Annotated in this window: 47 protein-coding genes (2 of these 47 cut by a window edge); 19 read left to right on the plus strand and 28 right to left on the minus strand. The window is 68.2% G+C overall.

Annotated features, from left to right (window positions below):
* Together ftsE and DAT35_RS38970 are read right to left on the minus strand one after the other, a co-directional pair.
* Nucleotides 1–334 carry the 5' portion of a cell division ATP-binding protein FtsE gene (gene ftsE, locus DAT35_RS38965; protein ID WP_108074465.1) on the minus strand. Its footprint begins 362 nt before the window's first position, so only the first 334 of its 696 coding nucleotides appear in the window; its start codon is at nt 332–334; its stop codon lies beyond the left edge, outside the window.
* Nucleotides 335–395: 61 nt separating this feature from the next.
* Nucleotides 396–953, minus strand: coding sequence for a hypothetical protein (locus tag DAT35_RS38970; RefSeq protein ID WP_108074348.1), 558 nt, complete (start codon nt 951–953; stop codon nt 396–398).
* A gap of 224 nt (nt 954–1,177) precedes the next feature.
* Between DAT35_RS38970 and carF the strand changes: the two genes are divergently transcribed.
* The 4 genes from carF to DAT35_RS38990 all read left to right on the plus strand — a co-directional run bounded on the left by carF (nt 1,178) and on the right by DAT35_RS38990 (nt 7,236).
* Nucleotides 1,178–2,038 carry a plasmanylethanolamine desaturase gene (gene carF / locus DAT35_RS38975; RefSeq protein WP_369946309.1) on the plus strand — a complete coding sequence of 287 codons (861 nt, stop codon included), beginning with the start codon at nt 1,178–1,180 and terminating at the stop codon, nt 2,036–2,038.
* 107 nt (nt 2,039–2,145) lie between these two features.
* Nucleotides 2,146–3,171 (plus strand): LacI family DNA-binding transcriptional regulator, encoded by a 1,026-nt coding sequence (locus DAT35_RS38980; protein WP_108074349.1) that lies wholly within the window; start codon nt 2,146–2,148, stop codon nt 3,169–3,171.
* A gap of 501 nt (nt 3,172–3,672) precedes the next feature.
* Nucleotides 3,673–5,955 (plus strand): di-heme oxidoredictase family protein, encoded by a 2,283-nt coding sequence (locus DAT35_RS38985; RefSeq protein ID WP_108074350.1) that lies wholly within the window; start codon nt 3,673–3,675, stop codon nt 5,953–5,955.
* 138 nt (nt 5,956–6,093) lie between these two features.
* Complete coding sequence (locus tag DAT35_RS38990) at nt 6,094–7,236, plus strand: family 16 glycosylhydrolase (protein WP_233261978.1); 1,143 nt, start codon at nt 6,094–6,096, stop codon at nt 7,234–7,236.
* Nucleotides 7,237–7,287: 51 nt separating this feature from the next.
* Here DAT35_RS38990 and murI read toward each other — a convergent pair whose 3' ends face one another.
* Nucleotides 7,288–8,106, minus strand: a complete 819-nt coding sequence (murI, locus tag DAT35_RS38995) for a glutamate racemase (RefSeq protein WP_108074352.1) — start codon at nt 8,104–8,106, stop codon at nt 7,288–7,290.
* Nucleotides 8,107–8,216: 110 nt separating this feature from the next.
* Complete coding sequence (locus tag DAT35_RS39000; RefSeq protein ID WP_108074353.1) at nt 8,217–9,263, minus strand: hypothetical protein; 1,047 nt, start codon at nt 9,261–9,263, stop codon at nt 8,217–8,219.
* A 180-nt stretch (nt 9,264–9,443) separates the two neighbouring features.
* Here DAT35_RS39000 and DAT35_RS39005 point away from each other — a divergent pair, with 180 nt between their 5' ends.
* The 10 genes from DAT35_RS39005 to DAT35_RS39050 all read left to right on the plus strand — a co-directional run bounded on the left by DAT35_RS39005 (nt 9,444) and on the right by DAT35_RS39050 (nt 18,834).
* Nucleotides 9,444–10,151: a MotA/TolQ/ExbB proton channel family protein gene (locus DAT35_RS39005; protein WP_108074467.1), complete on the plus strand. Its 708-nt coding sequence runs from the start codon at nt 9,444–9,446 to the stop codon at nt 10,149–10,151.
* A gap of 12 nt (nt 10,152–10,163) precedes the next feature.
* Complete coding sequence (gene tolR / locus DAT35_RS39010) at nt 10,164–10,619, plus strand: protein TolR (RefSeq protein WP_108074354.1); 456 nt, start codon at nt 10,164–10,166, stop codon at nt 10,617–10,619.
* A gap of 3 nt (nt 10,620–10,622) precedes the next feature.
* Nucleotides 10,623–11,402, plus strand: a complete 780-nt coding sequence (locus DAT35_RS39015; RefSeq protein ID WP_108074355.1) for an energy transducer TonB — start codon at nt 10,623–10,625, stop codon at nt 11,400–11,402.
* On the plus strand, nt 11,399–12,679 hold the full coding sequence (locus DAT35_RS39020) for a PD40 domain-containing protein (protein WP_108074356.1): 1,281 nt from the start codon (nt 11,399–11,401) through the stop codon (nt 12,677–12,679). The genes DAT35_RS39015 and DAT35_RS39020 overlap by 4 nt, the downstream gene beginning before the upstream one ends.
* A 51-nt stretch (nt 12,680–12,730) precedes the next feature.
* Nucleotides 12,731–13,915: an aminotransferase class V-fold PLP-dependent enzyme gene (locus DAT35_RS39025; protein ID WP_108074357.1), complete on the plus strand. Its 1,185-nt coding sequence runs from the start codon at nt 12,731–12,733 to the stop codon at nt 13,913–13,915.
* 14 nt (nt 13,916–13,929) lie between these two features.
* Entirely contained in the window at nt 13,930–14,859 is a 930-nt protein-coding gene (locus DAT35_RS39030; protein ID WP_108074358.1) for a Ppx/GppA phosphatase family protein, read from the plus strand.
* The gene (locus DAT35_RS39035) at nt 14,856–16,115 is read left to right on the plus strand and encodes an MFS transporter (RefSeq protein WP_108074359.1); all 1,260 of its coding nucleotides are present in this window, start codon (nt 14,856–14,858) and stop codon (nt 16,113–16,115) included. The genes DAT35_RS39030 and DAT35_RS39035 overlap by 4 nt, the downstream gene beginning before the upstream one ends.
* A gap of 145 nt (nt 16,116–16,260) precedes the next feature.
* Nucleotides 16,261–16,560 (plus strand): hypothetical protein, encoded by a 300-nt coding sequence (locus DAT35_RS39040; RefSeq protein ID WP_108074360.1) that lies wholly within the window; start codon nt 16,261–16,263, stop codon nt 16,558–16,560.
* A gap of 42 nt (nt 16,561–16,602) precedes the next feature.
* On the plus strand, nt 16,603–17,673 hold the full coding sequence (locus DAT35_RS39045; protein WP_108074361.1) for an NADH:flavin oxidoreductase/NADH oxidase: 1,071 nt from the start codon (nt 16,603–16,605) through the stop codon (nt 17,671–17,673).
* A 48-nt stretch (nt 17,674–17,721) separates the two neighbouring features.
* Nucleotides 17,722–18,834, plus strand: coding sequence for a kelch repeat-containing protein (locus tag DAT35_RS39050; protein ID WP_108074468.1), 1,113 nt, complete (start codon nt 17,722–17,724; stop codon nt 18,832–18,834).
* Nucleotides 18,835–18,863: 29 nt separating this feature from the next.
* On the opposite strand, the gene DAT35_RS39055 is transcribed toward DAT35_RS39050, so the two are convergent.
* Nucleotides 18,864–19,646: an arylamine N-acetyltransferase gene (locus tag DAT35_RS39055; RefSeq protein ID WP_108074362.1), complete on the minus strand. Its 783-nt coding sequence runs from the start codon at nt 19,644–19,646 to the stop codon at nt 18,864–18,866.
* A gap of 69 nt (nt 19,647–19,715) precedes the next feature.
* Here DAT35_RS39055 and DAT35_RS39060 point away from each other — a divergent pair, with 69 nt between their 5' ends.
* Nucleotides 19,716–20,288 (plus strand): hypothetical protein, encoded by a 573-nt coding sequence (locus DAT35_RS39060; RefSeq protein WP_108074363.1) that lies wholly within the window; start codon nt 19,716–19,718, stop codon nt 20,286–20,288.
* A gap of 47 nt (nt 20,289–20,335) precedes the next feature.
* Here the strand turns inward: DAT35_RS39060 and DAT35_RS39065 are convergent, their stop codons facing one another.
* The 19 genes from DAT35_RS39065 to DAT35_RS39155 all read right to left on the minus strand — a co-directional run bounded on the left by DAT35_RS39065 (nt 20,336) and on the right by DAT35_RS39155 (nt 48,861).
* Nucleotides 20,336–22,594: a hypothetical protein gene (locus DAT35_RS39065; RefSeq protein WP_108074364.1), complete on the minus strand. Its 2,259-nt coding sequence runs from the start codon at nt 22,592–22,594 to the stop codon at nt 20,336–20,338.
* Nucleotides 22,595–22,630: 36 nt separating this feature from the next.
* A complete protein-coding gene (locus tag DAT35_RS39070) occupies nt 22,631–23,968 on the minus strand; it encodes a lysophospholipid acyltransferase family protein (RefSeq protein ID WP_108074365.1) in 1,338 nt (445 codons plus the stop codon).
* 77 nt (nt 23,969–24,045) lie between these two features.
* Nucleotides 24,046–27,135 (minus strand): outer membrane protein assembly factor, encoded by a 3,090-nt coding sequence (locus DAT35_RS39075; RefSeq protein WP_233261979.1) that lies wholly within the window; start codon nt 27,133–27,135, stop codon nt 24,046–24,048.
* A gap of 35 nt (nt 27,136–27,170) precedes the next feature.
* Nucleotides 27,171–31,103 (minus strand): translocation/assembly module TamB domain-containing protein, encoded by a 3,933-nt coding sequence (locus DAT35_RS39080; RefSeq protein ID WP_108074366.1) that lies wholly within the window; start codon nt 31,101–31,103, stop codon nt 27,171–27,173.
* A 5-nt stretch (nt 31,104–31,108) separates the two neighbouring features.
* Entirely contained in the window at nt 31,109–32,047 is a 939-nt protein-coding gene (locus DAT35_RS39085; RefSeq protein ID WP_108074367.1) for an ExeA family protein, read from the minus strand.
* Nucleotides 32,048–32,071: 24 nt separating this feature from the next.
* Nucleotides 32,072–35,308 carry a tetratricopeptide repeat protein gene (locus DAT35_RS39090; RefSeq protein WP_108074368.1) on the minus strand — a complete coding sequence of 1,079 codons (3,237 nt, stop codon included), beginning with the start codon at nt 35,306–35,308 and terminating at the stop codon, nt 32,072–32,074.
* A gap of 176 nt (nt 35,309–35,484) precedes the next feature.
* Entirely contained in the window at nt 35,485–36,870 is a 1,386-nt protein-coding gene (gene accC, locus DAT35_RS39095) for an acetyl-CoA carboxylase biotin carboxylase subunit (RefSeq protein WP_108074369.1), read from the minus strand.
* A 40-nt stretch (nt 36,871–36,910) separates the two neighbouring features.
* Nucleotides 36,911–37,510, minus strand: a complete 600-nt coding sequence (accB, locus tag DAT35_RS39100) for an acetyl-CoA carboxylase biotin carboxyl carrier protein (protein ID WP_108074370.1) — start codon at nt 37,508–37,510, stop codon at nt 36,911–36,913.
* Between the two features lie 32 nt (nt 37,511–37,542).
* Nucleotides 37,543–38,121: an elongation factor P gene (gene efp, locus DAT35_RS39105; protein ID WP_108074371.1), complete on the minus strand. Its 579-nt coding sequence runs from the start codon at nt 38,119–38,121 to the stop codon at nt 37,543–37,545.
* Between the two features lie 105 nt (nt 38,122–38,226).
* Nucleotides 38,227–38,589: a hypothetical protein gene (locus tag DAT35_RS39110; protein WP_108074372.1), complete on the minus strand. Its 363-nt coding sequence runs from the start codon at nt 38,587–38,589 to the stop codon at nt 38,227–38,229.
* Between the two features lie 34 nt (nt 38,590–38,623).
* On the minus strand, nt 38,624–39,286 hold the full coding sequence (locus tag DAT35_RS39115; RefSeq protein WP_146210078.1) for a hypothetical protein: 663 nt from the start codon (nt 39,284–39,286) through the stop codon (nt 38,624–38,626).
* A 36-nt stretch (nt 39,287–39,322) separates the two neighbouring features.
* The gene (gene pilQ, locus DAT35_RS39120) at nt 39,323–42,070 is read right to left on the minus strand and encodes a type IV pilus secretin PilQ (RefSeq protein WP_108074374.1); all 2,748 of its coding nucleotides are present in this window, start codon (nt 42,068–42,070) and stop codon (nt 39,323–39,325) included.
* Between the two features lie 67 nt (nt 42,071–42,137).
* Nucleotides 42,138–42,704 carry a pilus assembly protein PilP gene (locus DAT35_RS39125; protein ID WP_108074375.1) on the minus strand — a complete coding sequence of 189 codons (567 nt, stop codon included), beginning with the start codon at nt 42,702–42,704 and terminating at the stop codon, nt 42,138–42,140.
* 50 nt (nt 42,705–42,754) lie between these two features.
* Nucleotides 42,755–43,351: a type 4a pilus biogenesis protein PilO gene (locus DAT35_RS39130; protein WP_108074376.1), complete on the minus strand. Its 597-nt coding sequence runs from the start codon at nt 43,349–43,351 to the stop codon at nt 42,755–42,757.
* A gap of 14 nt (nt 43,352–43,365) precedes the next feature.
* Nucleotides 43,366–44,043: a PilN domain-containing protein gene (locus tag DAT35_RS39135; RefSeq protein WP_108074377.1), complete on the minus strand. Its 678-nt coding sequence runs from the start codon at nt 44,041–44,043 to the stop codon at nt 43,366–43,368.
* A 32-nt stretch (nt 44,044–44,075) separates the two neighbouring features.
* Nucleotides 44,076–45,158, minus strand: a complete 1,083-nt coding sequence (pilM, locus tag DAT35_RS39140) for a type IV pilus assembly protein PilM (RefSeq protein ID WP_108074378.1) — start codon at nt 45,156–45,158, stop codon at nt 44,076–44,078.
* A 216-nt stretch (nt 45,159–45,374) separates the two neighbouring features.
* Nucleotides 45,375–46,790, minus strand: a complete 1,416-nt coding sequence (locus tag DAT35_RS39145) for a sigma-54 dependent transcriptional regulator (RefSeq protein WP_108074379.1) — start codon at nt 46,788–46,790, stop codon at nt 45,375–45,377.
* A gap of 51 nt (nt 46,791–46,841) precedes the next feature.
* Nucleotides 46,842–47,921: a sensor histidine kinase gene (locus DAT35_RS39150; RefSeq protein WP_108074380.1), complete on the minus strand. Its 1,080-nt coding sequence runs from the start codon at nt 47,919–47,921 to the stop codon at nt 46,842–46,844.
* A 16-nt stretch (nt 47,922–47,937) separates the two neighbouring features.
* Nucleotides 47,938–48,861: an A24 family peptidase gene (locus DAT35_RS39155; RefSeq protein ID WP_233261991.1), complete on the minus strand. Its 924-nt coding sequence runs from the start codon at nt 48,859–48,861 to the stop codon at nt 47,938–47,940.
* 288 nt (nt 48,862–49,149) lie between these two features.
* On the opposite strand from DAT35_RS39155, the gene DAT35_RS39160 reads away from it, so the two are divergent.
* From DAT35_RS39160 to DAT35_RS39175, 4 genes are all read left to right on the plus strand, one after another.
* Entirely contained in the window at nt 49,150–49,794 is a 645-nt protein-coding gene (locus tag DAT35_RS39160) for a prepilin-type N-terminal cleavage/methylation domain-containing protein (RefSeq protein WP_108074382.1), read from the plus strand.
* 221 nt (nt 49,795–50,015) lie between these two features.
* Nucleotides 50,016–50,801, plus strand: a complete 786-nt coding sequence (locus tag DAT35_RS39165) for a hypothetical protein (RefSeq protein WP_233261980.1) — start codon at nt 50,016–50,018, stop codon at nt 50,799–50,801.
* Nucleotides 50,802–50,806: 5 nt separating this feature from the next.
* Nucleotides 50,807–51,769, plus strand: coding sequence for an ABC transporter ATP-binding protein (locus DAT35_RS39170; protein WP_108074384.1), 963 nt, complete (start codon nt 50,807–50,809; stop codon nt 51,767–51,769).
* The gene (locus DAT35_RS39175) at nt 51,769–52,536 is read left to right on the plus strand and encodes an ABC transporter permease (protein ID WP_108074385.1); all 768 of its coding nucleotides are present in this window, start codon (nt 51,769–51,771) and stop codon (nt 52,534–52,536) included. The genes DAT35_RS39170 and DAT35_RS39175 overlap by 1 nt, the downstream gene beginning before the upstream one ends.
* Nucleotides 52,537–52,561: 25 nt before the next feature.
* Here the strand turns inward: DAT35_RS39175 and DAT35_RS39180 are convergent, their stop codons facing one another.
* The 4 genes in view from DAT35_RS39180 to DAT35_RS39195 are tightly spaced (at most 51 nt apart) and all read right to left on the minus strand, a layout consistent with a single transcriptional unit that may run on beyond the window.
* A complete protein-coding gene (locus DAT35_RS39180) occupies nt 52,562–53,950 on the minus strand; it encodes a sigma-54 dependent transcriptional regulator (protein WP_255415244.1) in 1,389 nt (462 codons plus the stop codon).
* A gap of 21 nt (nt 53,951–53,971) precedes the next feature.
* Nucleotides 53,972–55,573 carry a nitrogen regulation protein NR(II) gene (locus DAT35_RS39185; RefSeq protein WP_233261981.1) on the minus strand — a complete coding sequence of 534 codons (1,602 nt, stop codon included), beginning with the start codon at nt 55,571–55,573 and terminating at the stop codon, nt 53,972–53,974.
* A gap of 13 nt (nt 55,574–55,586) precedes the next feature.
* A complete protein-coding gene (locus DAT35_RS39190; protein WP_108074387.1) occupies nt 55,587–56,843 on the minus strand; it encodes a type II secretion system F family protein in 1,257 nt (418 codons plus the stop codon).
* A gap of 51 nt (nt 56,844–56,894) precedes the next feature.
* On the minus strand, nt 56,895–57,671 hold the 3' portion of the coding sequence (locus DAT35_RS39195) for a type IV pilus twitching motility protein PilT (protein WP_108074388.1). Its footprint extends 336 nt past the window's final position; only the last 777 of its 1,113 coding nucleotides appear in the window; its start codon lies beyond the right edge, outside the window; it ends in the stop codon at nt 56,895–56,897.

A 57,671-nucleotide genomic window follows, 5' to 3' on the forward strand; every position in this document is an offset into this window, starting at 1 on the left:
CGCGGGGCACGCCGAGCACGTCCAGGGCGAAGGCCACGTTCTCCTCCACCGTGCGGTGCGGCAGCAGCTTGAAGTCCTGGAACACCACCCCGATGTTGCGCCGCAGGTAGGGCACGGCCGATTCGCGGATGCGCGCGATGTTGCGCCCGCCCACGAGCACCTGCCCCTTGGTGGCCTTCTCCCCGCAGAAGATGAGCTTCATGAGCGTCGTCTTCCCCGCGCCCGAGGGCCCGGTGAGGAAGACGAACTCGCCCTTCTCCACGTGGAGGTTGATGTCCGAGAGGACGGGCGGATCTCCCGGATACGCCATGTAGACGTGGAACATCTGGATCATCGGCGCGGCGATCATCGCCTCCGAATGCACGGAGGGCAAACGCACGGCCACCGAGGACCGGCTACTGGTTGTCCTCGCCCGCCAAGTAGCTGAGGATGACCTCGTCCAGGCTCTTCTCGGAGATGAGGTCCTCGCCGAAGAGCGTCTCCACACCCACCTCGTTGATCTTCGGCGCCACCTGCAGGGCGCGAGCGGCGGCGATCTCCGGGGGAACGAAGGTGGCCGATGGCGCGGCGGGCTGCGGGGCCCGGGTGGCCTGCTGCGCCTGGCCCGGCTGCATCCGCGCGTGGGCGGCGTCCTCGGCCGAGCCCAGCTGACCGGGCTGGTAGTGACGCACTCCCGTCTCGTACCCGTCGTACACGCCGTTGATGAGGTTGCGCAGCATCTCCTTGTGCTGCTCCTCCATCAACTCGCGCACGACCTCGGCGAGGTTCTCCGCGTTGAGGATGTCGGCGTACGACGTCTTCTTCGACGCGAGGATGTTCCCCCCCACGAACAGGTGGGTGATGATGTGGGGATTGTTGACGCCCGAGTCCTCGGTCTGGACGTGGTAGACCTTCCCCTTGTACTTGATGTTGTGGTTGAAGCCGGTGACGGCTTTTTCGAAGGTTTTCGCCATGCCCGAGGCTGCGGAACGTACCAGCGGGGCATGGGGGTGACAAGGAACGCGTCGGCCCGGCCTGGTTGAATGCCTGCTGGCTTCCCGGCTGGAAGGCCGGGCACCTGCACCGTTCACCGGGCACCTGCACCGTTCATCGGATGCCTTCGTTCAAAATCCCACTGCGAGTAGACTGCGCCCGCCACCGGGGGGAAGGCGACCGCCGGAGCCATCACGGAACGGACATGACGATGAAGAACGAGCTCAAGAATCAGCTGCGCCAGCAGGACGCCTCGGCGTTGGCCCAGGGCTACTCGCCCGCCATCCGCGTCATGGAGATCGCCAGCATCGTCACCTTCGTGGGCCTCGAGTCGGCCCTCGTCTGGCGGCTGTGGGGCAACCCCCATACGGGCCCCTGGTTGCTGCTCAGCGCCCTGCTGCTGGGCTACCTGGCGGCCGACTTCGTCTCCGGCTTCGTCCACTGGATGGGCGACACCTGGGGCTCCACCGACATGCCGGTGCTCGGCAAGGCCTTCATCCGGCCCTTCCGCGAGCACCACGTGGATGAGAAGGCCATCACCCGCCACGACTTCGTGGAGACCAACGGCAACAACTGCCTCGTCTCCATCCCCGTGGCCATCCTCGCGGTGGTGCTCCCCCACGCAAGCCCGGGCCAGGTGTTCCTCTCCGCCTTCCTCGGGGCGATGATCTTCTGGGTGATGGCGACCAACCAGTTCCACAAGTGGTCGCACATGGACGAGCCCCCCGCGCTCATCGGCTTCCTGCAGCGCGTGCACCTCATCCTGCCGCCAGCCCACCACCGCATCCATCACACGGCGCCCTACAACAAGTACTACTGCATCACCGTGGGCTGGATGAACAAGCCGCTGATGATGATCGGCTTCTTCCCCACGATGGAGCGCCTCATCACCTGGGCGACCGGCGCCATTCCCCGCAAGGACGACATCGGCACCGAGGCCGCGCTGGAGCTCTTCGCGGCCACCTCCACCGCCGAGCCTCCCGTGGTCCAGGCCGCCAAGGAGCTGCTCGAGGTCACCGCCCCCTCCGAGGACACCAAGCCCGCGTCCCCGGTGCGTCCGTCCTGACGCGCGAACGAGCATTTCCGGGCGTGGCGTGGAGACCTGGGTGTACGCTCCAGGCGAGCCTGCTTTGACAGCGCTATCAAACTGTCGATATGTTATGGGATCCTCCTATGGATGGTCGTGGTCCCAACGCAGTGACGCTGGAGGAAGTCGCTCGCCGTGCCGGAGTTTCGCCGAGTACGGTGTCGCGCATCCTCAACGGCACCGCGCGTGTGAGAGAGAGCAAGCGTCAGGCAGTGGAGCAGGCCATTGCCGACCTTGATTACCGTCCCAATGTGATGGCCCAGGGCCTGGCCCGCGGCAGCTCGATGTCGGTGGGCGTGATCACCCAGGACATCGCCAGCCCCTTCTACAATGAGTCCCTCAAGGGCATTGAGGACAGCCTGGCCGGCGCTGGCTCCGGCTACGCGCCCTTGTTCGTGAGTGGCCACTGGAAGAAGGAGAAAGAGGCGGAGTGCCTGTCCTTGCTGGCGGCGCGCCGCGTGGACGGGTTGGTCGTGCTGACGGGCGTGGTCGACGACGCCACGCTGCTGGATCACGCGACTCGAATGCCGCTCGTCATCACCGGCCGCAACCTGCAAGGGCCCAATGTCGTCAGCATCCATGCCGACAACGAGCAGGCCGGCTTCGATGCCACCCAGCACCTGATCGAACTGGGTCACACCCGCATCGCCCATATTTCCGGGCCGGAGGGCAACCTGGATGCACAGGCACGGCTGGCCGGCTACCGCCGGGCGCTGAAGGAAGCCAATCTGCCGGTGGAGGAGCGGCTGATCGCCACCGGCGACTTCCATGAAACCGGAGGCCTGCTGGCGGTGAACCAGCTGCTGGAGACCCGCCTCAACTTCACCGCGCTGTTCGTCGCCAATGATCAGATGGCCTACGGCGCCCGCCTCGTGCTGTACCGCAAAGGCATTCGCGTACCCGAGGACGTGTCGATCATCGGCTTCGACGATCTACCGGCCTCGCTCTACTCCACGCCGCCCCTCACCACCGTACGCCAGCCGGCGTACGATCTCGGGAAGATGGCCGGCGATGCGATCCTGCGGCTGATCCACGGCCAGAAGGTCTCGATTCCCACCATCCCGTTGCAGGTGATCGTGCGCGAATCGACCATGCGGCGGCGCGGCACGTAAGGCGCGTCTCACGTCGAGGCCCTCCCGGGTGTGCGCGTCTGCGCCACGCGAGGAGGGCCTCGCCGCGTCCAGGTCCAAGGGAACGGAGGGTCTGTCCGGCCAAGGGGCGCTGCCCGCTCGGCCCATTCCTGCCTTCATGACGCAAGCGCTGTCATGGATTGGAGCCATTTGACGCAAGGTGCCATGAATTCAGGCCAGTGAGCGGGGCCAGGTCGCAGGGCAAGAGAAGCAAACGCTACCAGCCGCTCGAGCCAGTTTGACGCACAGCACCATGAACACGGGCCGTGCGCCTCTGGTTCAAATGTCTTGTTTGCGATTGAAGCGGAATTCGTGCTCACAAATCGTGAATGCGCTTTCACCAAATCCTTTACTCCTAGGAAAAGTGGATTTACGGTGGGTCCGTGAAAGCGTCGAACGGCCAGGAATCGCCGAGGCGCTCTCTTGACGCAGTGCGAAACGCTTCCACTGCCAGCCGTCATCAACAGATCAGGAACACCAACCATGTCGACTTCGAAATCGTGGAGTGGAGAACGAGAGTGGCTGGCGGGAAGGAGGGCGTGGATCGCGAGCGCCGTGGGATTGCTGCTCGCCACGAGTCTGGCCTGCGGGCCGGGCACGGACGTCAGCCATGAGGATGTGCTGGAGAGCACGGCACAGCCGGCCACCGCGGTCGTGCCGCTCTTCGACAGCAGTACGTCGCTCGAGCCCGCGCTCGTGGTGGACACGCCCACGGCCCTCATCACCCGGCTGGCGGATCGGGCGCGCGATCGTCACGCGCGTGAATCCCAGTTTCAGAGCTACGAGCACTACCTGCCGCTGTATTTCGAGAACCGCACGATCTCCATCGAGGTGCTCGACCGTGTCGCCAAGGGAGGCAGTGACATCACGGTCAACATCACCTCGCTGTGGCCGCTGGATACGCCGGACTTTCGCGCGTTCTACCTGGGCCAGGGCGTGCTCACGAACTACTACTTCAACGTCGACATGACGCAGGTGGACTCGCTCCACTACACGGCCACGATCAACTACAACCAGAAGGCCAACCGGCCGCTGCAGGTCGGCGATCGGATGGAGATCGAGATCAGCCAGTTCCTGCAGCCCACGGTGTCGGGCCGCGCCAACTACTATGGGACGGCGTTCCTCTACGTCGTCGGCCAGGGAGGCATGGTTCCGTGGGAAGGCATTGGCGCCAACCTGGACTCGTCCCCGCTGGCGCAGACGGCCTGGCTGGGGGGCCGCACAACGCTCAGCTACAGCTACTCCAACGAGCCGCAGCACCTGTTCAAGCAGATGGCGACGAACCTGGCGCCGGTGAACGCGCAGCCGTTCGTCGAGGGCCGGCGGTTGCACCACACCGACTTCGGAGACGGCTCGCACTCAGAGGTCGGCAACCCGGTGTTCACGTCGCAGCAGAACAAGCTCGGGCCCCGGTTCGCGGCGCGCAGCTGCGTCGGCTGCCACACCAACAACGGCCGCGCGCTGCCGCCGGGCGCGTCCACGGCCGCGGTCAACGTGCAGTTCTTCGCCAACAACGCGGCCTGGGCCGATCTCCACTACAGCATCAACGGCGGTGGGCAGCAGAGCTTCCGGATGGCGCACGACGCCTCCAACAACAACACGTACACCGTGAGGGACATCCCGGGTGGCGCGACCGTGCAGTACCACTTCACGATCGCCAACGCCTCGGGTGGAGCGGTGGACACGGCCGCGGCGCAGTTCACGGTGAGCGGCGGCGGCTCGGGTGGCACCAGCAGCTACGGCTACTCCGTCCTCTCGCCGCCCCTGAGCTACGTCATCAAGGTCGGCCAGGTGAGCGGCACCACGGTGACTGACCATCCGCTGCTGGGAGCCGCGCTGCAATCGCAGAGCACCAGCGGCAGCCCCGAGGGCAACGTGAGCATCTCGAGCTGGACGACGACGAGCGGCACGTTCGGCGATGGGACGGCGTACGAGCTGCGGCGTCCGAACTACACCTTCACGGGGACCGTTCCTGCGAACTACTCGGCCCGCCTCACGCCGCCCCTGGTGGGCATGGGGCTGCTCGAGGCGATCCCGGAGAGCTCCGTGGCCAGCCTGGAGGATCCCAACGACAGCAATGGCGACGGCATCTCCGGGCGCATGCAGGTCGTGACCGATCCTCAGACGGGCCAGCAGCGCCTGGGGCGCTTTGGTTGGAAGGCCGGCAAGGCGCGCCTGAGCCAGCAGATCGCGATCGCGCTCAACCAGGACATGGGCGTCACCACATCCATCTACCCGACGCCGGATTGCGGCTCGTCACAGACCTGCTCCGCGGCGGGCACCGAGCTGAGCGATGCGGAGCTGGACAAGCTGGTGCGCTACGTCTCCCTGCTCGCGGTTCCGGCACGCCGAAACCTCGGCGACGCGCAGGCGCAGCAGGGCGAGAGCTTGTTCACCAGCCTCGGCTGCGCCAAATGCCACGCGCCGACGCTGACGACCAGCGCGTATCACCCCAAGGCCGAGCTGCGTAGCCAGACGATCCGCCCGTACACGGACCTGCTGCTGCACGACATGGGCACGGGGCTGGCGGACAACCTCCCCGAGGCTGGCGCTTCGGGAGCGGAGTGGCGCACCCCGCCGCTGTGGGGCATCGGCCTGACGGCCAGTGTCAGCGGCGGCGAGGCCTACCTGCATGACGGCCGCGCGCGCAGCCTGACCGAGGCCATCTTGTGGCACGGCGGCGAGGCCAACACCTCCAAGGAGAGCTTCCGCACCCAGTCCAGCGCCAACCGGGCGGCGCTGCTCAAGTTCCTGCAGTCACTCTGAGCCTTCGTCTTCACCCCTTCATCTCGAGCAGTGCGTCGAATCATCCCGGACGGAAACCAGAAGCCCGCAGCACATGAGGAGAGCACGATGCGTGGAAGTCAGTCAGTCGGAGTGAGAGGAGCGCTCGCGGCGCAGTGTATGGTGGTAGCGCTCGCGCTGCTGTTCACGATGGACGCCAGGGCAGCGACGTCGGGCTACACGATCACGTCGGCCTCCAGCATCCGGTTCTACGTGAATGACGCGCCCTGGGCCGACCTGCACTACCAGATCAACGGTGGAACGCAGCTCAACTACCGGATGGCGGTCAGCGGCACCAACAACACGTACGACGTGACGGGAGTGCCGAGCGGCGCGACGGTTCGCTATTTCTTCACGATCGGCAACTCCTCCGGCGGCGCCACGGACACGGCGTGGGCGCAGTTCACCATGACCGGGAGCGGGGGCGGAGGAGGGACTGGCACCTGGGCGGTGGTGTGGGAAGACACCTTCAGTGGCACCGGCCAGCCCAATGCCGCCAACTGGAACTACCACGTGGGCAACGGCTTCAATCAGGGGAGCTTCGTCGGCTGGGGCAATGGGGAGTGGGAGTGGTACCGGCCCGAGAACGCCTACCAGCAGAACGGCAACCTCGTCATCCGCGCGGATTACACGACGTCGCCCCTGGTCGTGGGCGGCCGCAACTGGTACCAGCGCTCCGCGCGCATCACGACGAAGGGCAAGAAGTCGTGGACGTTCGGACGCATCGAGGCCCGGATCGCGATGCCCAACGCCATCGGCACCTGGCCCGCGTTCTGGATGATGGGCACCGCGTGCGATGACGGCTACACCAGCAACTACGCCGCGCCGCAGTCCTATTACGACGTGATGGCGACCAACTGGTCCAGCTGCGGCGAGATCGACATCATGGAGCACAAGAACAGCGACACCAACACGTACCAGAACCTGTTCTGGGACTCTCGGACCGGTCTCTTCCCGTGGGGGGACGGTCTGAACAACCAGCAGCCCAGCAACATCTACGTGGGGAACGTCACCCAGTTCCACCTGTACACGATTGAGTGGGAGCCGACCCAGATCCGCTGGTACGTCGACCGTGACACGAACCCCTCGCCGGTCCACACGGTGGACATCACGGCCGCCAACAAGGAGGAGTTCCAGAAGCCGTTCTACGTCATCCTGAACCTGGCCCTGAGCGGCCAGTTCACCGGGAATGCCCAGCCCAACCAGGCCGACTTCCCGCTGTACATGTACGTCGACTACGTGAGGGTGTGGCAGAAGCAGTAGCAGGGAGCACCAGGGGGCTGGGCATCGAAAAGCCTCGCCCCCCCGCCACGCTCAGAAGGACAGGTCCACCTGCTCCGCGGAGTGGATGGGGCGCCCGAGGAACCGCGCCCCCACCTCCACGAAGCGCTCCGGCACGTCCGTCACGAAGTACTGGTGTGTGGGCTCTCCGCCCGCGTGCGCCAGCAGCCCCTGCTCCTCCAGCAGCGCCGCCACCACCTCGGCGGTGGCCTCGGCCGAGTCCACCAGCTCCACCTGTGGCCCTACGGCCTCGGCGATGACGTCCTTGAGCAGCGGGTAGTGGGTGCAGCCCAGCACCAGCGTGTCCACCCCGCTCCGGGCGAAGTCCGCCAGGTAGTCGCGCGCCACCAGCCGGGGCACGTCTCCCGCCAGCCACCCCTCCTCCGCCAGCGGAACGAAGAGCGGACAGGCCCTCGCCTTCACCTTCACGCCGTCAGCTCCGGCCGCCGCCTCCAGCTCGCGCTGGTAGGCCCCCGAGCGGATGGTGCCCGGCGTCCCGATGACCCCCACGCCGCCGCCCCGCGTCCGCCGCAGGGCCGCCCGCGCTCCCGGGGCGATCACCCCCACCACCGGCACCGGCAGCGCCGCCGACAGCGCCGGCAGCGCCACCGAGGAGGCCGTGTTGCACGCCACCACCAGCAGCTTGATGCCGCGCTCCAACAGGAAACCCGCGTTCTTCAGCGAGTAGCGCGTCACCACCTCGCCGGACTTGGTGCCGTAGGGCACTCGCGCGGTGTCACCCAGGTAGACGGTGCTCTCGTGCGGGAGGTGGGACATCAGCGCCTTGAGGACCGTGAGCCCTCCGACGCCTGAATCAAAAACCCCAATGGGACTGTGGCTGCCTTGCCGCATACCCGGGGCTCCTATCACGTTTGATGCCAACCCCATGCGCCCGCCCGCAAAGCAAGGAGGGCCGAGGCTTGTGCCCCGGCCCTCCAGACAGCAGGCAGGCGAGCTGCCGACTAGTACGGGGTGAGGGTGATGGTGGTGGCGGTGTCCGACTTGTTCTTCTGCTCGAAGGCCCTCACCGTCATGAGGGTCGGGGCGTCCTCGTTGGTGTAGGCGACGGTCGAGCCCCTCATGCCGCGGATGTACACCTGGTAGCTGCCCGGCTTGAGGAACTGGTAGAGGATGGGAGCGCCCGTGCAGGGCTGCGGGTCACCGGAATCGCCGTAGACGAGCTTGCCGCTGCTGTCACGCAGGTTGATGGTCATCCCCGTGAGACCCGCCTCGGAGCAGCTGCGCAGCTGATAACCATCCCACAGCTCCCAGCGCAGCGAGATGCCACCCACCTCGTAGAACGCGAACGACGCGGAGATGGGGTTGCCCGAGATCGTGGTGAAGGTGCCCTTGCTGTTGTAGAGCGGCATCCCGTCCCGGCCCGCCCGATCCCGGCCATAGGCGACGAGCTCGATGGTGTGGTTGCCCGGGCTCAGGTAGGGCGACGGCACTCCACTGCTGCCCATGCCCTCCGCGCAATTCAGGTCGACCCAGGCACCCCCGTCGATGCTGGCCTTGATCGAGGTCACGTTGGCCTGCGAGCAGGACGGGTTGGAGCTGGAGGTGTTGGGCGGGAAGTACCAGGAGACATACGCGTAGGACTGGCCGTTGGGCGTGAGGTCGATGTTCACCCGCACGTTCCCGTTCACCGTGAACCTGTCACTGCCCATGAAGAGCAGCTCGTTGCTGTAGCCGTAGGCCTTGATGGTGAAGTTGTAGGTACCGGGCGCGAAGTCGTGCAGGACGATGCCGTCCACTCCCGCGGTGTTACAGGCGTAGACGCCGCCGTTGTACAGGGTCTCTCCGGGGATGGAGATCTGGATGTTCTTCACGTTCGGCTCGTCCGCGCACCGGCCGTTGGGCGCGAACGTCCACAGGAACGTCACGTCACCCGGCTGGGCGGGGGGAGGCGTGTTGCAGCAGGGACCATCATCACCGTGGTCGACGATGATGCAGCCCGTGCTGAGGGAGGCGAGACAGAGGAATGCGGCGAGCAATCTGGCGTTCATGGGGCGTCCTCGATTGTGGCCCATCGGGGAAAGGGAGCGGGCATCCGGCCCTACACACAACCCCTCGGACGCCCGCTCCGGGAATTTATTCAATGTCCGGGATCAGCAGCCAGCCGACCCCCCCACCCCCCAGGTTTGTTTGACCACCCTCTACCCAGGTGCTACGGCCAGACCCCCATGTTGATGCCCCGATTTCCCCTGGCGCTCGGCGCCATGAACTACCTGCAGATCCTCCGTGACGCCTCCTTCCTGGAGCTGGGCGTCCTGGGCCTGCTCATGGTCGTTTCGGTGGCGTCCTGGGCGCTCATCGTCCTCAAGCACACCCAGCTGTCCCGCGCCCGGACGCAGTCCCTGGCCTTCCTCGACTCCTTCTGGAAGGCGTCCCGGCTGGAGACCATCTACCAGGATGCCCAGAAGCTGGAGGCCTCGCCGCTGTCCAAGGTGTTCTCCGCCGGCTACGAGGAGCTCTCCAAGCTGGCCCAGACCAAGGAGGGCTCGGAGGGCGCCATGAGCGAGCGGCTCGGCGGCATCGAGAACGTGGAGCGGGCGCTCAACCGGGCCTCCACGGCCCAGCTCATGGACCTGGAGTCGCGGGTGAGCTTCCTGGGCACCGTGGGCGCGGCCTCGCCCTTCGTGGGCCTGTTCGGCACGGTCATCGGCATCCTCAACGCCTTCAACTCCATCGCCGAGCAGGGCAACGCCACCCTGGCCACGGTGGCGGCCCCGGTGGGCAACGCGCTGTTCGCCACGGCGGCCGGCCTGTTCGCCGCCATCCCCGCGGTGGTCGCCTACAACTCGTTCGTCAGCCGCATCAAGGTGTTCGACACGGAGATGGCCAACTTCTCCGCGGACTTCCTCAACATCATCAAGCGGCACTTCTTCCGCTAGGGGACACGCGCCATGGGCATGGGCTCCAATCGCGGCGGCGGCCGCGTCACCATGAGTGAAATCAACGTCACGCCCATGGTGGACGTGATGCTGGTACTGCTCATCATCTTCATGGTGACCGCACCCCTCATCCAGCAGGGCGTGAAGGTGAACCTCCCGGAGGCCAAGGCCGCCCCGGTGGAGGCCGCCGAGAAGAAGCTGGTGCTGTCCATCGACGCGCAGCGGCGCATCTACATCGGCGAGGCCGAGGTGCCCGTGGACGAGCTGGAGAAGAAGCTGGCCAGCAACGCCAAGGCGCAGGCGGACAAGGAAGTCTATCTGCACGCGGACCGGGACGTGCCCTATGGCGTGGTGGTGGACGTGATGGCCGCCGCGCAGCGCGCCGGCATCACCAACGTGGGGATGATCACGGACCCCACGGGCGGGGGCCGGGCGTCCAACAAGGGCAAGAAGGAGGCTCGGCGCTAGCCCATGAACCCGGCCTACAACAACCAGAGCCTGCTCGCCCCGAGGCGCTCGCGCCTGGGGCGATTCCTCGGAGTGTCCCTGGCGGGGCATGCCCTGGTGTTGCTCGCCGTGGGGCTGTACTCCACCTTCTTCGAGGGCCCCCGGGTCCAGTTGGATCAGAAGCCCATCCGCGCCACGCTGGTGCGCCTGGGCAAGCCCCGTGACGAGAAGCTGCTGCCTCGCAAGGAGCAGCCGCCTCCGCCTCCACCCAAGAAGGTGGATGCCCCGCCCTCCCCCACCCCCGCTCCGCCCGAGCCGCCCAAGGTGGCCGTGCCCGTGCCCGGGGTGAAGCCCGCCCCCGCTCCCACTCCCGCTCCCCAGAAGGGCGAATCCAAGGGCGAGGACCGGCGCAACCGGCTCTTCGGCGCCTTCGACAAGCTCTCCAAGTCCTCGAAGCCAGAGGAGGAGCTGGAGGGCGCCGAGGACGGCGACCCGAACGGCGACTCGGCCACCGCCGAGGGCGAGCGCTACTTCGGTCTGCTCTCCTCGCAGGTGCGCCGCCACTACAACGTCGCGGACACCATCCCCGACAGCGAGCGCCTGTACCTCAAGGCCCAGGTGGCCATGCGCCTCAACCGCACCGGAGAGGTCATCGAGGCGAAGCTGGCCAAGGCCAGCGGCAATACCCTCTTCGACTCGGCCGTGCTGGCCGCGGTGAAGAAGGCCTCTCCCTTCTCTCCTCCCCCCGACCATCTACGGGACACGCTGCAAAAGAGCGGCATCGTCCTGGAGTTCAGCCCGTGAACGCGAAAGCCCTTCTCCTCTCGCTCGTCCTCCTGCCGCTCGCGGCCCTCGCACAAGCCCCCGTCATCCAGATCTCCGGCGCCAACTTCCGGCCGCTGCCCCTGGCCGTCCCCACCCCGCTGGTGCAGGGCGAGGAAGCCAAGGCCTCCACCCAGGAGGTGGACGACACGCTGATGTATGACCTGCGTGCCTCCGGCCTCTTCCAGGTGCTGGACCGGGGCAGCTTCCTCGCGGACCCGAAGGAGGGCATGGCGGCGGGCAGCATCAACTTCTCGCGCTGGGCCGACGTGGGCGCCGAGTCGCTGGTGAAGTACACGCTGGCCCGCGACAACGGCGCGCTGAAGGCCGAGGCCCGCTTGTTCAACGTGGGCTCCGGCCGCGAGGACTTCAAGACGACCCAGAGCGCCGCGGAGCCTCGCGTGCTGGCCCACAAGGTCGCCGACGCCATCTACCGCTTCTACACCCGCGAGCCGAGCCCCTTCCTCTCGCGCATCACCTACGTGCGCAAGACGGGCAGCAACAAGGACGTCTGGGTGGCGGACTGGGACGGTAGCAACGCGAAGCAGTTGACCCGCGGCGGCATCAACCTGCTGCCGGCGCTCGGGCCGAACGGTCTGGTGGGCTACACCTCGTACCAGCAGGGCAAGCCGGACCTGTACATCCAGAAGCCGGGCGGCGACACCGTGCACCTCAAGACGTCCGAGGGGCAGATGGCCACCGGCATCGCCTTCTCGCCGGATGGCAAGCGCATCGCCTACGCGCTGGCCGATGGTGAGAGCGCTCAGATCTGGGTGGCCGAGGTGGATGGAGACAACGCCAAGCCGCTCACCGACACGCGCTTCGGCATCAACACCAGCCCCGCGTGGTCGCCGGATGGCAAGCGCATCGCCTTCGTGTCCAACCGGGGCGGCTCGCCGCAGGTGTACGTGATGAACGCGGATGGCTCGGGCGTGCGCCGGCTCACCTTCCAGGGCAACTACAACCAGACGCCCGACTGGTCTCCCCGTGGGGACCTCATCGCCTTCACCGCCCGCGACGAGCGCAACGCGTTCGACCTCTTCACCGTCAACGTGGAGAACGGCAAGGTGACCCGCCTCACCCAGGACCAGGCGAACAACGAGGAGCCCACCTTCTCGCCCAACGGCCGCCTCATCCTCTTCAGCTCCACGCGCAATGGCCCCGCCCAGCTCTTCGTGATGACGGCGGATGGCAACAACCAGGTGCCGCTGCCATCGCAGGACAAGGCCCCGCTCACCACGCCCGACTGGGGCCGGTGATTCCAGGCACGCGTTGACATGGCCCCGGGGCCCGGCATTGTGCCCCGTGCCATGGACGTCTCCCCCTTCCGCTCCCACTGGTCGCTCGACCCCGAGGTGACCTTCCTCAACCACGGCTCCTACGGCGCCTGCCCCACTCGGGTGCTCGAGGAGCAGTCCCGGCTTCGCGCCCGCATGGAGGCCGAGCCCGTCCGCTTCCTCCACCGCGAGCTCGAAGCCCTGGCCGACTCGGCCCGCGCGGCGCTCGGAAGCTTCCTGGACGCGGACCCGGATGACCTCGCCTTCGTCAACAACGCCACCACGGGCGTCAACACCGTGTTGCAGTCGCTGCGCTTCGCCCCCGGCGACGAGCTGCTCACCACCGACCACGAGTACAACGCCTCCAAGAACGCGCTCGACTTCGTGGCCAGCCGCTGGGGCGTGAAGGTCGTCGTGGCGAAGCTGCCCTGGCCCGTCTCCTCCTCTCAGTCCGTGGTGGACGCGGTGCTCGCCCACGTCACCGAGCGCACCCGTCTCCTGCTCATCGACCACGTCTCGAGCCAGACCGCGCTCGTGCTCCCCATCGCCTCCCTCATCCGGGCGCTACGTGAGCGGGGCGTGGAGACGCTCGTGGACGGCGCTCACGGGCCCGGACAGGTGCCCCTGTCCCTGCGCCAGCTCGGCGTCGCGTACTACACGGGCAACTGCCACAAGTGGCTGTGCGCTCCCAAGGGCGCTGCCTTCCTCTACGTCCGCCGGGACTTGCAGCCGGGCATCCGCCCCGTCGTCATCAGCCACGGGTACAACTCGCGGCGCGAGGACCGCTCCCGGTTCCGCCTGGACTTCGATTGGATCGGCACGGACGACCCCACTCCGTTCCTCTGTGTTCCGAAGGCCCTCGAGGTGGTGGGTGGCATGCTTCCCGGCGGCTGGCCCGAGGTCATGGCCTCCAACCGCTCCAAGGCGCTGGCGGCGCGCGCCTTCCTGTGTCAGCGGTTCGGCGTGGCCCCCCACTGCCCCGAGGACATGATGGGCTCCATGGCCACCGTCCCCCTCCCGGATGGCTTCCCGGCACGGCCCTCGGCGCTCGGGTTGGACCCGCTCCAGGACCGGCTCCTCTTCGAGCACCACATCGAAGTGCCCATCGTCCCCTGGCCCCGGCCGCCGCACCGTCACGTCCGCGTGTCCGCCCAGCTCTACAACTCGCACGGGGAGTACCAAAGGCTGGCCGAGGCTTTGGAGGCGCTGCTGCGCTGAGTAAGCTCCGGCGGATGCCTCGTTACGCCACCATCGACGTGGGGACCAACTCGGTCCTCCTGCTCGTCGCCGACCGCCAGCCCGACGGCCGCTTCCACGCCGTGCAGGAGCGCGCCGAAATCACCCGCCTGGGCCGCGGCGTGGACAAGAGCCGCCGCCTCTCGCCCGAGGGCATGGAGGCCACCCTCCAGGTCCTGTCCGACTTCGCCAACGAGGCGCGGCGCCTGGGCGCGGAGGCCATCGCCGTGTCCGCCACCAGCGCCGCACGCGACGCGGAGAACGGTGCCGAGTTCCTCTCCGCCGCCAAGGCCCGCGCCGGTGTGACGGTGGACATCATCTCCGGCGAGCTGGAGGCACAGCTCTCCTTCACCTCGGCCTATACCGACTTCGGGCGCGAGGCCTCCGGGCCGCTGGTGGTGGTGGACATCGGCGGCGGCTCCACCGAGTTCATCTACGGCGACACCCAGGGCCGCGTGTCCTTCCGGCACAGCTTCGACGTGGGCTCGGTGCGCATGACCGAGCGCTACGTGCACTCGGACCCGCCCACCGCCGAAGACCGCGCCCGCGTGGAGTCCCACCTGAGCCAGACGTTCTCCGCGCTGCCCCCCTGCCCTCCAGGCGCACGGCTCGTGGGCATCGCCGGCACGGTGACGACGCTCTACGCCGTGCAGCACGCCATCGACCCGTATGACTCCGAGCTCGTGCACGGTGGCACCCTCACGCTCGTCCAACTGGAGGCGCTCGCGGACAAGCTGTGCCGGCTGCCCCTCGCCGAGCGCCAGAAACTCCCCGGCCTCCAGCCCAAGCGCGCGGATGTGATTCCCTCCGGAGCCCTCATCCTCGTCGAGGGCCTGCGGGCACTCGGGCTCGAGCGCTGCCTCGTGAGCGACCGGGGCCTGCGTTGGGGTCTGCTCGCGCACCGTTTCGGAGCCCCCCAACCATGAGTACCCCCGCCGCCGTGGCCGAGCCCTCCCTCCCCGCCTCCTCCGCCGCGCGCACCGGCTATTACGCGCTGCTCATCCTCACACTCATCAACCTGGTCAACTACCTCGACCGGTACATCGTCACGGTCGCGCTGCCCCACATCCAGCGCGACTTCCAGCTCGACGACACCCAGTCGGGACTGCTGGGCAGCTTCTTCATCATCGTGTTCATGCTGGCCTCGCCGCTGGGCGGGTTCCTCGGGGACCGCGTCCCCCGGCGCTACCTGGTGGCCGCCGGTGTGCTGCTGTGGAGCCTGGCGACGGGCGCCTCGGGACTGGCCACCAGCTTCGCCGTGCTGATGGTGGCGCGGGCCGCCGTGGGCATCGGCGAGGCGGGCTACGGTGCGGTGGCCCCGTCCATCATCTCCGACCTCTTCCCGCGCGAGCAGCGCACGCGGGTGCTGTCCTTCTTCTACATCGCCATCCCCGTGGGAGCGGCGGCGGGCTACGGGCTGGGTGGGTGGCTGAGCGAGGCCTACTCCTGGCACGTGGCCTTCTTCGCCGGCGGCGCGCCGGGCCTGGTGCTGGGCGTGCTGGCCTTCTTCATGCCCGAGCCCCAGCGCGGCGCCATGGACGGGCCCGAGGCGCAAGCGAAGCTGCCCTTCCTGGTGGGCCTCAAGGGACTGGCGCGCAACACGGCCTTCTGGTGGACCACGTCGGGCTACACGCTGATGACGTTCGCCATCGGCGGGCTGGCCTTCTGGCTGCCCACCTTCCTCGTGCGCGAGCGCGCGATGACGTCGGACAAGGCGGGCTTCCTCTCGGGAGCCGTCACCGCCCTGGCCGGACTGCTGGGCACCGTGGCGGGAGGCTGGCTGGGCGACAAGATGGACCAGCGGATGCCGGGTGGCGGTCTGCGCATGTCGGGCGTGGGGCTGCTGCTCGCGGCGCCGCTCATGTACCTGTCGGTGCAGGTCCACTCGCTCGTGCCGATGTTCGCCGTCATCTTCCTGGCGCAGTTCCTCATCTTCCTCAACAGCGGCCCCATCAACGCGGCCATCGTCAACGGCGTGCCCCCGGCATTCCGCGCCTTCGCCATGGGGCTCAACGTGCTGTGCATCCACCTGCTCGGAGATGCCATCTCGCCGGCCGCCATCGGCAAGCTGGCCGACGTCGCCAGTCTGGGCCTCGCCATCGAGCTCAATGCCCTGCCGGTGCTCCTGGGTGGCATCGCGCTGCTGATCGCCGGCAAGCTGTTCAAGCACGTCACGGCTTGAGCCATCGCGGCTTCGCACGCCCGGCTGTCGGGTGGCCGGGCGTCCCCGCGTGAGGGCCACTCGCGGGGAATCACCGAGCCCACGAGGACACTCTGCCTCGGGTATCATGCGCAATTCCGTACAGGGGGCTGGTTTGGAGAACGCAGTGACACAACCGACCCGAATCCGTCTCACCCTCTGCAAGGGAGCCCTGGCCCAGCTCTTCCCCCACCTCGGCACGCAGCCCCACGCGCTGCACGTGGTGTCGTTCACGAATGGCTATGCCGCCAGCCTGCGGCAGTTGCTCACCGCGCACTACGGCATCCCCCACGTCGAGGTCCACGTTCGCCCCGAACAGATCGGCCGGATGCAGCTCGTCCTCGACGGCCGAGGTGTCGACGGAGATGCAGAGCGCGAGAGAATCTGGGACATCGCGCGCAAGGCGTCCCAGTATGCCTACGCCTGAGCCGGGCTCCTTCCGGCTCGACGTCGACATGCTGGAGGACCCATGGCCAGCCTGCTGTTCACTCCCCTGCGCCTGCGTGGAGTGACATTCAGGAACCGCATCGCCGTCTCACCCATGTGCCAGTACTCGAGCGAGGATGGCTTCGCCAATGACTGGCACTTCGTCCACCTGGGCAGCCGGGCTGTCGGAGGCGCGGGGCTCGTGATGACCGAGGCCACCGCCGTCGAGGCCATCGGGCGCATCTCGCCGCAGGACCTCGGCCTCTGGAAGGACGAGCACATCGCGCCGCTCGAGCGCATCGTGCGCTTCATCCATGACCACGGAGCCGTGGCCGGCATCCAGCTCGCGCACGCCGGGCGCAAGGCCTCCACGGTGCGGCCCTGGGAAGGTGGCGGGCCCATCGCGCCCACCGCGAAGGACGGATGGAAGCCCGCCGGGCCGAGCCCCATCCCCTTCGATGAGGGCTACACGGTGCCGGAAGCGCTCGATGAGGCGGGCATCCAGCGCGTGACGCGGGCCTTCGTGGCCGCCGCCGAGCGCGCGCTGAAAGCGGGGTTCCGCCAGGTGGAGCTCCACGCCGCGCACGGCTACCTGCTGCATGAGTTCCTCTCGCCTCTGACCAACAAGCGCACCGACCGCTACGGAGGCTCGTTCGAGAACCGCGTGCGGCTCACCCGCGAGGTGGTGCAGGCCGTGCGCAAGCGGTGGCCCGAGGAGCTGCCCCTCTTCGTCCGCTTCTCCTGCACCGACTGGATCGAAGGAGGTTGGACCCTCGAGGACTCCGTCGCCCTCGCGAAGCTGCTGAAGCAGGACGGCGCGGACCTCATCGACTGCTCCTCGGGAGCCATCGTGCCTGGCGTGAAGATTCCCGCGGGGCCGGGCTACCAGACGCCGTTCGCCGAGCGCATCCGCCGCGAAGCCGGCATCCCCACCGGCGCCGTGGGCTTCATCCGCTCCTCGTTCCAGGCGGACCACCTCCTGCGCACAGAACAGGCGGACCTGGTCATCCTCGCGCGCGAGTTGCTGCGCGACCCGTACTGGCCCCTGCACGCCGCACGCGATCTCCACGCCATTGTCCCCTGGCCGCCGCAGTACGAGCGCGCTCAAGACTGAGCAAGCACGGCTGTGGCCGACAGCTCGTGGGCGAGCGAAGATGCGGGCATGTCCCGCTCCGAATCCTCCGCGCCCGCCGGCAGAGTCCCCTACTCCGGCCTCTGGCTCGATGACTTCAGCCTCGTCCCGGTTCCAGGCGGCGCGCTCCTCGCGGGCGGAGGGACGTGGCAGCGCGATGGCCTCGGCGCCGTGCCTCAAGTGTCCGATGGCGTGGCGTTCTGGGACTCCACGACACAGGACTGGCTCGAGCTCCCTCCCCTGCCCCATCCGAGGCAGAGCCATGCCGCGGTGGCCCTGCCCGACGGACGTGTGATGCTCATCGGAGGACGAGACCTCCAGGTCCCGGAGCTGGGAAGCACGCTCCTCTGGGAGCCGGGAACACAGCGCTTCCGGGAGGGACCTCCGCTCCTCAAGGCCCGGTCACACCCTATCGCCGTGGCACTCGCGGACGGCGCGGTGCTGGTGCTGGGCTCCGATTTCGATGACGACCTGGAGCGAGGGACTCGGGTGGAGCTGCTCCGGCCCGAAGCGAGCACCTGGGAACTCGCGGGGCAGACCGTGCGCATCTTCCACCCGGGGCCCGTGTGCGTGAGCGGCAACCGAGTGGTCATCGCGGGAGGCCGGGACAATGGCTTCGGCTTCGCCATCGTCGATGGGGTCCACCATGCGCCGCCTCTCGATCAAATGACCGAGCTCTGGGACCGCGACACCCGCGCATGGAAGATGGCGGGCGCCCTGACCCAGTCACGAGATGGCGCCCTGGGCGTTACGCTGAAGGACGGGCGGGTCCTCGTCGTGGGTGGCTGGGACAAGGGCCAGGTCCTGGCCACCGCGGAGGTGTGGAATCCCCGGACCGAGAGCTGGAGCCCGGCCGGAGAGCTCGCGCTCCCACGCTCCGGCTTCGCCCTGACGGCGCTCTCCGATGGACGCGCGGCGGTCTCCGGAGGGCTCGTGGACAGCGCGCTCGGCTCCGCGGAGACGGAGACGGTGGAGCTCTGGGACCCCACTCGAGGCCAGTGGTCCCCGGGCCCCTCGTTCGCGAGGTCACGCTCGGGGCACCAGCTCGTGGAGGTGGGAGCTGGCACCTTCCTCGTGGTGGGCAACACCCGGTTGCCGGACGGTGGCCTGGAGACCACCTGGGAGACCTGGCGACCCGGGTGAGGGGCTCTACCCGCCGCGCACGACAAGGCTCACGCAGGAGTAAACGGGAACAGGCCCAGGGAGCCACGAGGGACACCGAAGAGCTCGAGCAGGGCCTGTTCAGCCTCCTCCGCGCGCTCGAGCACCCGCACCTCGCGCTGCCCCGCCTCCGTGATGATGAGCCGCTGCCCGCTCAGGGTCACCCTTCCGGTGGCTGTCTTGCGCGAGCAGATCTGGTTCTTGAGGAAGAACGACTCGGGCGAGGTCTGGTGGAAGCGGCACATCTCCGAGAAGTCCTGCAACTGCCTCGGCACGCGCGTGAACACGTAGTGGAGCTTCCACGTCCCGTCCGGTTGCTCTTGAGTGAGCCGCCAATCGTCCCCGCGCTGCTCCAGGCGGAACATCTGCCCTTGTGAGGCCCACTGCCCCGGAGCGAGCGGAAGCGGCTCCGCGAAGGAATCCCCGAAGCCCACGTCGACGAGCCAGGGCCCGTCCAGCGTGATCTCCAGGAGGAGGTGATCGAACTCGGGGCCTCTATCATGGATGCCATCCTGGGAGACCCGCCCGGAGAGGTATGTCACCTGGAAGCCCAGAGCGCGCAGGAGCAAGGCGAACAGGCCGTTCAGCTCGTAGCAGAACCCGCCGCGGCGCCGCCGGACGACCTTGTCGAAGAAGGCCTCTTCGTCGAGGACGATGGGACGCCGGGCATGGATATCGAGGTTCTCGAAGGGAACGGACTCGAGGTGCCGCAGGTGCAGCGCGCGCAAGGTCTCCAGCGTGGGCTCGAGAGGCCCCTCGTAACCGATCCGCTGCAGGTACTGACCGACGTCCATGGCTCCCCCGAAACCGGCGTGAAGGTTCTGCGCGAAGTATAGGCGAGATGAGACGGATAGACTGAGATCATGCACGAGTCCGCCACGCCTCAATCCGGCCTCTCCCCCAATGAGCCGGAGGTCCCATCGCTCTCCGAGGAAGCTCGTGTGCCATGCGAGCGCTGCGGCACCTTCCTCCTGGGAGCACCCAGGAAGATCGGCCCGCGACGGGTCTGTAAGGCGTGCGCCCGGTTACTGCGCGACGAGATCGCGCTCTACCCCACCGGGTATATCTACGTGTGGGGCATCCTCATCAACGTCACCTTCGCGGGCATCTTCGCCGCCATCAACTGGAAGCGGCTGGGGAACAGGACCCGGATGTGGAACGCGGTCATCGTGGCCGTGTGCGGGGTGGTGTGGACCCTGATCGCCATCAACCTGCCGAACATTGCGTGTGCGGGATTCATCATCAACCTCATCGGCACCCGCATCGCGGCCCAGACGCTGGATGAGGAGTACGAGCGGCACAAGAAAGAGGGAGGCGCCCGCGCCAGTCTGCTCTGGCCCGTCATCATCTCCCTGGGCGCCATGATGCTGCTGGTAGTAGCCATCTTCGCCATCGCGGCACTCACCCCCGGCGGCTTACTCCCGGAGATTGATTAGCCAGTAGGAGCTTGAACGCGAATGAGCTCAGGACAGGCCGTGGCGCTTCATCGCCCGGTCTTGCGCACTGAAATCTCGACGACGAAGTCCGGACCCCGCTCGGCGCCCGCCTCGGCACGCTCCAGCACCACGGGCCGGTCATCTCCGGCCCACAGGCCCAGCAAGTCGTAGGTCATCCACTGCGCCAGCGAGCGCGCCACCCGCTGCGCGCCCTCGCGTGGCACCGTCGAGAGCGAGCCCTGTGCATCCATCAGGCCCCGCACCAGCCGCGCGGGCACCATCCAGCACTCGGCGCGCAGCGAGGGCGGCACCAGGAACAGGCAGAAGGAGGACTCGCTCTGCCCGAGCAGCCCGTCCACCTGCTCCCGCCCGAGCCGGATGTTCGGCGCCCACTGCCCTTCCCCTCGCCGCTCCAGCTTCGTCGCCTGTACCAGCACCGCCCGCTTCGTCGTGAGGAACGAGTCGACCTCGACCTTCAGCACGAACGCCAGCTCCACTCCCGCGGGCCTCGGGTTCTCCGCGGCCGGCTCCCCTTCCACCGGCTCGCGGGTCCGCCGGTACTGGAGCTCCAACTCCAGCGGCACCGGCTGCCCCTGCGAGAGCAGGATCGACAGGTCCGAGCGGATGCTCTCGAACTCGTGCTTCAGGTCCTCGAGCAGCCGAGTGATGAGCCGGCCCTCGTCCTCGCGGAAGTGCTCCGGGTAGCGCGCGGAGAAGTCCCGCTCCACGCGGCTGAACGCGCCGAGCAGCAGCTCCTCCAGGTCCCTGTCTCGCAGCCACGTCCTGCCCCCGCCGAGCGTCATCGCCCCCGAGGCCCTCAGGTGGCGCAAGGCCCCCGTCAGCGTCGCGGGCGTCTGCGGCTCGGGAGCGGACTCGGGCCCCGCCGCGAGCCACGCGTTGATGGCCCGCACGCGGAAGCGCACGCGCGTGGACGGGTGCTCGCCCAGGCGGCGCAGCAGCCGCCGGTCCGTGGACGTCTTCACCAGCGAGAGCGTCACCAGCTCGGCCTCGGAGGCGGCCGCGTCCGGCGCACACCACAGGAAGAACTCGATGCCCGCCTTGCGGAGCACCGGCTTCTTCGCGAAGCGGCGCGTCACCTCCTGCCTCCACGCCGCCAGGTCGTCCGCTCCGGGCCGGTGCTCCGACTCGAAGCGGGGCCAGAGATCCGCGCACTCCTCGGACAGCCAGTACAGCGCCTCGGCCACGGGCAGCTCGCGCACCCGCTCGCGCGCCCGGTTCCGCCGCTCGAAGGAGTCCTCCGAGCCCTGGCGCAGCGCCACCCGGAAGATGCGCTCCTCCAACCACAGCAGCACGAGCGCCAGGCCCGGCTCCACCTCGGGCTTCAGGTGCTCCCAGCACTTGTCCGCCACGAGCCGGTGCCGCTCGAGGTCCTTGTCCTCGTGGATGCTGGCCACCAGCGCTTGCAGGGCGCCTCGCAGGCCCTCCACCGGCGCCTCGAAGTACGCCAGCAGCTCACTGAGGTTCTCGATGACGGCCAACGCTCCTCCCTCTTCGAGGTTCCTGGCGAGCAGCAGGCTCGCCCGGTTGCACCACCGCGTCTCCCGCTTGCCCTGCACGTAGCTGCCCAGGAAGCCGCGCAGCTCGCTCCGGCTGTCGGAGGCGGCCACGAGCTGGAAGAGCTTCTCCTCGAGGATGTCGCGGGACTCGCGCCAGGGAATCTTCGCCGCCCGCTCCCGGATGAAGCCCACCAGCTTGTCGCGGCCCTCGCGCAGGTACGGCAGCAGCGTCCGGAGCTGATCCAACCGTCCGATGACCCGCTTCTCCGAGCCCAGGAGGACCTTCAGGTCCACCTCCACGGTCTCGTTGAAGCGCAGCACCCTGCCGTCGAACGTGCAGCGCACGCCGCTCACCAGGGTCACCAGCTCCTCGGGGTGGCGCTTGAGGTAGCGGGATACGACCTTGGAGAGCTCGGCCTCCACCTGGCGCACGAGCGGCTCCACGGCCTCGCCCTGGCCCTCGCCCTTCAGCGCCTGGACGAGCTGCTCCTGCCGGGAGATGAGCCGCAGCAGCAGCTCCTTCGGGGCCTCCGAGTAGGGCCACAGCAGCTCGCCGCAGTGGACCAGCAGGAACAGCAGCTCGCCGGGAGAGCGGGCACCGGTGTCCAGCCGGGCCCAGGCGGCCCCCTGCGCCATCTCTCGCTCATCCAGGGTGGCGCTGCGCACCCACTCGGCGAGTTGCTCCGTCCACTGCGGACGCGACGACAGCACGGCGTCGGGCAAGGAGCCCGCCACCTGCTCATAGAGCGCCTGGATGGACTCAGGCCACTTGTCGTTGCCGGGAAGCATGTCGCGGTCGGTGTCCGGGGGCTCGAGCGCTCGGGCTCACCGCCCTGCTACCACAGCTAATGGCGCAACGGGCTGATCCAGGCGCGGCCGGTACTCCCCGGCCAGTTGGTCCACCTCGGCCGCCAGACGCTCCCCCTCGGTGAGCAACAGGGCCTTGAGCCGCACGCGGTTGCCCAGCGTGAAGAACACGGACACGTCCCGTAGCACCACCAGCCACCGCTCGGAGAAGTACAGCGTGAAGAGCGCCAGCGGCGGCACGACCAGCAGCACGGGCAGGCCCAGCGCCGGCCCTCGCCACAGCCACGCGCCCACTGTCAGCACGGCCCACCACACCAGCGCTATCACGAAAGCGGCGAGGAACTTCACCGTCGCCTGCACGTCCAGCTCGGCCTTGCGGCTCATCCACCTCGGGAAGAGGTACGGCACGTAGAACAGCCCCAGCCCCAGGGCGAACAGCGGCAGGCCGAACACGAGCAGCGCCAGGTTCCTCAGCACGAAGCGCGTCACCGGGCCGGTCCGGTACTCCAACGCCAGGTCCTTGGCATCCGCCCGCACCAGCTCCAGCCGGCGCCGGAAGGACATCAGGTCTCCGCGCACCTGCTCATAGCGCTCGGGCTGCTCGGTGCGGAAGAGCTGGAGCCCCCGCGCCCAGTGCCGCAGCCGCTCGGGGTCCATCGCCGCCTTCTGGCGGAACGCGTAGAGGTGCTCGGCCATCTGGATGAGCGGCAGGTCCTCCCACTGGTCCAGGTTGAGGGTGACGGAGCGGAGCCCCTCGGCGATGCGCTCGGTGAGCTTGCGCACGGACTCCACCTCGCCCGCCGCGTCCGCCGGGAGGAAGTCCCTCACCTCAATGGGGGTGCCCATCTCGATGAGCACCTCGCTGCGGAACAGGTGCTTGTCCGCGTACGTGAGGCCCACCGGGACGATGCGCACCGCCGCCCCCTGCTTCGCCGCCCCGAGCGCGATGCGCGCCGCGCCCGTCTTCAGCTCCGCCAGCGAGGGCTCCGAGTGGCTCTTTCCCTCGGGGAAGAGGGTGATGGCCCGGCCGGCGACCAGCGCTCCGCGCGCCGCGTCCAGGGTGCCCTCGTTCTTGCCCATCTGCGAGGGGTCGTCCTGCTTGCGGTACACCGGTAGAGCCTTCAGCCCCTTGAGCAGCCAGCCGATGACGGGAATCCGGAAGAGCGGCTCCTTGGCCAGGAACGTCACATGCCGGCGCGTGAGGATGAAGACGAGCGCGGGATCGATGAGCCCATTGGGGTGATTGCCCACGAACATGACCGGGCCCTCGGGCTCGGCCGGAGGCGCATTCACCTTCACCCGGTAGAAGAGCCGAAGCGCCAGGGCCACCACCGCACGTACGAAGCTGTAGAACACGCGCGCAGTCTACACCGGGTGGGGCTCGGGGAAGACCCTCGCCCTGCCCTCGCCCGGGGCCAGCAGGGCCCCCCGGCTCAGAAGGTGCCGATGCTGAAGTGGATCTGCCCGATGGGCTCGTTGAGCGTCTCATCGGGGTCCAGGTTGACGCCCACGTCGAAGGCCAGCGGGCCCACCGGCGTCACGTAGCGGAAGCCCACGCCCGCCGAGTAGCGGAGCGCGCCGAACACGTAGTTCGTCCGGTCCAGCCAGAGGTTGCCCGCCTCGAGGAAGAGGCCCAGGTCGAACGAGGACTGCACGGGGATGCGCAGCTCCGCCTTGGCCAGGGTGAACAACTCGCCGCCCTCGCTGACGGGGGCCTGGCCCTGGAGGATGGTCAACAGCTCCGAGGTGCAACCCGCCGGGTGGACGAGGGAGCGGCAGTCGATCACCTGCCGCCGCAAGTCCGTGCGCCGGTCCTCGCCGAGGATGCCGTCCTCGCGGAAGCCGCGCAGGCTGCTGGAGCCGCCGAGGAAGAAACGCTTGGAGCCGATGACTCGCGCGTTCTTCTCCAGCGGCACGATGGTGCCTCCGCGCAGCGACAGCGCCAGCACCGCCCGCGACGTCAGCGGCGCGTACACACTCACGTTCCCGGAGAGCTTCAACCCGTTGATGGGCAGCGCCGCGATCGGCTCGCCCGTGCTCGTGGTCTCGTACGAGCTCAGGTCCTTCATCCACTCGGCGCTGGTGGACACCAGCAGGCCCTTGTGCGGGTTGGCCGGGTCATCTCGCAGGTCCATCGCCGCCGACGAGCGCACCGTGTGCAGGATGAAGAAGCCGAACGGGAAGCGCAGCCGCTCCTGGTCCGCGCGGCTCGGAGTGGCGAGCACCCGGTCTCCCGACTGCAGCAGGTTGCCTTCCAGCTCGTACTGGAGCGTGAGGCTCAACCAGCGCGTCGCCGACCAGTCCAGGCCCGTCACCGCCGCGACTCGGGAGGACAGGTACGAGGGCCGGTGCACACGCTCGCCGATCAGGTCCAGGCGCGCGCCCACTTCCAGGGGCAGCAGGCCATGGAGCCGAGGCTGCACCGCCGACAGCACGGCGCGCCCGCCAAAGTTCTCCACCCACTCGTAGGGGCCGGGCTGGGTGCACTCCTCCGGCACGGCCTCACAGCGGGCGCGGGCCAGGTTGGCCTTCTCCAGTCCCTGCGTGCTCCACCCCACGTAGTTGAGCTTCAACCGGCCCGACAGGTTGAGCCCCCGTCCGTCGACATTCGTCCGGGACACGTCCAGTACCAGGCGCGGACCTTCGGACAGGAAGTATCCACCGGCGATCTCACCCTCCCAGCGCGGGCGCTCGCGCACCTCCACCACGACGTCCTTGCTGGCCTCCGGCACGTCCGGCTTCTCCAGCCGCACCGTCACCTGCCGGAAGATGTTGAGGAGCGCGAGCCGGCGCTGGCTCTCGTAGAGCTTCTCCGGATCCAACACCTCGTCTTCCTTGAGGCGCACCGTGGCCCGCACCATGTCCTCGTTGGTGCGAGACGTGCCGCGGATGAGGATGCGGCCCACCGTCACCTGCTGCCCCGGCTCCAGCCGGTAGAGGACGTTCACGCCCTTGGCCGCCGGCTTCGGCTCCGCCTCCACCCGGGCGAAGAGGTAGCCCCTGCGGCCCAGCTCCGTGACGAGCGCCTGCCGCCCGCGCTCCACCGCCTCGAGGCTCATCGGCTCGCCCGGCGTCACCGGCACCAACTTGTGGCCATCGAAGCCCTTCGGACCGCCCTCGAGGCGCACCTCGGCCACGCGCATGAGCGTGCCCTCGGTCACGTCGAACCAGGCCACCGCGGTGCCCCGCGCCACGTTCGTCCGCAGCCGGGTGAAGCGCACCTGGGCATCCAGGAAGCCCCGCTCGCGGTAGGCCTCCGTCATCAGGTCCGCGGCGTCCCGGTAGGCCTCCTCGACGAAGACGGTGGCCGGCTCGTGCACCCACTCGGGCGGACCCAGGAGGCGCTTGCCGGGCCCCATCTCCAGCACCTCCCGCAGACGCAGGGGCGTGGCGGGCTGGGGCTCGTTGGCGCGGATGCGCTCGGTGAGCATCTCGCGCAGCTTCTCGTTGGACAGGAGCGTGTTGCCCCGGAAGATGACCCGGCGCACGAACAGCGGACGGCCCTCCTCGATGTCGAAGGCGAGCACCGCCGCCTCGCCGTCGGGGCGGTGCACCTCGCGCGACTCCACGTGCACGTCGTTGAAGCCCCGGTAGCGGTAGAAGGACTCGAGCTGCCGTGCCAGCCGGCCCAACGTCGAGGCGTCCAGCGGCTCCGAGCCGTCATAGGAGAGCACGCGCGACAGCATCATGTCCGGGAAGTGGTGGTTGCCGTGGAAGTGGACGGTGAAGCGCGGCCCGGCGGAGATGGGCACCACCACCGTCGCCGCGTCACCCTCCTGTTGGAGCACGGGCGCCCCCACGTTGGCGCGCCAGTAGCCGCGCTCGCGCAGCAGCGTGCGCAGCCGCTCCAGTCCGGAGTCCAGGCCACCGCGGTCCAACACGCCGCCCACCCTCAGTCCCAGAGTGTCGAGCAGCTCGGACAGCGGCAGCCCGGGGCTCCCCGTCACCGACACGGCCGCCACCTGCGTGGGCTTGCCCTCGAAGACGGTGAAGGCCAATGCCACGCCTCGGGGCGCCGGCTCGCGCGTGAGCTGGATGCGCGCGTCGTTGTAGCCCTGGCGTCCGTAGGCCCGGGACAGGCCCTGCACGGCCGTCTGCAACGACTCCTCGTCGAGCCGCTGGCCCACGGCGATGCCGCTCGAGCGCAGCACCTCCAGCAGGGCCTCGTCGCTCAGCACGACGTTGCCCTCCACGTCGATGCGCACGATGGGCTGCATGGGCGTGAGCTCGAACACCACGCGCACGCCGCCCTCGGCTTCCACGGTGCGCACCACGATGTCGGAGAAGCGTCCGCTGGCCCACAGCCGCTCCACCGAGCGCCGTACGGCGCGGGCCGACAGCGCCTGGCCCTTGCGCACCGCCACCAACTCCGCCAGCCCCGCCGAGTCCATCTCCTTGGGCAGGTGCAGCTCCACCGCCACCACCGTGGGACCGGTGGGTAGCGCGGGGACTTCGGGCCGCACCGGAATCTTCTCCGACTCCACGGCCTTCGCGGGCTCCACCGCCGTCTCCGGCTGGGCCACGGCGGTTCCCGCCAGCAACAGGGCGAGCGCGAGCGCTACTCGGACTCCCAGCCCAGTTTGAGCTCGAGTCCAAGGTTTCCCAGGTTGCCTAAGGCGTTCTCGCTGTGCTCGTTGTCCCACTGAAGCTGCGCGGAGAGGCGGTTGTCGAAATGGTACTCGGCACGCGCGCGTGTTCCGCGCCCGCTGACGGGTTGCGTCAGGCCAATCTTAAGCTGCTCCGTGAGGAACTTCGACTCCAAGTGGGCGGTGGGCTCCGCTTGCTGGGTGGCGTCGTTGTAGGTGTTGGAGATCTGCAGGGACAGGTCCTTGAGGACCGGGTTGTTGGGTAGGAAGCGCTGGACCTGCCGGTCCAACCCGGAGATGTTGAAGAAGGCCTCGGCGGCCAGGCCCACGCTGGCCGAGGCCGCCGTCTCCTTGTCCGTGCTCGTCAGCCCCAGGGTGAGGAGCGAGATGACGTCGCCCTCGGGGAGGGCGGGCTCCGAGGTGAGGAGTACCTGGGGAGCGGCCGGGCGGCCGAACGCGTGCAGCCTCACCTGATACTCGCGCACCTGGGACTGGGCGCGCAGGTCGAACACCGGGTCGATGCCGTAGCGGTCCTGGAACTCGATCTGCCCGCGGTTGATGGTGAACTGGTTGTTGCGGAAGAAGGCCTGACTGCCCTCGGCGGTCTCCACGGTGCCGAGGACGCCCGGGCGCACGTTGGTGCCGGTGAGCCGCAGCGCCCCGAGCAGCCGGGCACGGGCCAGGTTGTTGTCCACGCGCACGTCGCCCAGGTGCATGCCGACATCGAAGGTGAGGTACTCGCGGGGCTTCTCCGTGGGAGTGGGCAGCACGGTGCGCCGGGCGAGCCGCTTGAGGATGTCATCCAGCTCCAGGCCGCGGCGGTAGCGCAGGTTGCGGATGTCCAGCGCGCCGCCGAGCCGCAGCGCGTCCGGGTTGCCGGTGAGCCACAACTGCCCGGTGGTACTGAAGGGCAGGTCCTCGTGGAAGCGCGTGGCCACGTCGGTGAGGGAGACGTTCAGCAGCACGTTCGTGGGCCGGAGGTCGGCCAGGGAGACCTCGCCGTTGGCCAGCATGCGGCCCTCGTTGAGGAACCCCTCCAGGGTCTCCAGGAAGATGTGCTGCTGGGTGAACTCCACCCGTCCGCTCACCGCCCGCGCCGACAGGGGCTGGTCTCGCAGCGACAGCTTGGCGTCGGAGATGCGGACCGAGCCCGCGAGGGACGGGTTGCGGGGGCTTCCGGTTGCCTGGGCACTGAGCTCCACGCGGCCGCCGGTGCGCACCACCATGGGCGAGAGGGACTCGAGCAGGCGCAGGTCCATGGCGCCGCGCAGCAGGAGCTCCATCTTCTCGAGCCCCACCCACCCCGCCGCGGACAGCTCGGTGTCCGGCCCGCGGAAGGTGAAGGAGGGCACGTTCAGCCGCCCGTTCTCGTAGCTCAAGGAGACGGGGCCCTCGATGGCGCCGGAGAGCTCCCCGCGAGACAGGGTGAGCCGCTCCACCGTGGCGTTCATCTGGATGGCCTGCGCGTTCTTCAGCGCGCCCTGCGCCCGCACCACGGCCTTCACGGAGCCGGACAGGCCCTGGGTGAAGGCATTGGCGGGCAGCAGCGGGCGGATTTCAGGCAGCTCCAGCGTCACCGCCGCGTCGAAGGGGTATGGCTCCTTCACCTTCATCCAGAGGATGCCGCTCGTGTCGCGCGAGGGACGGCCGGCCACCTGGAGCTCTCGGCCCTCCAGACGCGCCTCGAAGCCCATGTTGCCCAGGTTGCGCTCGGCGAACGTCACCTGGGGGCCCCACACCCGGGCCGTCGTCACCGGCAGGTCCGTGTTACCCGACACCGCGCCTTCCAGGGCCAGCTCGCCTTGCACGCCCAAACGCTTCGCCGACTCCTGACCGAGGAGCTCCGCCAGGGACAGCTTCTCGCCGCCGAAGCGGTAGTCCAGCACACCCTTGTTGGGCCCGGAGAAGAAGAAGCTGCCATCCACCCAGGTGCGGCCCAGAGGGCCCTCGAGCACCGTGCGCTCCAGCACCATGGCCTTGCCATCGTCGAAGCGCAGCCGGGCCGAGCCATCGCCCATGCGCCGCCCGTAGTAGGTGGTGTCCTTGAAGTCGAGCGCCACCAGGCCCTCGAACTGGTCCACCGGGCTGTCGATCTCCATGCGGCCGGAGACCTCGCCCTGCACCGGCCCCTGCATGATGGAGATGTTGGGGTGCAGCGGGGCGATGATGTCGATCAAATCCTCGGTGCGACCCCGGGGCACCACCACCTCGGCCCGAGCGTGCAGCGAGCGCCCGAAGGTGAGCGCCGCGTTGCCGAAGTACTGGGTGCGCCCCTTCTGTCCGGAGAGCGTGGGGAAGCCCAGGACCTTGTGCTCGTACGTCACCTTGCCCTGCACCACGCCCAGGTCGAAGTTCCAGAACTCGAAGTCGCGCAGCGACACGCTCGCGCCGATCTTCACGTCCGAGTACGGCCCCGCGATGGTGGTGGTCGTCGAGCCACGCCCCGACCACGGGAGCTCCGCGATGTGGCCGAAGTCGGAGAGGTCCACGTCGCCCCGGGCATTCACGAGGAGGCCCTTCTGCACATCGTAGAAGAGCGTCACGTCGCCGCCGATGCGTGAGCGGCCCGAGTCGATCTGGATGTCGGAGAAGGAGACGCGGTCTCCCAGGAGCGACACATGGGTGCGCACGTGGCCGCGCTCATAGGTGAGGAGGGTGCGCCCTGTTTCCGGAGGCGCATCGAAGGCGCGCGTGGCCAGCACGAAGCGGCCGTGGCGCATGTCCACGTCACCCGACAGGTTGGGCCTGGGCAGCAGGGTGCCGGACAGGTGGGCCTTGGCAGAAGCCGGGAAGTCCACCCAGGAGCCATCCAGGCCGGCCTTCTCCAGAATGCGCGCGAACTGCGCATCATGCGTCTCCAGGTCCACCTCCACGGGCAGCCCGGGACGGAGCGCGAAGGATCCGGTGATGCGCGCGTCTCCCGAGCCGATGGGGAGGGAGAGCTCCTCCACCGTCACCCGGTCGCCCGCGTAGGCCAGCCGCGCGGTGAACGAGCCCGGGATGAACTTCCCGTAGGTGAGCCCGCTGCCCGACAGCTCCACGGACACACTGGGGGCGGCCGGACGGCCATTCACCGTGAGGCGCGTCCAGAGATGGCCCTGTGCGGGCGCCGGCAGCAGCCCCGCCCGGGACAGCGTGCGCAGCGGCAGGAACACCTGGGCGTCCAGCGCGAGCACCGGCTCACACAGCTGCTCCACCCGGCCGGAGATGTTCACCGTCACGTCGTCCAGCGCCACCTCGGCGCGGTCCAGCTCCAGCAACTCCTCGTCCACGTCCAGCGCACCCGACAGCGCCAACCGCCCCAGGGCGAGCTCCTGGCCCGGGCCCAGCCGCACCAGGCCGCGCCGGGCCTCCACCTCGAACTCCTCCTCGCCCCAGCGCTCGCGCAGGCCCACGTCCAGCTCGGACACTTCCACCTGCCGGCCCTCGGGCAGCGTCAGCCGCACCTCCGCGCCGGTGATGGCCAGCCGGGACAGGCGCAGCCGCCGCAGGGGCTTGAGCGGGCACACCCCCGGCTCGCCCGAGGGAGTCCTGGGACGTGACAGGTCCAACGCGAGCCGCGGCCGGTGCACGCGCACCATGTCGATGGCGAGCTGGCCAGAGAACGGATTGGGGAGACCGAGCTGTACCTCGGCCAGGTCCGCGGCGAGCAGGGGCGTATCCGCGCCCTTCTCGAAGACGGACACCCCGCGGAGGATGAGCCGCTGACCGAGCGGATCCACCTCACACTGCCCGATGCCCACCTCCAACCCGAGCAGCGTGGGGAGCTGGCGCCGGGCCTGGGTGCACAGCCCGTCCCAGGCGGTGCGCGTGCGCAGGAACAGCACCGTCCCCAGCACGAGCGTGAGGACGATGAACCATAGCGGCGCCCTGCGAGCGCCCTGCTGCCTGTTCCGCGGAGCCAAAACCGCTACAGCTTACCCAGTCCCTCGAGGTAGCGGTCGATCTCCGCGAGGTCCACCTTCGTGGTGCCGCCTGCCCGACTGCTCGTGCTCACGGCCGCGGGCTTCTGTTGACCCTCCTGCTGAGACGAGCCCTGCAGTCCGAGGTTGTCGGCGATGCGATGGACGAGCCTGTCGGTGATGGTCTGCTCGCGGGCCAGGAAGGCCTCGAAGAGGGCGTTGTCGCAGATGCTGTTGATGACGCGCGGGGTGCCGCCGGAGCGCTGGTGCACGGCCTGCAGGGCCTCGGCGGTGAAGGGCATGCGCGGGGAGCCGGCCAGCCGGAGGCGGTGCTTGATGTAGGCCTCGGTGGACTCGGAGGTGAAGGGCTCCAGCTTGTAGCGGAGCGCCACGCGCTGGGCGAGCGGCGGATCCAGCTTCAGGTTCTTCTCGATGTCTGGCAGGCCGAAAAAGACGAAGGAGATGAGCTTGCGCTCGGGGACTTCCAGGTTGAGCAGACCCCGGAACTCCTCCATGAGCTCGCGCGTCTCCAGCATCTGCGCCTCGTCGATGAGGACGACGGCCTTCTTGCCGGACTCGTAGATTTGCAGCAGCCGCTGGTAGAGCTGGGACAGGAGGGCCAGCTTCTCCTGGGCCGGGTTCTCCACGCCCAGTTGCAGGGCGATGCGCCGCAGCAGCCAGTTGGCGGTGATGCCCGAGTGGATGATGACGAGCAGCGCGGCCTCGTACTCGGCCTCGGGCAGCGAGTCGAGCATGCGGCGCGCGAGCGTCGTCTTGCCCGCCCCGATGTCACCAATCAGGATGGACAGGCCCTTCATGTAGCTGACCGAGTGCATGAGCCGGGTCAGCGCCTGCGAGTGCTGGGCCGAGTTGTAATAGAAGCGGCTCACCGGGGCGTTGGAGAAGGGCTCCTGGGTGAGCTCGAAGTAGTCGAGGTAGGTGGACATGGGCTCGGCGAACCTCGGACTGCGCTAGACGTAGCCTACCTTGCGCGGCTTGGCGGCACCGGCGGCAGCGGCCGGTGCTGCGGGAGCCGCGGGGACAGGCACTCGGGAACCCGCGGGGGCCGGAGCCCCATTGGCGCTCCGGGAACCACCGGGAGACGGAGCCCCACCGCTGGTGGGCAGGGGGTCCGCCACCGGGGACGTGGTGGCGGCCAATCTTTCCACGTGGCCGGAGACCTCGCGGAACTTCGGATCGAGCGCGGCCACGCGCTGGTAGTGATAGAGGGCCTTGCCCTTGTCGCCCACGGCCTCGTGGGCCATGGCCAGCTCGAAACCAATGGCCTTGGCCACCTCGCCGGTGGCGTGCTCGCTGGCGAGCGCCTGCTTGAAGGTGATGACAGACGCGGCGGCATCGCCCTTCTGGGCCTGCAGCAGGCCAATCATCGTGAGGCAGTCCACCTCACGCTTCTTGCCCATGCAGCCCTCGCGCGCCACGGCGAACTCGTTCAAGGCGTCGTCGATGAGGCCCATCTCGCGGTAGGCGATGCCCAGATCGTAGTGGGTGTCCACGTCCTCGGGCTTGACCACCTTGGCGAGGCCCTTCTTGAACTCGGCGAACACCTCCTCCACCGAGTACTGGAAGTCCTCCTCGACGGCGGACGCCGCGGGCGCCTCACCCCCCAGGTCGCCGAACTCGCCGGCCAGCTCCGCCGCCAGGTCGAACGCGTCGCGCTCGGCGGGGGACTCGCCCAGCGCGGGCACCGCGGGCACGGACACCTCGGACGATTCCTCGGGCTCCTCGGCCGCCGGGGTCCCACCGGACTCGAGCGTCTCGAGCCGGGCCATCAGCTCTTCCGCGCGGGCATGGCCCGGGAAGGCGATCATCACCGTCTCGAGGATCTCCCGAGCCTCCTCAAAGAGGCCCTGATCGAGGAAGAAGCTGGCCTCGTCGCACTCCTCGCCGGCCGGCTCCTCCTGGGGCTCCTCGACCACGGGCGCGGGCTGGGGCTTGGGCGCGGGCTTGGCGGCGGGGGCGGGCTGGGCCTTGGCGGGCGCCGGTTGCGCCTTGGCGGCGGGAGCGGCGGCCTGAGGAGGAGCCTTGGGCGCGGCGGCCTGGGGCTGAGGCCTGGGAGCCGCCTTGGGCACCACCACGGGGACGGGCTCTGGCTCGGGCTCTGGCTCAGGCGCCTCGAGCTCGTAGGACTCGAGCGCCGGCGAGTCCACCGGAGTGCCCTCGTCCTCGACCAACACGGGGGAGCCGTGCGAGGTCGTCGGCTCGGAGTCGGGCGATTCCAGCTCCAGCGGGAGCGACGTAACCCGCGTGGGCATGTCGTCGTCGTCCGGCTCGGGGAGGACGGAATCGTCCGAGAAGGAAGTCTGGAGGAACGCCGCCGAGTGCTCCGACACCTGGGTCGGCGACGGCTCGTCATCGCCGAGCGCCAGCGGGGTACCGGCATCCGCCAGCAGCGGCTCGTCATCTTCAGCGGAAGCAACCGCCAGCGCGTCGTCGTCGGAGCCGACCGGCTCCATGTAGACCGTCGTGGCCTCCTCGGGCTCGTCACCGGCGCCGAAGAGGGGCTCGTCGCCGGACACCACCGCGCCCGGCTCGTCCGAGAGCACCACGCCGTCGTCGGAGTCCGAGGGGATGCCGAACTCGCCGGAGAGGATCTGCTCGTCCTCCTCCTCACCCGAGTTGCTCGCGGACACGAGGGCCAGCTCGTCTCCGGGCGGGTGCTCCAGGGCATCGGCGGGGGCATCGGCGACGACGACCTCGTCGTCGTTGGAGTCCACGAGGATGGCATCCTCGCCCACCGTCTCCACCTGCGGGCCCGCGGCCGGCGCCGTCACATCCGACTGCAGCACGGCGAGGAAGGCCGGCACCTCGGGGTGGCCGGGGTTCTGCTGGAGGATGGTGACCAGGTACGGCTGGGCGCGCTGCACCTCGGCGCGGCGCGTGCACAGGCGCAGCACGTTCAGCAACTGCTCGCTGGCCTGGGCCGCGTTCCCGGAGGCGACGTAGATGTGGAACGCCTTCTCGTGCGCGTCGAGGTTCTCCGGGTCCACCGCGAAGATCTTCCGCAGGTGCTCGAGCGCTTTGTCGTGCAGGCCGTATTTGACGTAGACGTCCGTCTCCGTCAGCAGCTTGGAGAACTGCTCCTTGCCGGGCTGGGCCGGGGCCGCCGCCTGGGCGGGCGCGGGCGCACTGCTGCTCGGAGGAGCGGCGGGAGCGGGAGGAGCCGCGGGAGCCGCCGCCACCGGGGCCCGGGCAACGGGGGCCGGTTGGGGAGCCGGGGCAGGCGTAGGAGCTGGAGCCGGGGCAGGCGTGGGAGCCGGAGCCTGGACGGGGGCTGGAGCCGAGACCGGAGCGGCGTGAGCGCCCTCCGCCTTGTACGCCGCCAGGTCCACATCAGCCGGATCCAGCTCGGCGACGCGGTTCCAGATGTTGTTGGCGTCCTGGTTGCGGCCGCGCTCCTGGTAGACCTTGGCCAGCTCCTTGTAGACGGAGATCGTCTTCGCCGTCTGGCCGAGCCCGTGGAAGGCCTGGGCCAGCATGTTGAGCGTCTCGATGTCGCGCCCATCCGCCTTGAAGCACACCTGGAGCCGGGCCAGCGCGCGCTTCTGATCTCCGCGCGACAGGTACTGCTGGGCCAGGTCCCTGGCCAGCGCGACGTTGTCCGGATCCAGGGTGGACAGGCGCTCCGCGACGCGGAACCAGTCATCCATCCGGTTGTTGCGCTTGAGGTACTCGGCGGCCTTCTTGAACTCCTGGGTGGCCTCGCGCGTCAGGTTCTCGCGCGCATACAGCTCGGCGAGCTTGATCTTCGACGCCACGTTCTCGGGGTCGAGATCCACCATCTTCTTGAGCGTATCCAGGGAGTTCTTGACGTCGCCGGCCTTCTCGTAGTGGTTGGCGACGATCTGGAAATACGCCATGGCCTCGGACATCAGTCCGAGCTGCTGATGGAGCTCCGCCAGCTTGAGGTTGACGTCCAGCAGGTTGGGGTTGAGCTTGAGGACCTGCTTGTAGAGGGCGACGGCCTTGAGGAAGAAGCCATCGGCCGAGTAGCCCTCGGCGACCTTGGTGAAGTAGTGGGCCGCCTGAACGTTGTCGTTCTTCTTCTGGTACAGCTCCCCCATCTTCTGGAGGACGCGGCCGTCCTTGGGGTCTACCTCCAGGACCTTCTGGTACTCCTTGATGGCCTTGTCGTAGGCGCCCTTCGCAACGAGCTTGGCGGCGGCTTCGATGATCTTGTTCTTGTCCATCGAGCGTGGGCTTCCTGCCGAGCGAAACCCCCGGAAAGTCTGGGGTTTCTGCTTCCTTCAAGGAGACTACGAGGGAGGCCCGAGGCTAACGGAATCCTCCCTCGCGGGTCAAGGAATCCACCGGGCGGAACCCCCTGGAGGATCAGGGGGTTGCGCGATGAGTAGCCGAGCAGCCGTCAGGGCGTCTCTTCGATGGCCTTCTTGAGCCGGTGGGTGCCCGTCTCGGACGCCAGCAACCGCTCCACGAAGCGCGTGTCGTAGTTGCCCTCGATGAAGGCATCCTCCGCCAGCGCCGCCCGGTGGAACGGGATGTTGGTGCGGATACCCTGCACCACGTACTCGCCCAGCGCCCGCTGCATGCGGCGGATCGCCGTGGGCCGATCCTCCGCGTAGACGATCAGCTTGGCCAACAGGCTGTCGTAGTACGGCAGCACGGTGTAGTTCTCGTACGCACTGGAATCCACACGCACGCCATAGCCGCCGGGAGCGCTGTAGGCGGTGATCTTCCCCGGCCAGGGAGCGAAGGTGACGGGGTCCTCGGCGTTGACGCGGCACTCGATGGCGTGGCCGCGCATCTGGATGTCTTCCTGCTTGCGCTTGAGCGGCTCGCCCGCGGAGAGCTTGATCTGCTCGCGCACCAGGTCGATGCCGGTGACGAGCTCGGTCACCGGGTGCTCCACCTGGATGCGGGTATTCATCTCCATGAAGTAGAAGCGGCCGTTCTCGTCGAGCAGGTATTCGATGGTGCCCACGTTGTTGTAGCCGAGCTTCTCCATCGCGCGGATGGAGACCTCGCCCATCTGCTGGCGCAGCTCGGGGGTGAGGGCCGCCGAGGGGCTCTCTTCGATGAGCTTTTGGTGGCGGCGCTGCACCGAGCACTCGCGCTCACCCAGGTGGATTATGCGCCCGTGCTCGTCGGCCACGATCTGGAACTCGATGTGGCGCGGCTTCTCCACGTACCGCTCGATGTAGAGATCGCCATTGCCGAAGGACGCCACCGCCTCGGCCGCCGCCGTGGCGAAGGCCTGCGCCAGGGCGCCCGGCTCGCGGACGATCTTCATGCCCTTGCCGCCACCACCAGCCGCCGCCTTGAGGATGACCGGGAAGCCGATCTCCTTGGCGAAGGCCTCGGCCTCCTGCGGATTCTTCACTGTCCCGAGGCTGCCGGGCAGCAGGGGCAGGCCCGCCTCGCGCGCCGCGTTGCGCGCTCGCACCTTGTTGCCCATCAGCGAGATCATCTCCGGCCGCGGGCCGATGAAATGAATCTTGCAGTCCCGGCACACCTTGGCGAACTCGGAGTTCTCCGAGAGGAAGCCGTAGCCCGGGTGGATGGCGTCCGCGCGGGTGATCTCCGCCGCGGACAGCAGTTGGGGGATGTTGAGATAGCTCTCCTTGGAGGGCGGTGGACCGATGCATACCGACTCATCGGCGAACCGCACGTGGAGAGCATTGGCGTCCGCCGTGGAGTGCACCGCCACGGTGGCGATGCCCAGCTCGCGGCAGGCACGGATGACCCGCAGGGCGATCTCCCCGCGGTTGGCGATCAGCACCTTCTTGAACACGATGATGTGCCTCCGCGGGGCGCCAGTGCGCCCGCGTATGTCAGACCGGCTCGATGCGGAACAGCGCCTGGCCAAACTCGACCGGCTGCCCATTCTCCACGAGGATCTCCACCACGCGGCCCGCCACGTCGGCTTCGATCTCGTTCATCAGCTTCATGGCCTCGATGATGCAGAGGACCTGGCCCTTCTTCACCACCGAGCCCACATCCACGAAAGCGGGCTGGTCCGGGGCGGGCGTCCGGTAGAACGTCCCCACGAACGGGCTGGTGACCTGGTGGCCGGGCTTCTCCGCCGCCGGAGCAGCAGCGGCCGGAGCCGGGGCCGCGGCGGGAGCCGGAGCGACCACGGCAGGCGCGGCGGCCAGCACCGGGGCGGCGGCCACCACCGGCGCGGGGCTCACCGAGGGCGAGACCGGAGCCGCGTGCACGATGGTCGGCACGGGCACGGGGCCGCGGCGGATGAAGAGCCGCTCCTCACCGCGCTGCCACACCAGCCGCGTCACCTCGGAGGCCTCGAGGATGTCCACGATCTTCTGGAGCGCCTCCACGTCCAGGGACGTGGTGTTGCCCTCCACGCGAACGTTACCGGTCGGCGCGCTGGGCGCGGACTCCGTTCGGATTGCCTTACGCTTGGTTGCCAATTCCGTCCCCTCCCTGAGCCGCGATGGGCCGACTAGCCCGCGGTGGCCACGCGCGTGAGGTACTTGCCGTCGCGCGTGTCGATCTTGAGGATGTCACCCTCGTTGATGAAGAGCGGCACGTTGACGGAGTAGCCCGTCTCCATCGTGGCCGGCTTCAGCGCGCCGGACACGGTGTCGCCACGCACGCCCGGATCGCACTTCGTCACCTTCAGGTCCACCGAGTTCGGCAGGGTCACGCCGATGGCCTTGCCGTTGTAGAACATGATGGCGACGGTGACGTTCTCCTTGAGGAAGTTCTTCGCCTCCCCGAGCACCTTCTCCGTGAGGAAGGTCTGCTCGTAGTTGCGCTTGTCCATGAAGTGGTACTCGTCGCCCTGGGCGTAGAGGAACTCCATGTCCTTCTCCTCGATGTCGGGCACGCCCACCTTGTCGCCGGACTTCAGCGTGGGCTCCAGCACGCGGCCATCCAGCAAGCTGCGGATCTTGGTGCGCGTGAACGACGAGCCCTTGCCGGGCTTGACGTGCTGGAAGTACTCGATCACGTACGGCGTACCGTCGATCTCGATCTTCAAGCCATTACGGAACTCGGACGTATCAATCACACCGGCCATGGACAGGCTCCTTCGGACAGCTTGAAAAGTCCGGGGTGTCTAGCCGATGGGGCCGCGCCTTGCAAAGTGGAAAGGCGCAGCGCGGTGCGCCGTCAGCCCGGCAGGCTACAACTCGGCGCGGATCTTCGGGGCGGTCACCCTCAGGACGTACCGACCCTTTCCGTAGTTACCGTCCGCCCGGAGTGCAAGCACCAGGAAGTATTCCGGGGAGACTAGGCGCATCAGCGTCAACACGCGCTCGCTGTTGACGCTGACCTCCTGCACCTCACCCGTCTTGAGGGACTCGGCGGCCTGGCGGAGCTGACCAAGCAGGTTGGCGTACTCCACCCAGGCCCCGGTCAGCTCCAGCTCGCCTGCCTCCTCCTTCTGATGGGTCTCCACGGAGATGCCGTCGAAACCCATCACACTGCAGGCCAGGGCCCCGTCTACCTGGTTGACCACCGACTCGAGGTGCGTGCGGAAGGACATGGTCGTTGGCTTGTAGGAGGCTCGGGGAAGCGGGTCAAGGTCCAGCCTTCACACAGCCGACGGTCCCATCCTGACCGGAGATCCCACAGGCCCCGTTGAGGACGAACCCCTCCGGGCACGAAGTGGGGGGTGTGTCGGTGCTTTTGTACACGAAAACGGGGAAGGTGAACTCGTTGCTCTCCACCGTCTGACCGCTGCTCAGATAGCCCCGGCCTTTGATGGTGGCGAGCACAGTCACCGGTTCGGTCCCGATGGCACCCGCATTTGCCGCGTCCACCAGGACCTTGAACCCCTTCGGGCCGAAGGCATGCATGAAGAGGTAGCTCGCATCGGGCGTGGTGTCCGCACGGTAGACGGCGTAGAGGGGGACGCGATCCACCTCGTCCGCAGGCATCTTGATGCCCGCCTGCGACACCGAATACGAGTAGATCAGCTCAGTCAGCGTGACGTCCAACCCCTGCGACGAGGCGTTGTTCGTGCTGCTGGTATTGGTCTCGACACTCGGGGCCATCAAGTAGTTCTGCCCGCCGGCGAGGTCGAGGCTCCCACTGGTAATGAACTTATCGGAGGCGGCCGTGCACCCCTCCTCGATCTTCAGCGCCCGGACGTTGAGGAACCGCAAGGCCGCATCTCCCTGGTTGGCCACACAACCCAGCGGCATGACCATCAGGGCCCCAATCACCATCAATCGCTTCATGAACATCAACTCCTTCGATGGCTCGACAAGTACCGGCTACAGGGACTGAGCAATCGTCTGCCGGTTGAGGATGCGCGGCGTGATGAAGATGAGCAACTCCTGGCGCTCATCACGCTCGCGGTGGTTCTTGAACAGCAGGCCCAGCACCGGAATCTTGGACAGGAAGGGCACCGAGTTGCTCTGGGTGCTGCCGCGGCGGACGTAGATGCCACCGATGACCGTGGTGTCGCCATCCTTCACCAGCACCTGGGTGTTGGCCTCCTTACGCTGGATGGCGGGCTGGCCGTTGGCACCGGTATTGGCCGGATCCGGCTGGTTGTTCTGAGCGTTGATGGTCATCAGGATGCTGCCATCCTGGGTGATGTGGGGCGTCACCTCGAGCGACAGACGCGCTTCGACGAAGGTGGTGTTGGCACCGGACGCGGACACCTGGCTGAACGGGATGGACACACCCTGGCTGATGCGGGCGGTGTTGTTGTCCAGCGTGGTCACCTTGGGTGCGGAGATGGTCTTCACGACACCCTCGGTCTCCGCCGCCGACAGCCGCAGGTTGAGGGTCAGCGCTCCACCGGCCGAGCCGAAGGTGAAGCCCAGCGCGCCACCGGAGCCGATGCCCGCGCCCACCGGCAGGTTGACGGCGAAGGCGGGATTGGTCTCGACGCCGTTCGCGGTACCTTCCACACCACCCGCCACGTTGATGGAGTTGGGGAAGATGAGACCCGTGGGGTTGCCCGTGGTCGGCGAGGCAGAGGCCCGACCACCCCACTGAACACCCAGTTCGCGGCTGAACGACGTGTTGGCCTCCACGATGCGGCTCTCGATGAGCACCTGGGGCGTCTGCGTGTCCAGGTTGCGCACCAGGGCCCGCGCCTTCTCGATGTTGGCGCGCACGTCCTTGACGATGAGCACGTTGGTGCGCGTGTCCACCGTCACCGTGCCGCGCTCGCTCAGCACGTCCTTCACGCGAGTGGCCATGTCGCTGGCGACCGCGTAGTTGACCGGCACGAGGTTCACCAGCAGCTCCTCCTGCGCGACGAGCGACTTCTTGCGCTCCTGGCGCAGCTTGGCCTCCTCCTCCAGCGTCTTCAGCGGGGCCACGCGGACGATGTTGCCGATCTCCTCCTTGCCCAGCGACTTGGTGCGCAGAATGAGGTCCAACGCCTGATCCCAGGGCACGTTGCGCAGGCGGATGGTCACCTTGCCGCTGACGTCATCGGCGACCACGATGTTCTTCTTCGAAATCTCCGCGATGACGCGCAGCAGGTTCTGGATGTCGATGTCCTTGAACTCGAAGGACACCTTCTTGCCGCGGTAGCGGGCCTGCTGCGGCGCGCCCTCGGAGGCGTAGGTGGGAGCCTCGGCGGTGAAACCGGCGGTGCGCTGGGTGACGGCCACCTCCTCCGTCTTCACGCCCTTGACGCTCAGCCGCCAGGACAGGCCACCGGCCACCTGGCTCACGTTCTCCTCGATGGCGCCGTCGGCGGCCACCACCACGCGCACCCGGTTGCCCTCGCCGGGCACCGAGAAGGCGCTGATCATCTTCACCGGCGTCTCCAGCGCGCTGGTGTCCAGGCTGCGCTCCAGCCGCCGCGGCAGCTTCGCGTTCTCCAGCGACAGCACCGCGCTGCGAGGATCCGGCCGCTCCACCTTCCACACCACCGCGCCCGACAGCTTCAGGTTCACCCGGCCACCGGAGTCGCTCTCGTCGAAGGTCAGATCCTTGACCTCCACCGGCGCAGGCTGGGCGTCCACGGGCTTGGCGCGCAGGGGCTCGTTCTCGGCCACCACCTTCTCGGGCGTGTCGGCGGACGCGGCGGGCTTGCGCGCCACCTTGCCACCCAGCACGACCTCCAGACCACGGCCCTTGCGCTCCACCCGGTACGCCGGCATCTCGTCGCGCACGTCGAGCACCAGACGCACCTTGTCCGAGTGCGCGCCCACGCGCACATCCTTCAGGGGGCCCGAGTGCACGCGAGGCGCACGGGCGGACACCCCCACGCCGTACACGTCCACGGCGAGCCGCGGAGGATCCGCCAGCTCCAGCACCTCGTAGCGGGAAACCTCGCCATCCGTGCGGATGCTCAGCGTGTCACGAGCGAAGGACAGCCCGGTGATGCGGCGGGCCGGGTGCGCCACGTCGCGCTCGTCGGCCTCGGCCGCCACCACGTTCTCGGGCAGCGCGGCGGCGGGCTTCTTCTCGCGCGGCTCGACCGCGGCCGGCTGCGGGGCGGGAGCCACCGCCGGAGTGGGCTCGGCCTTGGCCACGAGCGGCGCGGCCTGCGCGGGCTTCACCTCGGCCGCGGGCTTCGCCTCGGGCACGGGTTCCACCTTCGCCTCGGCGGGCTTCGCCTCGGCCACCGGCGAGGCAGCCGCCGCGCCATCCACGGAGATGATGACCCGGTCACCCTCCGCGCGCACGTCGTACTGCGCGGCCTGGTGCAGCGCCACCAGGACCCGGCCGACGCTGGCGCGCTCGTCCGAGAACTGGGAGGCCACCACTCCAGCCACCGGGCCCTGCCCGGTGTGGTGACCCTTGATACCCGTGGCGTCCGCCGACGAGAGATCCACCACCAACCGCTCCGGACCACTCAACCGGAAGACGGTGAAGGTGGGAGCCCGCGTGCCTGTCACCACCACCTGGGCGCCCGCTCCCGTCTGCACGACCTTCAGGTCCCGCAGCGTATTGAGCTCAGCGGCTTGAGCGCCGACACCCACGATGGCGACCACACACGCGGCCACCACGCTCATCAACTTGTCCCTCGTCACAGCGCTCACCTCGAGCATGCTTCCCCTCAACAAGTTGCAATGGGCCACGGACGCCAGCACTGCTGGCGCCCAGGTCACCGGGGGCCTACGGCTCCCAGTTCTTGCCCGTCATCAAGTCGTAGGCGGGGTCCACCCGGCCGCCGTCCTGCTTCAGTTCCAGCTTCACCGGGTTGTAGACGACCCGCTCCGGCGTGGTGATGGTCTCGGTGATGATGATCTCTTCACGGAGGATCTGCGTCACCTTGCCACCCTGGCGACCCATCCGGGTGTTGCGACGCACGATGTGGCCACGGCCCATCGGGTCCTCCACCATGGCCAGCGGGTTGGCGTCACCCGTGACCACCGCCACCAGCTTGAGCTGGTCGATGTCCCACTGACACAGCGGCTCGCTGCAGGCCGTCACCTGCTGGCCGGGCTGCGGCGTCTCGCGGACCATGTCCTCGATGGGACTGCGGAACGGATCCCGCTTGCCCACCGGGTTGTAGTTGTAGACGTAGGTGGGCGCGGCCACGGCGGTTTCCGCGGGCTTCTCTTTGGGGGTCTCCTGGGCGCGCTTGGGCACGACCGGAGGCGGCGGCGGCGGTTCCTCACCGCAACCCACGAGCGCGAGGGCCAGTGCCCCCGAGATGAACATGGAGTGGAACGTCTTCATCCTCTGGTCCCCTTGTCGCCCCAATTCATGGACCGATCAAGTTTCTGCTACTACTTCTTGGTTTCAGCCGGCTTCGTGTTGACGAAGCGGAACGTGGTGGCGAGGAACGAGCTGTTGAGCATCACCTTCTCGTTCTTCACCTTGGCGCCATCGAGCTTGATGTTGTTGACGTTCACGATGCGCCGCATGTTCGACACCTCGGCGAGGAACATGGCGATCTCGTGGTAGTTGCCGCTCACCACCATCTTGATGGGGATGCGCGCGAAGAAGTCACCGCCGCCCACCGTCTCCGGGCCCGGCTCCACGCGGGAGATCTCCAGCCCCGACTTCTTGCCGATGTCGTTGAGCTGCGCGAGCAGCTCCTCGACGTCCTTGTTCTCCGGCAGCTCGGTGAGGGCCTCGGCGAGCTTCTGCTCCAGCACGTCCATCTCGCGCCGACGCTCGTTGAGGTTCTGGGCGATCTCGCTCTTCTCCGCCAGGTCCAGGTCCAGCCGGCGCTGCTCGGCGACCTGACGCTCCATCTCCTCTTCCAGCGGCTGGATGAGGAAGAAGAAGTTGGCGGCGGTCATCAACACCACCAGGGCCGCCAGACCGCCGAACTTCACCGCGGGAGGCGCCTTCACGATCCTATCGAGGTACTTGTCCATCGTGCCGGTTCCTCTCAGATGGAGTAGTTGGCGGTGAGGGTGATTTCGAAGTCGACCGTGGACACGTCACTCGCCGCCTTGGCCGCCTGCTGCTGGGTGCTCTTGAGGTCCACGTTGGTGAAGAAGGCCTTGATGTCACCCACCGGGAACTCCTCGACAGCGGCCTCGGCCGCCACCAGCTCCACCCGGGACGTCTTGGCGTCGCGGCGCTGCTCCACCAGGCGGCCAATGCCCTTGGGCGTCCACACGATGCCGTTGAGGTTGCGCATCAGCTCGGCCACATCGTCGTGGCTGACGGCCGAACCGGTCAGCTTCACGCTGCCGCGCTCCTCGTTGAAGGCCTTGAGCCAGGCCTTCTTCGGCAGCGAGGTGGCCAGGGCGTCCAGCATGCGGACGGGACCGGAGCGGCCCTTGCGCAGTCCGTCCAGCACCGCCAGCTTCTTGTCCACCTCGGCCTTGCGGATGTTGATGTTGTTCACTTCGCCGATGGTCTTCTCCAGGTCGGCGATGCGGCGGCGGGTGGTGTCCAGGGCAGCGGCCTGCCGCTGCACCACCCCATCCCGGTCCGAGTACCAGAAGAAGTTGCCCACGCCAGCGCCCACGAGCACGAACGCGAAGAAGGCCAGGATCTGCCGGCCCATCTCCCGCTGCACCTTCTTGCGGACTGGCAACAGGTTGATGCGGATCATCATGTGAGTCGGTCCTTCGAAAACGGGGTGGGAGATCAGCCGAGCTTGTCACCCGGGCGGCGCAACGCCAGACCCACGGCCACCGCGGCCATCGGCGCCACCTCCATGATGAAGGCGGGGTCGAACTTGCGGTTGTCCACGTCGATCTTCCGGAAGGGGTTGAGGATCTCCACCGGCACGCCCACGCGAGTCTCGATGGTCTTGAACAGCGCCGGAATCTTGGCGGTTCCACCCGAGAGGTAGACCTTGGTGAAGTTGGCGTCCACCGCGGTGCCCGCGTAGAAGTCCAGCGAGCGCTGGATTTCTCCGGCCACCTGCTCGGCCACGCTCAGCAGCACCCGCTCCACTTCCTGGGGAACGACGGCGTCCGAGTCGCCGCGCGTGCCGCCAATCTTCAACGCCTCCGCCTCCTCGTAGGAGACGTTGAGCTGCTTCTGGATCTCCTCGGTGAACTGGTTGCCACCGATGGTCACGTCACGGGTGAACACCGTGATGCCGTTGGAGATGATGTTGATGTTCACCACCGAGGCGCCCGCGTTGATGAGCACCACCGTCTCCTTGTCGGGGACGTCGTAGTTGGAGGCGAACATGTTCTGGACGGCGAAGGCATCCACGTCCACCACCACCGGCTGCAGCCCCGACTCGGAGACCACGGTGGTGTAGTCGTTGATCATGTCCTTCTTGGCCGCCACCAGGAGCACGTCCATCTGGCCGGTGGCGTCATTGCCCCCCGCGTCCAGGATCTGCGTGTCGATGTTCACGTCCTTGACGTCGAAGGGGATGTACTGCTCCGCCTCCCACTGGATGCTCTCCTCGAGCTCCTCCTGGCTCATGCGGGGCATCTGGATCTTCTTGATGATGACCGAGTGGCCGGAGACGCCGATGGCGACCTCCTTGTTCTTCACCTTCAGCTCGGACATGAGCTCCTGCAGCGCCTGGACGATGGCGGTGGAGTTCATCAGCGCGCCATCGACAATGGCCTCGGGAGGCAGCGGCTTCATGCCGAAGCTCTGCAGCGCGTAGCTCACCTGGCCGCGCTTGCGCTGCTCCTTGAGCATGATCATCTTCACCGAGGTCGATCCGATATCGAGACCGAGAGCCAGCTTTCCCTTCGCCATACAGTCGTTGCTCCGTGGAGGGGCCGCCAGCGTAGCACCGGCTCGCGAGCCCTCCTAAAAAGTGCCCCGCGTCTGCCCGCGAAGCAGGCGGCCAATCTGTCCCCCGGATTCCCACGGCGGTGCACCCACGCCGCTCTGTGAAGGCCGATTTTCCGGCCTCGGACGCATTCCGTCAAATCGCCCCACCCCGGGCTCCGTCCCCTGGTGGACGGGCAGTCAGCCCCGCTCCCCCTCGGCGTCCGCGTCGATTCCGTACTCCTTGATTTTGTACAGCAGCGCCCGATGGCTGATCTCCAGCACCTCGGCGGCCCGGGTGCGGTTGCCGCGGGTCCTGCGCAGGGCGGCGCGGATGTAGGACTCCTCCAGGTCCCGGATGGCCTGTTTGAGAGACAGGTTGGCCTCGGGAGTGGGGCTCGTGGGGGCGGGGGTGGGTGCGATGGCGGGGGGAGGCGCGGACCAGAGCCGCTCTGGCAGGTTCTGCGGGAGGATCAGCTCTCCCTCGGCCAGCAGGACCGCGCGCTCCATCGCGTTCTCCAGCTCCCGCACGTTTCCGGGCCACGTGTAGGAGGCCAGCAGCGCCTCGGCCTCGGGGCTGAAGCCGCGCACGGGCGGCTCGCGGTTGAGCTCACGGTTGAAGCGCGCGAGGAAGGCCCTGGCCAGCAACAGGATGTCCCCGGAGCGCTCGCGCAGCGGGGGGACCCGCACGTTCACCACGTTGAGCCGGTAGTAGAGGTCCTCCCGGAACTCCCCCCGCTCCACCAGCCGGCCCAGGTCGCGCAGCGTGGCGGCGAGGACGCGCACGTCCACCTTCTCCGCGCGGTTCTCCCCCACGGGGCGGATCTCCCCCTCCTGGAGCACGCGCAGCAGCTTCACCTGGGCGGGCGCGGGCAGCTCCCCCACCTCGTCGAGGAAGAGCGTGCCGCCGTCCGCCTCGCTGAAGAGGCCTCGCCGGGCGGTGCGCGCGTCGGTGAAGGCCCCCTTGGCATGGCCGAAGAGTTCGCTCTCGATGAGGCCCGCGGGGATGGCGCCACAGTTGACGGCGACGAAAGGCATGGCGGCTCTGGGCGAGCGCGCGTGCAGGGCCCGCGCGACGAGCTCCTTGCCCGTCCCGCTCTCCCCCGTGATGAGGACGGTGGTGCCCACCGGGGCGAGCCGCTCCACCTGCCGCATCACCACGCGCATGGGCTCGCTCTCACCGAGGATGCCTTCCCCAGGCGTGGCCCCGCCGGCCCCCTGCAGGCGCCGGTTCTCCCGCAGCAGCCGCTCGCGCTCCTCCGCCTTGCGCAGGACGAAGACGATCTCCTCGGGCTTGAAGGGCTTGCGGACGTAGTCGTATGCGCCAGCCCCCACCGCCTCGAGCGCCTGCTCCTGGGAGCCGTACGCACTCATCACCACCACCGTCAGGCCGGGGTGCTCGGCGAGTGCCTGGCGCAGCAGGGACAGGCCATCGAGCCGGGGCATGCGCACGTCGCACAGGAGCACGTCGTAGCCGCGAGCGGACAGCTCCCGCAGCGCCTCCTCGCCATCGGCCACGGCCCGGACCTCGTAGCCCAGTCCTGACAGCACCAGGGTGAGCACGTGGCGGACGGAGGGCTCGTCGTCGGCGACGAGGATGCTACGGAAGAGGGCCATGGTAACCCCCCAAGAAGTAGCCCACTCCGGGGTGTACGGCCAGATTCCACCTCAGACGCCCGGCAGGAGCACGGAGAAGCGAGCGCCCCCCCCCGGCCTGTTCTCCGCCGTCAGCTTCCCGCCCATCCCCTCCGCCAAGTGCAGCGACACGGCCAGCCCCAGCCCCGTGCCCTGACCGGGCTCCTTGGTGGTGAAGAAGGGCTCGAAGAGGCGCGGCATCACCTCCGCCGCGATGCCCGGCCCCGAGTCCTCCACCACCAGCAGCACGTCACTCCCCTCACCCCGCGTGGAGAGCCTGACGACACCCCTGCCATCCATGGCCTGGACCGCGTTGAGCAACAGGTTGATGACGATCTGTGACAGCGGGCCGGAGTCCGCCTTCGCGAGCAGTCCGGGCGCGAGCGCCAAGTCCATCCGGACGTGCGAGAAGTCCCTTCCGGCCTTCACCAGTTGCACGCAGGTCTCCACCACGTGCCTCACGTCCACCGGCCCCAGCTGCTTGCCTCCCGGACGGCCGATCTCCAGCAGGCCCCGCACGATGCCGTCGATGCGCTGCACCTCGTGGTCGATGCGCGCCAGGTACTCCTGGACCTCGGGGTCCTTCGTGCGGGCACCCGCCAGCGAGAGGTAGCCGAGGATGCCCGCCAGCGGATTGCCCACTTCATGGGCGACGCCCGCGGCGAGCCGTCCCACGGTGGCCAGCCGCTCCGCGGAGACGAGCTCGGTCTGGGCCTGGGCCAGACGGGCCTGCTCTTGCTGAAGCGCCAGCGTCATACGAGAGAGCGCCCGTTGGATGCGCGAGAGCAGCGGCCCCGGGCTCTCCGGCAACGACACGTCCAGCTCCAACCGGCCGAGTTGCTCCACCACGTCCTCGGTGCGCCGCAGGGGCCGGCCCACCATGAAGTCCAGCACCGCATACGACACGAGGGTGAGCAACATCAGATCCAGCGCCAGGAGGAAGGGCAGCGAGCCGATCGTCCGCGCCAGCACGGTGGGCTCCAGGGAGCCGTGCGCCGTGCACTGGCGCACCACGTCCATCAGCGCCAGCAGGGGCCTCTGAAGGGTGAGCCAGGTCAGGCCCGTGCCCACCGCGCTGAACAGGAAGGCGACGCTGGCGATCCGCCACTTCATCAGCGTCCGCCCCTCTTCACCGCACTCCCGACAACAGCAGATCCAACGGTACCGGCAACACCTCGCGCAGCCATGGACCGAGCAGCATCATCTCGAGCGCCGCGAGCGACAGCCAGGGGCCAAAGGGGATGTTGGTGGGGCCCGGCACCCAGTCGTCCTCCTCTTCGTGGCCGTCCTCCTCCCCTTCCGCACGCTCCGCGCCCGCCTGCTCTGGCGCCGCTCCGGGCTCGCCCACCGGAGGCGGCTCCGGAGCGGCCGTGGCGGCGGGTGGTGGCTCGCCAGGCACCTCGGGCTCTGGCGCCGGTCCCGCCCGCCCGTGGATCAGCAACATCAAACCCCCCACCACCGCCCCCTGCAATGAGGAGAGGAAGATGATGCCGAGCAGCGCCTTCCACGTGAGGAAGGCGCCGAGGAGCGCGAGCAGATCCTTGTCCCCCGCGCCCAGTGCCTCCTTCTTGAAGATCTTCTCCCCCACCCACTCCATCCCCCAGAAGATGAGGAAGCCAGCCACCGCGCCGATGACGGAATCACGCAGCCGCTCCAGTCCGATCGGCGCGGACAGCACCACGCCCGCAGCGATGCCCGGCCACGTCAGCTCGTGCGGGAGGATCCAATGCTCCAGGTCGATGAAGGAGAGGGGCACCAGCAGCAGCACCAGCACCAGGGCGGACACGAGCTCGGGGCTCCAACCAAACCGGCGCTGGCAGGCGAAGAAGAGCACGCCGGTGAGCAGCTCGATGAGCGGGTAGCGCCAGGAGATGGGCTGGCCGCACGAGCTGCAACGCCCGCGCAGGGCGAGCCAGGAGAAGACCGGAATGTTCTCGTACCAAGCGAGTTGATGCCCGCACCTGGGGCAACGCGACCGGGGATGCACGATGCTCTCGCCCGCGGGCAGGCGAGCGATCACGACATTCAAGAAACTACCGAAGATCAGGCCCATGACGAAAACCAGCGCCACGGCCACACCTTCCACTGCCTGAAGAGTCACTTTCTCCGTCCCTTCTTCCTCGAGACGCTCCGCGCCGCGCAGCATAAGGCGCGGGCGAAACCCGCGGGCAGACGATTCCTGTCACCCCAGTGACAAAAATTGGCACCCGTTCTTCGTCACCGCGGCCCGTGATCCTGCGCAAGTCCTTGGATCCTGGTAGCGGGTCGTGCTTTTGGGCCGTGGCACCGTTCGTGCTATTCCTCACAATGGCTTCGGCCGCAACCCATCGAAGGGAACCCCATGACCCGTCTGTTCGCCCGGAAGAACCGTGGCTTCACGCTCATCGAGCTCATGATCGTGGTGGCCATCATCGGCATCCTCGCCGCGATCGCCATCCCGAACTTCATCAAGTTCCAGGCTCGCTCCAAGCAGGGTGAGGCCAAGGCCAACCTGAAGGCCTGGTTCACCACGCAGCGCGCCTTCCTCCAGGAGAAGGACCGCTACGAGGAGGACATCAAGATCATCGGTTACGCCCCCGAGCGCGGCAACCGCTATGCCTACTACTTCGGCACCGACACGACCACCTGCGAGACCCGTGGCGCCGGTGCCATCCCCGCCATCGCTGCCGCCTTCTGCATCACGGTGGACCAGGGCAAGTTCGGCACGGGCACCCCCGCGTCGCCGGGCACCGCCGGCCTGGGCACCATCACCCACGTGGGCACGGGTGCCGCGCCGAAGAAGCCGGGCATCTCCGGCACCTGCCCGGGCTGCAACATCGACGCGGTCGCGGCTGGCAACGTCGACAACGACCCGGTGGGCAACGACACCTGGTACATCTCGACCGGTGACGCCACGGTCGTCCACAAGTGCGGCAACGCCTCCGAGACGACCGCGGTCGCCGGTACGCCGTGGCTGAGCTACAACGACGTCGACTGCGACACCTGATGATGTCTGGCCGCTGAGTGGGCCCTCGGGCTGCCAGCGGCCAGGTTCAGTTCAAAGGACACCCGGACATAATCCGGGTGTCCTTTCTGTTTATAGGCCGCCCCATGATGTCGCGAACCTCCCTGCCCGCTCTCGTGGCTGGCTTCTTCAGTCTGCTCGCTCTCGTCCTGCTCGCGGCACCTCCTCGTAAACTGCCCCGTGGCCCCCACCAGGAGCCCCTCATGCCCCGGCAGGAGGTGCTGCGCCTGGCGGGCCGCGGCTACATCGAGGTGATCGCGGACTACTTCTGGCTCCAGCTCGTCCAGGCCACCGGCCGGGCCGTTGGTGCCGAGGAGTACCGGGACATCTATCCCTACGCGGACCTCACCACCGACCTGGATCCCAGGTTCGGCTTCGTCTACCCCTTCGCCGCCGGGGCTCTGCCCACCAATGTCGGGCGCGAGACCTGGGTCAATACCGAGGAGTCCACCCGGCTGCTGCGCAAGGGCTTGAAGCAGTTCCCCAACGATCTCAAGATGAACGTCCTGCTCGCCTACAACCTGAGCGCCTTCCACAAGCAGTACCGGGAGGCCGCCGAGGTGCTGGAGCAGGCCTCGAGACTGCCCGGCGCTCCTTCCTATCTGCCCGCGCTGGCGACCCGCCTCTACGCGCAGTCGGGAAGCGTGGACGCGGGACTGGCGCTGGCGCGCTCTCTGGCTGATTCCGCGGAGGACCCGGAGACGCGGGAGATCTTCACCCAGCGCGTGCGCGACCTGGAGATGGAGGGTGAGTTGCGACGCGTGGACAGCGCCATCGCGGACTTCCGGGGTGCGTTCGGCGTGGCTCCGCCGGATATCGACACGCTGCTGTGGCTGGGCTTCCTGAAGGAGCCTCCGCACGATCCCAAGGGCGGCGGCTTCTTCATCGGTTACGACGAGCGCGCCTACTCGGAGACGCAGCAGCGGCGCCTCGAAATCTATACCCCCGACAACCGTGGCTATCAGTGGTCCACAGACGTGGAGAAGTAACGCCCATGGACTCTCCCGCCCCTATCGAGATCCGAAACCTCTCCAAGACGTACCGGCTGGGCTTCCTCATGAACCGGCAGGTGCGCGCGCTCCAATCCTTGGACCTCACCTTGATGCCCGGCCAGGTCTATGGACTGCTCGGGCCCAACGGCGCCGGCAAGTCCACCACCATCAAGATCCTCTTGAATCTGGTGCAGCCCTCCAGTGGCGAGGCGCGGCTCTTTGGCCTGCCACCGACCGAGCGCGAGGCGCGCCGCCGCGTGGGCTACGTGCCGGAGAATCCAGCGCCCTACGAGTACCTCACCGGCCGCGAGTTCGTCACGCTGTCGGGGCGGCTGGCGGGCATGAGCGGCAAGGAGCTGGACGACCGCGTCTCCGAGGTCCTGGGCATGGTGCAGATGACCCGCGCCGCCAACCTGCAGATCCGCCGCTACAGCAAGGGAATGGTGCAGCGCGTGGCGCTGGCGCAGGCCCTGGTGTCCAAGCCCGCGCTGCTCATCCTGGACGAGCCCACCTCGGGATTGGATCCCGTGGGCCGCCGGCAGATCCGCGACCTCATCCTCGAGGAGCGTCACCGCGGCACCACGGTGCTCTTCTGCACGCACATCATCCCGGATGTGGAGGCGCTCTGTGACCGGGTGGCCGTGCTGGTGGGCGGCCGGCGCGTACGCGAGGGCAGCGTGGCCGAGCTGGTGAGCTCGCAGGCGACGCACATGGAGATGACGGTGGAGGGGTTGCCGCTGGAGCGCATCCAGGCCCTGGGAATCGAGCTGGAGCAGACTCGGACCCTGGAGAATCGCGTGCTGCTGCGCTCGCGCGACGCGGATGCGCAACGGCTGCTCAAGTTGGTGTTGGAGCAAGGTGGACGGGTCACCCAGCTCCAGCCCGCCCGCTTCTCATTGGAAGAACTGTTCCTGCGCGCGCTCGAGGAGGCGCGGCAGGGTCCCGTCGGAGGAGAGATTTCGTGATGGGTCCGTTCGTCGCCCTGGCGCTCAATGGCTTCCGGGAGGCCCGGCGCAACCGGGTCACCCTGCTGGTGGCCATCTTCGCGCTGACCATGCTCCTGTCCACCTCGCTCGTGATGGAGGTCACCATCGGCACGTTCGACCGCGTCCTCACCGACATGGGGCTGGGGGCCATGAGCCTGATGCTGGTGCTGCTCACCATCTTCCTCTCCAGCGGGCTCATCTCGCGGGAGATCGAACGGCGCACCATCTTCCTCATGGTGTCCAAGCCCATCTCACGTGGCGCGTTCCTGGTGGGGCGCCTGCTGGGCAACATGCTCACCGTGACGGTGCTGCAGCTGGCCATGGCCGCGCTCTTCTTCCTGCTGATGCGCTTCTACGGCACCCCCATCAGCCCGGCGCACCTGGCGGCGGTGGGCATGCTGTGGTTCGAGCTGTGGGTGCTCAGCGGCGTGGGCTTCCTGATGTCCAGCTTCTCCAGCCAGATGGTGTCGGCCTTCGTCACCGTCAGCATCTACGTCGCCGGAAACCTGGCGTCGGACATCTACTCGCTGGCCGGCAAGTCCCAGAGCGCGGCGGTGCAGTCGCTGGGCAAGGCCGTGTACTACCTGCTGCCGGACCTGTCGCGCTTCAACTTCCGGCCGCACGCGACGTACTACGCCGCCATCTCCTCCTCCGAGCTGCTGTCGGCCGCCGGCTACGGCATCGCCTACACCGGTGTGCTGGTGGCGCTGGCCATCCTCCTCTTCAACCGGCGCGACTTCCGCTGAGACGCCCGGGACGGGACGGCGGGGCTCAGGCCTCGTCGTCCCGGTCCGACAGCCCGTGCTTGGCCAGGCGGTAGCGGAAGGACCGGAACGTCAGGCCGAGCAGATCCGCCGCCCGCGTCTTCACGCCACCCGCCTGAGACAGGGCGGCCAGCAAGTAGCGCCTCTCGGCATCATCCAGGTAGTGCTCCAACGAAAAACCTGAGCCCAACGAGGGCTCTTCCGTGGGAGCAGCCGCGGACGGCGCCGGCTCGCCCCGCAGGGTGGGAGGAAGCGAGGCCAGTGTCAGCACGTCTCCGTCCGCCAGCGTGGCCGCGCGCTCGACGATGTTCTCCAGCTGGCGCACGTTGCCGGGAAAGGCGTAGGCGGACAGCACCGCCAGCGCCTCCGGTGAGAAGCGCAACCCCAGCCGCCCCAGCTCCTGGCGCTGCCGCTCGAGGAAGTGCTCGGCCAGCAGCGGAATGTCGCCCGCCCGCTCGCGCAGCGGCGGCAGCTCCAGGGTGATGACGTTGAGGCGGTAGAAGAGATCCTCCCGGAAGCGCCCCGCCTTCACCTCGGCCTCCAGGCGCCGGTTGGTGGCCGCCACCACGCGTGCATGGAAGGGAATCTCCGCCGCGCTGCCCACCGGCTTCACCTTCCGCTCCTGCAGCACACGCAACAGCTTCACCTGCGTGGCCAGGGGCACCTCGCCAATCTCGTCGAGGAACACCGTCCCCTCCCCCGCGTGCACGAGCAGGCCCGGCCGCTCCTGCGTGGCTCCGGTGAAGGCGCCCTTCACATGGCCGAAGAGCTCGCTCTCCAGCACGCCCTCGTTGAGGGCCGCGCAGTTGACGGGCAGGAAGGGCAGGCCAGCACGCTGGCTCTTGAGGTGGATGGCCTTGGCGATGAGCTCCTTGCCCGTACCGCTCTCCCCGTGGATGAGGACGGTGGAGCGCGTGGGCGCCACCTTCTCCACCAGGCTCCACACCGCACGCATCCGCTCGCTACGCCCTACCCCCATCACCCCCGCGCCAGGCACCAGGTGCTCGCGCAGCGAAACGTTCTCTCGGCGCAGCGAGCGCTTCTCCAGCGCCTTCTGCACCAACAGCTTCAGCTCCTCGTTGTCGAAGGGCTTGCCGATGTAGTCGTACGCCCCCTCGCGCATGGCTTCCACCGCCGAGGCCGCCGTGCCAAAGGCGGTGATGACGATGACCTCGGGCGGCTCGGGCAGCGCCCGCACGGCACGCAGCACGTCCATGCCGCTCTGCGAGGTGCCCAGCTTCATGTCGGTGACGATCAAGTCCACCTGCGCCGAGCCCAGCACCTCCCTGGCCGCCCGCACACCATCCACGCACGTCACCTGGTAGCCCGCCCGCGTGAGCAGCACCTCCAGGAATTCGCGCATCGACAGCTCATCGTCCACCACCAGGATGTGCACGGCCACGCTCTCCCTTTCCCCTCAACCCTGCACTGGCAGCTGGATGAGGAACTCGGTGCCCTCCTCAAGCGAGGAGGACACCCGGATGTTGCCACCATGTGCACGCACGATGGAGTACGCCGTGGACAGCCCCAGCCCGGTGCCACCATCCCGGGTGCTGAAGAAGGGCGCGAAGATACGCGACAGGTCCGCCTCGGGAATGCTGCCCGCGGAGTCCCAGACGCGCAGCCCGGCTGTCTCCCCATCTCCATCCAGCGTCACGCGCACCCGGCCTCCCGGGCCGGCCGCCTGAAAGGCATTGCGCAGGATGTTGATGAGCACCTGCCGGAGCTGATCCGCGTCCACCGGCACACGCAAGGGAGCCAGGGCCATCTCCACCTCCACCTTCTGGGCGATGGGATCCACCCGCAGCATGTCCACCGTCTCCGCCACCAGCACCTCCAGCGCCAACTCCCGCTTCACGGGAGGAGGCGGGCGGGCGAAGCGCAGGAAGTCCTCCACCAACTTGGAGAGCCGATCCGACTCGCGCAGGAGAATCCCCACCAGCTTGGCCGAGCTCGGGTCCGCGCCGGGTTCCTGCACGAGCAATTGCGCCGAGCCCCGCATGGCCGCCAGGGGATTGCGTATCTCATGGGCGAGCTGGGCGGCCAGCGTCCCCAGGGCGGCCAGCTTGTCCGCGCGCTTCAAATCCTCCTCGGCGCGACGCAGCTCGGTGAGGTCCTGGAAGACGATGAGCGTGCCACCGCCACCCCCTCCCTCCAGCCCCGTCACCGTCAGCCCGAGCGTGCGCATGCCGGCCGGAGTCTGCACCGACAGCTCCCGGCGGCGCAGGCGGACATCCGTTCCCAGCGCGCCCGGCAGCAACGTCTCCACGTGGGTCCCCGGTGGCACCCGCGCTTCCAGGTCGAGGATGGCGCTGGCGGCTCCGTTGACGAAGGTGACGCGCCCAACCTCGTCGCACGTGATGAGCCCCGAGGGCATGCAGGCCAGAATCTGCCGCTGCAGGTTGTCCAGCTTCTTGAGGTCCGCCTCGCGCTCGGACAGCCGCCCACCCGCCGCGGACAGCTGGCGCGTCAGGTAGCCCGCCAGCACGGCGATGAGGAACAGGGCCAGCAGGTTGCTGCCCAGCAGGAAGGCGAGGCGCTGCCGGCTGACATCGCCCACCGCCAGGGGTGGCTCCAACCACCGCAGCTTCACCGCCACCAGCAACGACGCATAGGCGAGCGCGCTGGCTCCGGCGGCGAGCAGCGCTCCCATGCCGTCCAGCAGGATGCTCGCGCCAATGACGGCCAGCAGGTACAGGAAGGTGAAGGGGCTGTCCCCCACGCCCGTGAGGAAGACGAGCACCGAGGCGATGAGCAGATCGCCCACCACCTGCACCACCGCCGCCACGCGATCCGCCCGGCCTCCGCGCAGCATGAGGCCATAGACGAGCGTGGAGAGGTAGATGAGCCCGATGACCGCGAAGGACAACGTGTCCACGCGGCTGGGCTCCTCCAGGGGCTGGAGGAGCAACCGGGCCGCGACCGCCACGAGCGACAGACTGACGGCCACCGTGCGGAACACGGTGAGCCAGACCAGCCGGGTGCGCAGCGCGTCGGGCTCCGGCGGAGCGGCGAGCACGAGGCTGCCGACGCTACTTGATGGCACCGGCGATGGAGAAGATGGGCAGGTACATCGCGATGAGGAAGCCACCGACCACGCCGCCCAGGAAGACCATCATCAGCGGTTCGATCATCGCCGTGAGGCCCGCGACCGCCGTGTCCACCTCGTCGTCGTAGAAGTCGGCGATCTTGTTGAGCATCGTGTCCATGGCGCCCGTGGCCTCGCCCACGCCGATCATCTGCACCACCATGGGCGGGAACACCTTCGTCTCCAGCAGCGGACCGGCGATGTTCTTGCCCTCGGCGATCTTCCCGCGCACGAAGTAGATGGCCTCTTCCACGGAGCGGTTACCGGCCGTCTTGGCGGTGACGTCCAGCGCGTCCAGGATGGGCACGCCCGAGGAGATCATCGTGCCGAGCGTGCGGGTGAAGCGCGCCACCGCCACCTTGCGGATGACGGGCCCGAAGATGGGCGCCATCAGGAACACCTTGTCCAGGAAACGCCGTCCCTGGGGATGACGGTACGTGTACGTGAAGCCCACCACGAGGACGATGATGATGCCGAGGGCGTGGAAGATGTACGCCTGGGCCCACGCGGACAGGTCCACCACGAACTGGGTGGGGGCGGGCAGCGCCTGGCCGAAGTCCGCGAACATCTTCGCGAACACCGGCGTCACCTTGAGGAGCAGCAGCGCCGTCACGCCGAAGGCCACCAGGAGCACGATGGCCGGGTAGGTCATGGCGCTCTTGACCTTGCGCTTGAGCTTCTCGTTCTTCTCGCGGTAGGCCGCGAGCCGGTTGAGGATGTTGTCGAGGATACCGCCCACCTCGCCCGCGGCGCACAGCTGGACGAAGAGCTCGTCGAACACCTTGGGGTGGTCCGCCAGCGCGTCGGCGAAGGTGGAGCCCTGCTCCACCTTGTTCTTGATGGCGAACACGACCTTGCGGAAGGCCGGGTTGTCCATCTGGCTGCCGAGGATGTCGAGGCACTGCACCAGCGGCAGGCCTGCGTCGATCATCGTGGCGAACTGACGGGTGAAGATGAGGATGTCCTTGCCCGTGACACCCGAACCAATGGCGATGTTGAGGTCGGAGTCGAGGAGACCCTTGCGGCGGACCTTGACCGGGTTGAGACCGAGCGACTTGAGACGGGCGTTGACGGCCTCGATGTCCGAGGCCTCCATCTCGCCCTTCTTGGTCTCGCCAGACTTGGTCTTGGCCTCCCAGAGGAACTGGGCCGTGTTCTTCGACTTTTGGGGTGTCGACTTCTGGGTTGCCGTTGCAGCCATACAGGCCTCCGAGGGGGACGAGAGTCTATCCCCGCGGTTGGAATTCGCGAATTAGCGTCCGCCCGGACCGGCCGGCCGAGCACCAGGCACGCCGCCAGGCCCACCGCCGCTGGCCAGGATGTTGCGCAGTTCGTCCGGGTCGCTCGAGCGCCCGAAGGCCTCTTCCTGGCTGATGATCCGGCGCAGCAGCAGCGCCGCCAGGGCCTGGTTGAAGGTCTGCATGCCGAACTTGGCCTGGCCCACCTGCATCGCCGAGTAGACCTGATGGACCTTGTCCTCGCGGATGAGGTTGCGGATGGCGGGGTTGGGAACCATGACCTCCAGGGCCAGCACGCGGCCCGGGGAGCCCGCCTTGGCGATGAGCGACTGGCTCATCACGCCCTCGAGCACGAACGACAGCTGGGCACGCACCTGCGGCTGCTGGTACGGGGGAAACACGTCCAGCACGCGGTTGATGGTCTGCACCGCGCTGTTGGTGTGCAGCGTGGCGTAGCAGGTGTGGCCCGTCTCGGCGATGACGAGCGCCGCTTCGATCGTCTCCAGGTCGCGCAACTCGCCCACCAGCACCACGTCCGGGTCCTGGCGGAGGATGTACTTGAGCGCCGTCTTGAAGTTGCGTGTGTCGGCCCCCACCTCGCGCTGGTTCACCAGGCAGTTCTTGTGCGGGTGCAGGTACTCGATGGGATCCTCGATCGTCATGATGTGCTCATGACGGTCGGTGTTGATCTTGTCGACCATCGAGGCCAGCGTCGTGGACTTGCCCGAGCCCGTGGGGCCCGTCACGAGGATGAGGCCGCGCGGCCTCTTCACCAGCTCGGCCACCACCGG

This window comes from Vitiosangium sp. GDMCC 1.1324 (genome assembly GCF_003044305.1).
In the GTDB taxonomy this organism is placed as follows: domain Bacteria; phylum Myxococcota; class Myxococcia; order Myxococcales; family Myxococcaceae; genus Archangium.

What these genes read in the sequence shown, in the direction of transcription:
- DAT35_RS39135 (WP_108074377.1), bottom strand. Translation starts at nt 44,043, where the DNA reads ATGATGATCCGCATCAACCTGTTGCCAGTCCGCAAGAAGGTGCAGCGG.
- DAT35_RS39160 (WP_108074382.1), top strand. Translation starts at nt 49,150, where the DNA reads ATGACCCGTCTGTTCGCCCGGAAGAACCGTGGCTTCACGCTCATCGAG.
- DAT35_RS39165 (WP_233261980.1), top strand. Translation starts at nt 50,016, where the DNA reads ATGCCCCGGCAGGAGGTGCTGCGCCTGGCGGGCCGCGGCTACATCGAG.
- DAT35_RS39155 (WP_233261991.1), bottom strand. Translation starts at nt 48,861, where the DNA reads ATGGGCCTGATCTTCGGTAGTTTCTTGAATGTCGTGATCGCTCGCCTG.
- DAT35_RS39045 (WP_108074361.1), top strand. Translation starts at nt 16,603, where the DNA reads ATGGCCAGCCTGCTGTTCACTCCCCTGCGCCTGCGTGGAGTGACATTC.
- DAT35_RS39065 (WP_108074364.1), bottom strand. Translation starts at nt 22,594, where the DNA reads ATGCTTCCCGGCAACGACAAGTGGCCTGAGTCCATCCAGGCGCTCTAT.
- DAT35_RS39175 (WP_108074385.1), top strand. Translation starts at nt 51,769, where the DNA reads ATGGGTCCGTTCGTCGCCCTGGCGCTCAATGGCTTCCGGGAGGCCCGG.
- DAT35_RS39090 (WP_108074368.1), bottom strand. Translation starts at nt 35,308, where the DNA reads ATGGACAAGAACAAGATCATCGAAGCCGCCGCCAAGCTCGTTGCGAAG.
- DAT35_RS39170 (WP_108074384.1), top strand. Translation starts at nt 50,807, where the DNA reads ATGGACTCTCCCGCCCCTATCGAGATCCGAAACCTCTCCAAGACGTAC.
- pilQ (WP_108074374.1), bottom strand. Translation starts at nt 42,070, where the DNA reads ATGCTCGAGGTGAGCGCTGTGACGAGGGACAAGTTGATGAGCGTGGTG.
- efp (WP_108074371.1), bottom strand. Translation starts at nt 38,121, where the DNA reads ATGGCCGGTGTGATTGATACGTCCGAGTTCCGTAATGGCTTGAAGATC.
- DAT35_RS39130 (WP_108074376.1), bottom strand. Translation starts at nt 43,351, where the DNA reads ATGGACAAGTACCTCGATAGGATCGTGAAGGCGCCTCCCGCGGTGAAG.
- pilM (WP_108074378.1), bottom strand. Translation starts at nt 45,158, where the DNA reads ATGGCGAAGGGAAAGCTGGCTCTCGGTCTCGATATCGGATCGACCTCG.
- DAT35_RS39015 (WP_108074355.1), top strand. Translation starts at nt 10,623, where the DNA reads ATGAACCCGGCCTACAACAACCAGAGCCTGCTCGCCCCGAGGCGCTCG.
- DAT35_RS39115 (WP_146210078.1), bottom strand. Translation starts at nt 39,286, where the DNA reads ATGAAGCGATTGATGGTGATTGGGGCCCTGATGGTCATGCCGCTGGGT.
- DAT35_RS38980 (WP_108074349.1), top strand. Translation starts at nt 2,146, where the DNA reads ATGGATGGTCGTGGTCCCAACGCAGTGACGCTGGAGGAAGTCGCTCGC.
- DAT35_RS39085 (WP_108074367.1), bottom strand. Translation starts at nt 32,047, where the DNA reads ATGTCCACCTACCTCGACTACTTCGAGCTCACCCAGGAGCCCTTCTCC.
- DAT35_RS39000 (WP_108074353.1), bottom strand. Translation starts at nt 9,263, where the DNA reads ATGAACGCCAGATTGCTCGCCGCATTCCTCTGTCTCGCCTCCCTCAGC.
- DAT35_RS39110 (WP_108074372.1), bottom strand. Translation starts at nt 38,589, where the DNA reads ATGTCCTTCCGCACGCACCTCGAGTCGGTGGTCAACCAGGTAGACGGG.
- DAT35_RS38990 (WP_233261978.1), top strand. Translation starts at nt 6,094, where the DNA reads ATGGTGGTAGCGCTCGCGCTGCTGTTCACGATGGACGCCAGGGCAGCG.
- murI (WP_108074352.1), bottom strand. Translation starts at nt 8,106, where the DNA reads ATGCGGCAAGGCAGCCACAGTCCCATTGGGGTTTTTGATTCAGGCGTC.
- DAT35_RS39190 (WP_108074387.1), bottom strand. Translation starts at nt 56,843, where the DNA reads ATGGCTGCAACGGCAACCCAGAAGTCGACACCCCAAAAGTCGAAGAAC.
- DAT35_RS39050 (WP_108074468.1), top strand. Translation starts at nt 17,722, where the DNA reads ATGTCCCGCTCCGAATCCTCCGCGCCCGCCGGCAGAGTCCCCTACTCC.
- DAT35_RS39125 (WP_108074375.1), bottom strand. Translation starts at nt 42,704, where the DNA reads ATGAAGACGTTCCACTCCATGTTCATCTCGGGGGCACTGGCCCTCGCG.
- DAT35_RS39030 (WP_108074358.1), top strand. Translation starts at nt 13,930, where the DNA reads ATGCCTCGTTACGCCACCATCGACGTGGGGACCAACTCGGTCCTCCTG.
- DAT35_RS38970 (WP_108074348.1), bottom strand. Translation starts at nt 953, where the DNA reads ATGGCGAAAACCTTCGAAAAAGCCGTCACCGGCTTCAACCACAACATC.
- DAT35_RS39055 (WP_108074362.1), bottom strand. Translation starts at nt 19,646, where the DNA reads ATGGACGTCGGTCAGTACCTGCAGCGGATCGGTTACGAGGGGCCTCTC.
- DAT35_RS39145 (WP_108074379.1), bottom strand. Translation starts at nt 46,790, where the DNA reads ATGGCCCTCTTCCGTAGCATCCTCGTCGCCGACGACGAGCCCTCCGTC.
- DAT35_RS39035 (WP_108074359.1), top strand. Translation starts at nt 14,856, where the DNA reads ATGAGTACCCCCGCCGCCGTGGCCGAGCCCTCCCTCCCCGCCTCCTCC.
- DAT35_RS39060 (WP_108074363.1), top strand. Translation starts at nt 19,716, where the DNA reads ATGCACGAGTCCGCCACGCCTCAATCCGGCCTCTCCCCCAATGAGCCG.
- tolR (WP_108074354.1), top strand. Translation starts at nt 10,164, where the DNA reads ATGGGCATGGGCTCCAATCGCGGCGGCGGCCGCGTCACCATGAGTGAA.
- carF (WP_369946309.1), top strand. Translation starts at nt 1,178, where the DNA reads ATGACGATGAAGAACGAGCTCAAGAATCAGCTGCGCCAGCAGGACGCC.
- DAT35_RS39025 (WP_108074357.1), top strand. Translation starts at nt 12,731, where the DNA reads ATGGACGTCTCCCCCTTCCGCTCCCACTGGTCGCTCGACCCCGAGGTG.
- DAT35_RS38985 (WP_108074350.1), top strand. Translation starts at nt 3,673, where the DNA reads ATGTCGACTTCGAAATCGTGGAGTGGAGAACGAGAGTGGCTGGCGGGA.
- DAT35_RS39150 (WP_108074380.1), bottom strand. Translation starts at nt 47,921, where the DNA reads ATGAAGTGGCGGATCGCCAGCGTCGCCTTCCTGTTCAGCGCGGTGGGC.